The following is a 57,671-nucleotide window of genomic DNA, read 5'->3' as shown; positions in this document are numbered from 1 at the left end:
ATCCCTGCTTTAGCAGCTGGTGAATTTGGCACAACTTTTACAACTAATACACCTTTATCTTCATTCACACTCAAACCGCTATTGGGATCTGAGTTGATATTTTGTTTTAGCTGAGGCGTTAATCCCACCATTTGAATACCCAAATAAGGATGTTCTACTTTGCCTGTAGCTATTAGTTGACTGGAAATGCGTTGTGCTGTGTTGATCGGAATAGCAAAACCTAATCCTTGTGCCCCTTGGATAATCGCTGTATTCATGGCAATCACTTCGCCACGGAAATTTAGTAGGGGCCCGCCGGAGTTACCGGGATTAATCGCTGCGTCAGTTTGAATATACTCGACTCGCTTATCGGGAGCACCGATTTGATTGCTACTGCGTCCGGTAGCACTGATGATTCCGGTAGTTACTGTATTATCTAGACCAAGGGGGTTGCCGATCGCGATCGCCCATTCTCCCGGTTGCAGTTTATCTGAGTTACCCAAGGCTACTAACGGTAGATTGTCTGCCTGAATCTTGACAACAGCAACATCGGTCAACTCGTCTTTTCCTAACACTTTACCTTTAAAGCTACGCCCATCCTTGAGTGTTACTGTTACCGTATCAGCACCATCGACTACGTGGGCGTTGGTAAGAATACGACCATCAGCACTAATAATAAAACCTGAACCAGTACCCCGTTCTACCCGATTCTGTTCTTCTGGTAGTTGAGAGCCAAAGAAGCGTTGGAAAAATGGATCGTTAAATTCATCTGGTATCTGGGCTTTTACAGTTCGGGAAGAGTCAATTCGCACCACAGCTGGCCCGACTTTTTGCACAACCTTTGTAACAAAGTTAGGATCTGTGGCGGCTGGTAATGGAGGAGCAGCACTTACTCGACTCACCGCCAAATTAGATGCGCTCTCAGACACCTGCTGAGAATGTCCAGCCATATAACCGCCTGCCAATGTCATACCTGATCCCAGCAGCACCAGCGATAGAGAGGCGGCAGCCTTTTTCCAGGGTGCTTGATTATGGTATTTGGCATCAACAGTGTTATGTGAAATGCTATTTAATGGGTGTTCTCTGTCACGAGATTCGTTTTGCATTGCTGTCTGGAAAGATATTTAGATGTATTACTAATGTAGATATTATTTGTGACAGTTTTGTTGCAGAGGTATTGCGTTGTTGTGAAAGGTTTGGTATTTTACTTATCGCATCTTAACTCAACTGTATTGGAATATAGTCATTCGTAGAGGCGCACAGATGTGCGTCCCGATTGCGTGTTCTCTCCATGTCTGAAGGAATAAAATGGCACAGGGTAAAATCTTACTTAAGCCTGGCACTTTATGGACAAGTGTGAAAGAACAGACCGAACATGCTTTACAATGTGGGGCGTTGCTGTCGATACCGACGGAATTTGAATTTGTCGAACAGGATAACGTGCGCTTTTTAGTGCGGATTTTGTCTAATTTGAATCGCAAAAAAGCTGCCAAGGAGAAACAGGAAAAACAATCTGCTACGTCTGGTCAAGAATTTAATCCTTTCTTACCCTACGAACAGGATTTATTTGTGGCGGATATCTCCGATACCCATGTATGTATTTTAAATAAATTCAATGTTGTTGATTATCATTTGCTAATTATCACCCGTGCTTTCGAGGAACAGGAAAGCTTACTTAGCCTGGAAGATTTTACAGCTATGTGGGCGTGTTTGGCTGATTTCGATGGTTTAGCATTTTATAACAGTGGCAAAACCGCAGGTGCTAGTCAGCGACACAAGCACTTGCAATTAGTGCCACTACCACTTGCACCTTCAGGGACGCAGATACCTATTGAACCTCTGCTGAGGGCAGCACAATTTCAGAACTCAAACGCAACTTTACCAAAACTTCCTTTTATACACGCTTTCGCACCCCTAGATCCTCATTGGGTGCAATCGCCATTCGTAGGGGCGCAAGCAACAGAGCAACTTTATCGCACTTTGCTAGATGCTGTGGGTTTAGATGCAAGGCAATTGGGTGCTTACAATCTGCTAGCGACACGAGAATGGATGTTGATCATACCGCGATCGCAGGAGCATTTCCAATCTATTTCTGTAAATTCATTAGGATTCGCTGGTGCATTGCTAGTGCGGAATCCAGCAGAAATGGAGATTCTCAAAGCCCAAGGGCCGATGACCATCCTCAAGAATGTTGCTATACGCTAATTAAGTTAGTGCGATGTCACATTTTCTGACGAGGGACTTCCAAGAAATAAATTAATCAACAAAAATCATAATCGGAACGCGTTATTTGTTTAACTTACAGCAGATTGCAACTTCTCTACCTTGGGCTACGCCAAGGTGAGGTACAGATCAATACGCTTGGGTTAAGAATTTCTTCCTTCTCTTTGCGTCCTTTGCGTCCTTGGCGGTTCGTTAAAAAAATTGACTTGAAGAAAGAGTTTTAGCCTTAACCCAAGCGTATTGAGGTACAGATGATCGTAGGGAACATGGCTGTGCCCCTACCCGTGTACTTTCTTCTCGAAGCTCTTTTCTATGCAGCTTCAATGTAAATTGATATTACACACTTTCAATCTTTTGTATAAAAAAGATGTAACTAATGCATGACGCCAAGTTGCTCAAGCTTTGGGTGGGAAAGGTCTTCTTTTAATATGGTAGTGAAAGGATATCGCTGAAATACACTAGCATTACTTTATGACAACAGCAGCGTAGCACGGCTGATGCGTACTGGGTACAAAGGTTGTTGGTTGGTATCAAAAATGAAGGCGCTGGCGTAAATCCGCTCTGCACCTGTCGAAGAAACCGCCGATCGCACGCACTTTTCATTGGGTATTACCAAAAACCAAAAGGAAAATAATGTCCGCATTTCAGTTTCTCTTACTCGAAGCTAATCTAACCGATGCAGAAGTCGTGCAAGCCACGCTGATGGAGGGCGGTATTAACTGTGAACTGTTGCGGGTAGAGACTTGTGCTGATTTTATTAGAACACTGGAAACCGACGAAATCGACTTGATTTTGGCAGACTATGCCTTGTCTAATTTTGATGAGATTGCAGCACTAACGATCGCCCGTCGCCTACATCCTAATACGCCATTTATTTTCATCTCTGGCAGTTTGGGCGAAGAATTGGCGATTGAAGTGATCAAACAGGGCGCGACAGATTATGTACTCAAGCAACGCTTAGGGCGGTTAGTGCCATCGGTACAACGGGCATTGCAGGAAACGCAGCAACTTGACAAAGATGCTATCAAGCGCAAACAAGCTTTATCAGCCATCGAGTCAGACCTGAAAGATACGCAACTACTGCACGAACTGAGCGTGAAGCTTGTAACCGAAGGCGACATTCAGACACTTTACCAGGAGATTATGGCTGCCGCGATCGCTCTGACACGGGCGGATGCTGGAACAGTACAAATTCTCGACGAAGCAACACAGGAGTTACTGCTGCTTGCTAACCAAGGTTTTGAGCAGAATATGACCGAGCATTTCTACCGTGTGAATGCAAGTTCCAACACACCCTGCGGCATCGCACTGAGAAACGGTGATCGCACGTTCCTAGATTTTGACGTGCCAAAAAGCGAAGACCCCAACGGCTCGATGCAAATGCATGTGGAGGCGGGGTATTTTTCAGCACAGTCAACCCCCCTGATCACCCGTTTCGGCAAACCGATCGGCATGTTTTCAACCCATTGGCGCAAACACCATCGACCGAGCGATCGCGAACTGCGGTTTCTCGATTTACTCGCCCGTCAAGCGGCGGATCTGATTGAGCAGCGGCAAGCCCAGGTCGCCTTACGTGAATCCCAAGCCCGGTTGCAGTCTGTCGCCAATCTCGTACCGGACTTGCTCTGGAACAGCGAACCGGACGGCTCGACCAACTGGTATAACCAGCGCTGGATGGAATACACGGGACAAACCTTCGACGAGGCGATCGGCTGGGGCTGGATAGACGCAATTCACCCCGACGATCGCGAAGCCTCTACACGCCGTTATCGTGAAGCGGTTGAACAGAGCGTGCGGCTGCAACAGGAACACCGCATTCGCCGCCACGACGGAGAGTATCGCTGGTTTGTCGTCAATGCCTTTCCACTCAAGGATGAAAGCGGCAAGGTCGTTAAGATCTACGGCGCGGCAACCGACATTCATGAGCAACGGGTGGCGCTGGAAGCCTTACGTGAAAGCGAGGAGAAATATCGCACGCTCTTCGAGTCTATTGACGAGGGCTTTTACTTTGCGGAGGCAATCTTCGACGCAGAGGGGCGCTGCGTGGACATCTTCTACCTCGACGAGAATCCGGCTGCGGTGCGGATGATTGGACAGTCAGCCAAGGGTCGCCGCATGAGCGAACTGGCACCCTATGAACAGTATTGGCCCGATGCTTTCGGTAAGACGGCGCGCACCGGTCAGCCTCAGCGCCGCGAGGAATATGCCGCGCCGGATGGGATTTGGTATGAGTTCTATGTCTTCAAACCGCCGCAGGCGCAAGAAAATCGATTCGTTCTCATCTTCCGTGATGTGACGGAGCGCCGACGTTCTCAAGAAGCCTTGCGCGAATCGGAAGCGAAATATCGATCGCTATTCGAGTCAATCAACGATGGCTTTTGCGTCATTGAGGTGATTTTCGATTAAAACGAGAAACCGATTGACTATCGCTTTTTGGAAATTAGTCCCTCCTTTGAGCGACAAATAGGACTGGTAAACGCGCTCGGTAAACGGGTGCGCGAACTGATTCCAAACCACGAAGAGTATTGGTTTGAGATTTATGGCAATGTTGTTTTAAGCGGTCAATCCATTCGCTTTGAGAACTATGCCAGAGAGTTGCAGCGCTGGTTTGACGTTTATGCATTCCCCGTTAGAGAACCCGAAGACCGACAGGTTGCCGTTGTTTTCAACGTCATCAATGATCGCAAACAGGCAGAGGAGAATCGGATTCAGCTGATTCGAGAACAAGCCGCTCATGAAGAAGAACGTCAACGCGCTGAATCGCTAGCAGAAGTTGATCGCGCCAAGACTCTCTTTTTTAGCAACGTCAGCCACGAATTCCGCACGCCGCTGACGCTCCTGCTGGCTCCCCTGCAAGATGCACTGAGCGATTCGGCCAATCCCCTAACTCAAAAACAACGGGAACGGCTAGAACTCGCCCACCGCAACAGCTTGCGTTTGCTGAAATTAGTCAATACCCTACTCGACTTCTCCCGCATCGAAGCCAACCGCCTGAAGGCAAACTATGAACCCACCGACTTATCCACCTACACGGCTGAACTGGCAAGTGTTTTCCGCTCGGCGATCGAGAATGCCAATTTGCAGTTAGTTGTCGATTGTCCTCCCCTACCCGATCCCATTTACGTAGATCGCGAAATGTGGGAAAAGATTGTGTTGAATCTACTCTCCAATGCTTTAAAATTTACCTTCGATGGTATGATTTCTGTCTCGCTCAAACCCAAAGCAAACACAGTTGAATTGATGGTCAGCGACACGGGCGTAGGTATTTCCGCTTCAGAACTGCCTCACCTCTTTGAGAGGTTCTATCAAGTCAAAGGCGCGAAGGGGCGCAGCTATGAAGGCTCAGGCATTGGCTTGTCTCTGGTGCAGGAACTTGTCAAGCGGCACGGCGGCGCGATCGCGGTTACGAGCACAGTAGACCAAGGCACAACCTTCACCGTCACCATCCCCACCGGAATCGCCCATCTACCCGCCGACCAAATTTGGGTTGCCTCGACACTGCCATCGACGGCTGTAACTGCAAATGCTTTTGTGGAAGAAGCTTTGCGTTGGCTACCTGAACAAGAAGAAGAGGGCAGGGGGACTCAGGGCCCCCACGGAGTGGGGATTGGGGGAGAGGGGGCAGGGGGAACTGCCCTTGACGAAAGCACAGAATTTCAAGTTCAAAGTTCGGAGGTTCAAGCACAAAGCTCTGAGGTTCAGGCTCAAAGCTTGGAGGTTGACGCTCAAAGCTCAGAGGTTCAAGCTCAAAGCTCAAAGGTTCACGCTCAAAGCTCAAAGGTTCACGCTCAAAGCTTGGAGGTTCACGCTCAAAGCTCAAAGGTTCAAGCTCAAAGCTCAAAGGTTCACGCTCAAAGCTCAAAGGTTCAAGCTCAAAGCTCAAAGGTTCACGCTCAAAGCTCAAAGGTTCAAGCTCAAAGCTTCAAGAGGGCGCGTATTCTCCTAGTGGATGACAACGCCGATATGCGCGGCTATCTTAAGCGGTTGTTAAACCAGTACTATGAGGTAGAAACTGTAAATGACGGGTTAGCCGCACTGAGTGCGATCCGGCGTGGTGGAAGTGCCATCTATGACTTGGTGTTAGCAGATGTGATGATGCCCAGAATGGATGGATTTGAGTTGCTGCGTTTGCTTCGCAATCCGCCTTTGGCGGACTCGCTACGGGCTTCAGCAAATACCCAGACAATCCCGATTATTTTGCTCTCTGCCCGTGCTGGCGAAGAATCACGGCTGCAAGGTTTAGAAACTGGCGCAGATGACTACTTAATTAAACCCTTCTCGGCACGAGAACTGTTAGCGCGAGTTGATGTGAACCTAAAATTGGCACAGATGCGACGCGAAGCGGTCTACCGCGAACAGGTGATGCAAGCGGTACAAACGCTCAACGTTCGCTTGGAGCAACAAGTGAAAGCCCGCACGGCTCAACTAGAAGCCATCAACCAAGAACTGGAGGCGTTTTCTTCCTCGATATCCCACGACTTGCGAACGCCGCTACGCTACATCAGCAGCTTTGCCGAACGGTTGCAAGGCAAGCTCAATCCAACCCTGGTCGATGCATCCAGTTTGCAGACTCTCAAAATTATCACGAAATCTGCTCTTGAGGCAGAAAAAATGGTGGACGACCTGCTGGAATTTTCCCGCCTGGGGCAGACAGAAATGCATTTGACTACTGTTAATATCAGTCAATTGGTGCAGCAGGTGCGAGAACAATTGCAGCCAGAACTAATCGGGCGATCGCTTCACTGGGAAATCGAGCCATTGGCAACAATAGAAGCTGACCGGGCACTACTGCGGTTAGTACTGCAAAATTTGCTGTCGAATGCCGTCAAGTATACCCGCAATAACACTGAAGCTTTCATTACAATTGGTAGGATTGAACAGGAGCAAGAAGTGATTTTCTTTATCAAAGATAATGGTGCAGGGTTCGACATGAAATACTGCGATCAACTATTTAGCATATTTCAAAGGTTGCATCCCCAAGAGGAGTTTCCTGGCACGGGAGTCGGTCTTGCCACTGTACGGCGGATCATTCATCGACATGGCGGACGCATCTGGGCAGAAGGCGCAATTGACCAAGGCGCAACGTTCTACTTTTCGCTGCCAAAGCATGAGGTGCAGTTATGACAGCACTGCGGTTTCTTTTGCTCGAAGATAATCCCCTTGACACAGAGGTGATACATCTCACACTGACCGATGGCGGCATTCATTGTGAACTGCTTTGCGTAGAAACTCGCGCTGAATTTATCAGCGCATTAGAAACCAATGCGTTTAATTTGATTTTGGCAGACTATGCTCTGCCCGGTTTTGATGGCATTTCCGCCTTGGGAATTGTTCAGAAACTTTGTCCTGACACGCCCTTTATTTTCGTCTCTGGCAGTATGGGCGAAGAATTGGTGATTGAAGCGCTGAAACTGGGAGCCACCGACTATGTGCTGAAGCGCAACTTACAGCGGTTGGTGCCTTGTGTCGAACGAGCGTTGCAGGAAGCCCAAGAAAAGCGCAATCGCCAAAAAGCCGAAACAGCACTGCGCCGAAGCGAAGCCCGCCTACATCAAGTCGCGGCAAACCTGCCTCATGGCGCTGTGTTCATTGTGGATCGAGATTTGCGCTACCTGATGGCAGAAGGCGAAGCGCTGGAGCAAGTCGGCATGACTACTGAAAACTTTGTCGGCAAAACACTCTGGGAAGCCCTCGGCCCAACACTGGCAGCCAGCTACGAACCCAACTTCCGTCAAGCTCTCAATGGCGAATCGTTTTCCTTAGAACACAACAGCGATGATCGCTACTATATCTCTCATGGCATACCCTTATACAACGATCACGGTGAAGTGGATTCTGTGCTGGCAATGTCCTACGACATTACTGATCGCAAACAAACTGAAATTGCCCTCAAACAAAGTGAAGCTCGCTTTCGATTAATGGTGGCAAGTGCAAAAGAATATGCGATTTTAACCGTTGACCCCAACGCTGCGATCACCAGTTGGAATGCTGGTGCCGAAGACTTGTTCAAGTATTCAGAAGCAGAAATGATGGGCCGTGACAGTCGCAGCCTTTACACCCCCGAAGACAACCAACAAGACCGGGTTGGCTGGGAATTGCAGACCGCCCAAACTCAAGGACAGGCAAAAAATGAGTGCTGGCATATCCGAAAAGACGGTAGCCGTTTTTGGGGTAGTGGCTTTGTAATGCCCATACGCGATGAAGCCGACGACGTGCAAGGATTTATCAAAATCATGCGCGATGTCACCTCACAGCGGCAAGCTGATGAACACTTGCGGTTGCTCTATGACATCACCAGCAATCTCTTGGAGGTCGAGCAACCGATGACGCTAATGCACAACCTATTTAGCAAACTCGCACCCCAGCTAGGGTTGGACTTTTACTACAACTATATCGTCGAGTCAAAAGACAACCGCTCCATCCTGCATTTGAAAAACTATAACGGCGTGGCTCAAGAGGTGGCTGAGGCGCTCGAGTGGATTGAGTTTGGTGAATGCGTCTGTGGCTGGGCAGCCCAAGAACGACAGCAAATCGTTCTCAACCGCGCCCAAATTGCCACTGATCCTCGTGCCCAAACTGTCCGCGACCAGAGTGGCACCGCTTATGTCAGTCAACCGTTAATTGTCCAAGAAGGCTTATTAGGAACCATCTCGTTTGGTAGCCGCACTCGCACTCGCTTTACCTCAGAAGAAATCGATTTGCTGCAATTGATGTCTGAGCAGATAGCGATCGCCCTCGACCGAGCCAACCTAATTGTCTCGATTCAGCAACATGCAGAACAGTTGCAACGAGCCAACCAGATTAAAGACGAGTTTTTAGCGGTGCTGTCTCATGAGTTGCGATCGCCCCTCAACCCCATCTTGGGCTGGACACAACTGTTGCAAAAAGGCAAGCTCAATGCCGCCCGTCAACGCGAAGCACTGCTAACGATTGAGCGCAACGCCAAACTGCAATCACAATTAATTGAAGACTTACTCGACATTTCGCGGATTATGCAGGGCAAGCTGTCCTTAATAGTGGCTCCCCTTAATTTAATCTCTGTTATTTCTGCTGCCCTGGAAACGGTGCGTTTAGCAGCACAAGCAAAGAATATTAACTTACGGATTGATCTTGATCCGACTGCACCGATCTCTTGTGACGCTACCCGCTTGCAGCAAGTAGTGTGGAACTTGCTTACCAATGCCGTCAAATTTACACCAGATGACGGACAAATAATCATTGAATTAAGGCAAATTGCTCGACAGGCTCAGATCCGGGTGATCGATACAGGCATTGGCATTCAACCGGAATTTCTACCACATGTGTTTGATTATTTCCGGCAACAGGATAGCTCCACGACACGCAGATTTGGTGGCTTGGGTTTAGGGCTGGCGATCGTCCGCCAAATTGTAGAACTGCACGGTGGCACAGTCAAGGCAGAAAGCTTGGGTGAGAATCAGGGCGCAACCTTTACAGTTCAAATACCCATCTTGAACGAGTCAGCACAAATTGTTGTACTTGAGTCAGCCGACGCTGAAACATCAAGCGCCCAGAATCCCTTAAGCAACCTGCAAATTTTGCTCGTGGATGATGATACTGATACTCGCGAGTTTCAAGCATTTTTGCTAGAACAAAATGGCGCAAAAGTGACAGCCGTCGCGTCTGGGCTAGAAGCATTGCAAGTACTTGATAGTTTCATTCCTAATGTAATTGTGAGTGATATCGGCATGGCTGATATGGATGGATACATACTGATTGAGCAGATTCGTTTGCGCCCACCCAATCAGGGAGGAATGATTCCGGCGATCGCACTTACCGCTTATGCCGCAGATATTGACCAGCAAAAAGCACTGACTGCCGGGTTTCAAGCTCACATTAGCAAGCCATTACAACCAGAGGAGTTAGTGAGGAAGATTCTAAATCTGCTAGAACACAACTAATATCAATTCAAAATTCAAAATTCAAAATTTAAAATAAAGAATCAAGATATAGCAATGACTTCCTGCACAAGAGCCTCTATTTGATGGCTGTTAATTTTCTCTCTAGGTCAAATAAGAAGCCGTGGATATATTCCTCAGTCCATTCCACACCATAGAAGCGTTTAAACATCCCTCGTGCTGGGTCTTTTTCAGCCCGATATCGCAGGTATCGCAGTTGGGCTTGCTCAATGGCTGCTAAATTTTGGGAATCTGTTACAGCTTCTGCCTGCTCTACAAAATCCAGATAAGCTTTTAAATAGTCTTTGAAAGCGGCAAACACCTGAGTTTCTACTACAGCCGTTTCTTGGGGACGAGTCCACAGGAAAGCCGGAGAGAAAAATGGTCGTGCTTCTTCTGGAAAATCTCCTCCCCAAGATAGATGTTGTTGATGAGCGTGGAAAATGGGCAGAATTGGTTCAGTATATTTCGCCTGATATGCTGGATCATTCCGAAATAGCGGCTGCATATCCAAAGCAATTAGATGTCCTCCTGGTAATGTCACCAGATCCGCTCCAAAAAAGGGTAAATCGTAGTTGAGGCGAGGGAAAATCACAAAATTCAGCACTTGCAGCGAATTGCCACCTTGTACATGAGCTGCACGAATTTGCCGCAATTTTGCGGTTTGAAAAGCATAACTAGTGGTGACAACCTCTTCTTGGTTCTTTCCCTTGCCCACAACAGCGCTCTTAGACTCAAACCCGGTGGGGATAGGATAGGGTTGTAAATCCAAGCGCGATCGCATGTAGGCGATCGCATAATCGAGAAACGGTTGATAGAGTGTCACGTCGCTTCGCTCCGAATTCAAAATTCAAAATTCAAAATTCAAAATTAATAATCCCCAATGCTCATTTTCATTTAGTCATCTTTTGCTGCCACTAACTGCTAGGGAAACAGCATCTTCAAATAAGAATTCATGAAGAAAGCGCTCTGCCCATTCATGACCAAAGTAACTGCTAAACAAACCAGATGCTGGATCGCGGTCTGCACTATATTGGTCATAGTCTTTTTGGGCTTTGACAATCCGCTGGATATCTTCAGGATCTTGGAGCGGTTGGGCATCTGCTAGCATTTGCCAATACAAATTTAAATAATCCTGAAAAGCTTCAAAGACTCGCGTTGCCACTGTTTGGGGGTCTGTTTTGGCAAACAATAGGTACTTAGAAAAATACTGGTTGGCATCGTAAAACTTCATTTCTAAGTTTTGCGCCAAATCCGGGTATTGATCATGGAGAGATTTTAGCGGGACTATATATTTTTTTTGATAATCTTCATCTTGAAATAAAGGCTGAAAGTCTAGCACAATCAGATTTTTGACTTTACCAAAGGATAAAAAGTCAATTCCTAACAGAGGTAGATCGTAGTGATGACTGGGATAAACCACACTGTTAAAAATTTGGGCACTCTCGCCAGCATCAATGTAGGTATAGCGAATTTTCCGCAACTCTTGACATTGGTAACACCAACTGCGAATAGTTGCTGGGTTTCTGCCGCGATCGCTAACTTTGAATTCCAAACCAGGGGGAATGGCCCTACTTTGTAAATCAAACCGCTGAAATAGCTCTTTTTCTAAAAATTCCAGGAAAGGCTTATACATGGAGCATGATTTATTAACCCTTGCATGAAAATAAAGGATGTCAATCATGCACGTCTCATTTCTGAGAAACAAAGCAACATTCCTTAATGGGCATGGGGCATTGGGGAACTCGGGGCCCCCTCTGGGGATAAGGGGCAATGGGCATTGGTTATTAATTATTCTCCCCCTGCCTCCCCTACCTCCCCTGCTCCCCACTCCCTATTCCCTACCTAGCATGATTCCGACTGATCATTTGTTTTAGGACTTCTTGGGAAACACAACGACGCTCAGAACAATAAGTCATCAAGTTGATTCCGTTCATCATTCGCACGGTACTGACCCTGACACGAAAATCATCCGTAACAAACCAACAACGTTCCTGTCCTTGATTATTGTCATAGTCAGTATCAATCGTTAGCACTCCATCATCGGCAAACCGATATCGGCTTACAACCGGAATGCTTTCAACATAGCCTTGGTTACGGATCAATTTTCCAGAACGCCTGGTTTCGTCGGGAACATCAACTAAAATGGCAGCATTATCAGTATTAAGTAGCCTGGTGTCTAGGTTAGCCTGCCATGCGAAGCTAGCACCGCTTGTTGCTTTAATAGGGTCTATCCCTTGGGCTGTACAGACTTCTTGGACTTTAGGATCATCCTTTTCCATGACTTTAATAATCAAATTTGACTCCCCCGACTCATCCGCCGCCGAGTCAAAATGATGAACGGAGCGTTCCGTAAACCATGTTCCCTCACTTTTATGGAAGAAGTCGATCATTGTCAAAGGCGGTATTAGATGCATCTGTTTTGAAACCTCGTTTGATTAAATTTTGGCGTTATTGAATAGTGAGTGATGAGATGAAGTCCCGATTTAGCTAAAGTGTAGAATAATTCCAAAAGTTATATTTTAATCAACTGATGACAAATAGTGAAATTCAACTTATTACTAGCGAACGCCCCAGTCCAACTCCAGAAATCTTAACAGCCCTGAAAGCGGGAATCGCTCTAGATGGGGTCGATTTGTACCAATTCAATCTCAGGGAAGTCAATTTACAACAAGCGAACTTGAGCAAAGCCAAGCTCTTAGGAGCCGATCTGGGCGAGGTAGTCTTAAGTAATGCCGATTTGAGTGGGGCAGATTTGCGAGGCGCTAATCTGCGTGGAGCTGATTTGAGTGGGGCTAATTTGCAGGGAGCCTATTTAAACCGTGCTGACCTTCAGCAAGCAAATCTCAGTGGGGCAAATTTGCAGGGAGCCAAACTTCAAGTAGCGCGTTATGATACACAAACGAAATGGCCCGAAGAATATAACTACAAAGCTTCTGGAGCGGTGGGGCCGGGTGCTAATCTTAATGGTGCTTTTCTGAATACAGCTTCTTTACGAAACGTAGATTTACAAGGCGCTAATCTGCGTGGAGCCTACCTAAGTGGCGCTGATTTGACAGGAGCCAATTTGCAAGGTGCGGCTTTAAGTGGCGCTGACCTGACAAAAGCTTATTTAACAGGAGCTTGCTTGCGGAATGCTCGATTGAGTGGAGCCGATTTGCGGGATACAGACCTGCGAGCAACTGACCTCAGTGATGCAGAGATGGAGCATCTTCAAAGTATCGCTGGGGCAGATTTTACTCTTGCCCAAGGACTCACACAAGCAACTAGAGCCATGCTTTCTAGCCGTCCACATTCAGAACTCGACGTTTGGAACGCCTACACCCGCACAACAACTCGTGATAGTTTGAGTGCTTAATCAGGAGTCAGGCGTCTGGAGTCTGGAGTCATATCATGTCCAGTTTAAAGACTTATCATTAAGACCGCAGGGGGGCAGGGGGCAGGGAGAGAAAGAGTTTTCAATTTTGCACAGATGCGGGAATTACAACTAATTAGGCGCACATGATATAACTCAGCACTCTTCATAAAGGCTGCCAGTTCTTTTTCAGAAGCGCTAAAAATGTAGCGTATCCTTCGGAAAAACCGGGCGGATCAGGTAGAACATATTCTGGAAATTCTTTATACGATCGCCAAGGTTCCGAAGCATTATGCCGCAAATATAAGGCAGATTCCTCAGAACCTGGTAGTCGCCAAGTCATTTGACCAGTTGGTATATCAGTCACAAATGTCTCCTCATCTCGAAAAAGTTGATCTTTTCTTCCAGATTTTGGCAGACTGCCCGGATATTTTTCTCAAATTTAAGGTAAAATAAAATATTGACTAATTGCTTAGATAAGTTTTATCACAATCTTGCAAATAAATCCATACTGCTATTGTGGCAACAAGTCTTCTAAAGCAGCTCCGACAACTCGGTGATCCTCATCCTGTCTAAGTTGGTTCAAGGCTGCTTTTGCTTCTGGCTCGTCAAATCGTTTCAGGGCATAGCTAACTCGCACGCGCATCCGCCAAGATTGATCATTCACCAACATTAGTATCTGGGATAATGCCGCAGCATGTTGACTAGAATCAGCTAGTAAGCCAAGTCCATCAACAGAGGATTCCTCAACTGTAAAATCTTCATCTTTTAAACCGTGAACGCAGATATCAAATAGTTCTTCAGGGCAATCCATTTCAGCGATCGCAGCCAAAATGCTCCGCCGGACTAGCCAGTGGTCATCCTGATAAAATGCCAGAACTAGATGAGAAACTGCGACTCTGCCAAATAGCGATAAAGAATTTGCCGCCTCAGCTCGCACGTTGGGGGTATCGTCGAATTTCATAATTTGCATCAAAGCCGCAAAAGATTCCGCTGATTGTTGGTTACCCAAACCCCTTGCTACAAAAGTACGCACCAAAAATTCTGAGTCATGAAGTTTACTCGTTAGTAGAGGAACTGCAACTTCTGATTCATAATTATTAAGAGCAGTAATCGCCTTCAGCCGATAGTGAAAATCTGGGTTCTTCAGTTCAGCTTGGATTTTATCGATTTCCATAGGTGCATTTGGTAGAGCTATTCTTTACTTTATTTTACAGATGTCAGCAAATGGCGATCGCATTCTAGGAAGATTGAATCAAGGGTATAGGGCATTGGGCATGGGTTATTCTCCTTATCCTCCTTGTCTGCCTTGTCCTCTGCTCTCCATCCCAATGCCTCATGCTTCATGCCCTATCTCCTAAACCAATGACTCAATTAAGCGAAACCGTCCAAGAATTAATAGCCAAAGCTAGAATTATCAGCTTTGCAGAGTGGGAACAGTCCCATCCAAAAGCAGCAATCGCCATATTCCAAGCTGCGGATGATGCTTTTCGGTATCTGAGCGACGAAGATTTATTGCAGATTATAACCTTGTCACCTAATAATTCAGCTTTGATTCCTGTTGCTGTGTTGTTGCGCGATCGCGCCGCCGAAATTGTTGATGAAGCTAGAGAGCAGGTTTTAGCAACTTATCCGGAAATTACCCAGCCTGGAGGGGGACTTTATCCCCCTGAACGCGCCCAAGCTTGCTGGCGAGATTTTTGGCATTTTCTCCGCTGTATTACCTATGGCATAGCAGGTGGCCACACTGAGTATACAAATCCTACAGGACTGCACTATATGAATTTGCTCTATCAGGAATTACAAGTTCCAATAGAAGCAATGGTCTTAGGTTTAAAAAGTATTAAAGTTGCTAGTTTAAAGCAGTGTCAAGCCAATCAGCAAGAAACTCTTGCTCCCTATTTTGACCATTTAATCACCCAACTGGCTACTTTCCAAATTCAGTAGTCTTAAGTAAAGAGTTTTGAATCAATAAACCTCTTACAAAAATACTTGAACCGCCAGGGACTCAAGTCCCTCTCTTATAGCAAAACTCCGTTGAAACGGACTAAATAGCAATACGGTTCAGTTAGCGCCAAAAACCTTTCAGGACTTACGGAAAAACTCTCTGGAACTCTTATTCCTACCCTGCCTTAAGCCGCTGTTGCGTCTATGTGTCCTTTGCGGCGGCAGTCCCTCATGGGGGAGACCCCCATCGCCTTTGGCGTCTCCCTTTGGGAGAAGACCGCACTGCCTCCCCTTTGTGGTTCGTTTTTCTTAATTTTCGGGTAAGTCCTGCTCTTAACCCAAGCGTATTGGACTAAATAGGACTTACGCAAAAACCCTCTCAAACTCTCGTTTCTCCGTGTCGCGCCAGTTGCTAAAGAGCGGGAACGCTAAGAGCGAACAAGTCTCTTAACCCGCCCAACGCATTGGCTTCTCTGTGGTCTCTGTGGTACGCCTGTCTTGAAAAGTTCAGATCGGCGGGAACCGCCGCTCCGACTTTTCGCTGCGGCAAGCCGCTTTGCGTCTACGTTTTCCGTTAATTGTGCGTAAGTCCTAAACTTAATAAATTTTAATAAAAATGGCTTCGGCATCGTATCAAAATGTGTAAAGGCATAACGATGCAAAAACTTAAATCATTAAAGACTAATAAGGATTTAAAGTCTCTATGGCCTCTCCTTTGTCACAATGATGTAAAGTTTTTTAACATCCGCAGCATATCCTTCTCATAAAATTTAGTTGTTAATTGGGAGATAGTTTGAATGGCTTTTGGACCAGCATCACGATTAGGGGTCGCTCTGTTTGAAGATACCGATCCCATTGATCTGTGGCCAAGTCGCTCTAATGAGGAAATAGAAACCGTAATTAGTTCCGTCTACAAGCAAGTTTTAGGCAATGCTTATGTAATGGAGAGTGAACGGCTTGCCGTTCCCGAATCCCAACTCAAGCGGGGCGAAATTAGCGTTCGCGAGTTTGTGCGTCAAGTCGGGAAGTCGGAACTTTATCGTTCGCGGTTTTTTGATAGCGCCCCCCGCTATCGGGCGATTGAATTAAATTTCAGACATTTTCTTGGTCGTGCGCCATTGGATTTAGAAGAAACGCGTGCACACAGCACTATTTTAGATACAAAGGGCTTTGAAGCTGAGATTGATTCCTATGTAGACAGCGACGAATACCAAGAAACCTTTGGGGAAAACATTGTGCCTTATATTCGGGGCTACAAAACCGAAGCTATCCAGGGTTTGGTTCAGTTTACCCACTTGTTTCAACTGGTACGTGGTTCCTCTAGCAGCAGCCTGAAAGGTGACTTAGCTGGCAAACAACCAAAATTGAATAGTCTGCTAATTCAAAGCACGGCTACCCCCGTGGTTTCACCAGCCAGCAAGGGTGCTGCATTCCGCAACCCGACATCTACTCCTCGCACTCGTCAAGGTGTGGGAGCTGGTGACGAGGGTAAGGTCTACCGAGTTGAAGTCACTGGCTACAAGGCAAATGTGGTAAATAGCATTTCCAAGTTTCGCCGCAGTAACCAGGTGTTTTTCGTGCCTTATAATCAGCTTTCACAAGAGTATCAGCGGATTCACAAGCAGGGCGGTGTGATCGCCAGTATTACTCCTGTCAACTAGAGAATCTATCTACATCAGCTTGGGAAAAAGGGAAATGGGAAGCATAGTTTTAAATTCCCCGAAGGTGGAGCTATGGCAAACTAGCTCTAATGAAGAAGTGGAAGCGGTGATTCGAGCCGTCTATAAGCAGGTTTTAGGTAACGCTCACTTGTTAGAAAGTGAACGACTCGTGAGTGGTGAATCGCAATTGCGCGATCGCAAAATCAGCGTCCGCGACTTTGTGCGAATCGTTGCTAAGTCTGAGATTTACCGTGCCCGGTTTTTTGAAACCACTGCTCCCTATCGGTTCATTGAACTAAACTTTAAACATCTGCTCGGTCGTGCTCCTCTAGATCAGACGGAGGTTTCTGAGCATATCCGTCGTACCGTTGAAAGCGGCTATGATGCCGATATTGACTCTTACATTGATAGCGCTGAGTACGAAGCTAGCTTTGGCGAAAACACTGTACCCTACTATCAGGGCAACAGTAGCCAGGTAGGGCAAAAACAGGTTGGTTATAACCGGATTTTTGGTCTTGTCCGTGGTGTAGCCGAAACCTCAAGTGCCGTCAAGTCCTCTCAGTTGGTGTATGCAATAGCAACCAATAGTGCTAGCAAGATTACCTTACCCTCTACGGTTGGTAGTACTGAAAAGAGGTTTAAAATCCTTGTTCAGGGTGGAAGTGGAAAATTTGATAATCCTCGCCGTCGCGCTATAACCGAGTACATCGTTCCTGCTAGCAACATAACACCGCAAATTCAGCGGATTAATCGCACTAATGGGAAGATTGTGAGCATCACAGAGATTGTTTAAAGAATAGAAATTGGGGATTAGAGATTAGGGATTGGGAAAGAATTTCGGCCATACTCAGTCTCCAGTCTTTAATCCCCAGTGTTGATTATTCAGCGAAACTTAGCCTGGGGTTTGATCAATTCTGCCGTCAGTTGTCATATACAAAGATATTTAACACACTTTCACAAACTAAAGTTTTACAAAAGCTAGTCAGTAGCAAAAATAACTGACAACTGATGGGAAAATCCACCTCTATTAAGGGGTAGGATGCTCAAAAATTTAATTAACATTTTTTAGGAGATACTTCAATGTCACTTTGGGCTATTGATTCACCTAAGGTTGAACTGCGTCCGAACACCAGCGAAAGTGAATTACAAACACTGATTCGAGCAGTTTACAAACAGGTTTTGGGCAATGCTCACTTGTTGGAAAGTGAGCGACTAGCCACCCTTGAATCGCAACTGCGCGATCGCAAAATCAGCGTCCGTGAATTTGTCCACGGTGTTGCGAAATCAGAACTTTATCAATCCCTGTTTTTCAATTCTTCTTCTCAATATCGGTTTATTGAACTGAACTTCAAACACTTGCTAGGACGTCCTCCTGCCGATCAGGCAGAAATTTCCGAACACGTCCGCATCTACAACGAACAGGGCTATGATGCTGAGATCGAATCCTATATCGATAGCGAAGAATATCAGCAGAATTTTGGCGAGAATATTGTTCCTTATCCTCGCAGCACTAGCTCCCAAATCGGGATTAAGAATGTTACCTTTAACCGCACCTTTACCTTACTCAGAGGAGTAGCTAGCAGTGATAGCGGTCGCAAAGCCAAGCTAATTAGCGATGTCGGCTCAAATTTACCCACATCCATCAAACCTCCTGCTGCTGGTTCTAGTGTAAGCAGCACTAACAAACGCTTCTTGATTAAAGCAGTCAAAGGTTCAGCTAAACTCCCTAGCCGTCTGGGCAACCTGGAATATATAGTTAACTACAACCAACTATCTGGGCAAGTGCAAAACATTCATCGGACAGGCGGCAAAATCATCAGTATCACTGAAGTTGCTTAGATTTGTCTAAGTAACTGGGGGCTGGGGACTGGGGATTGGGGAACACGTGGCGCTCTCTGGGGATCAGGGGTAATGGGGACTGGGAGGAGAATAATAACTCCTAACTCCTGTACAGACGCGATTAATCGCGTCTGTACTCAGAACTCAGCACTCCTGAATGCAGTTGTGGTCAAGAAGGCTAGCATATAGACTGGGAGAATAACTCTTTAGCCAAGATATCTCTTGGATTGTAAGCTACTTTTAAGATCACTTTTCTAATGGAAATTACCGAATTCTTTGAACTTTCAATTGGACGATGGCGATCGCAGCGTAGCGGTCATCATTTAGCATTCGCCCACTTTGAAGAAGTGTTGTCTAATATTGACATTGAGTCTCTATCTACCGATGATCCAGCGGTGGTAGAAATCTGTCAATTGTATGACGCTGACCTCGCCAGTATCATCCACCCCTTTCGGATGACTTGGGAAGGTGAATCAGACTGGGACGATAAACCACTCTCTGGTAGTACTGTACTGGTGCCAATTCCCGATGTCGAAAATCCTTCTAGAGGTAAACTCCTGCGCGACAAGGGATATGCCGAAACAATCCCAGCAGTGGCTAAATATCATCTGAGTGACGATGGTATTTTTACCCTACTAACAGAGTATGACCTCGCTGCTGCTGAGGAGCGAATTTGGTTTGCTAACCCAAATCTGCGATTCCGGGTAGCGATGATTAAAACCAGTGATGGTAAAGGCGTAACAACAGCTTCCTTTTCTTCAGAGATTCGCTCTTTGTCAAGTTCAACCAGTTAGCAAATCTCAGGTTAAAACATAAAAGGATACAAGCTCCTAAATTTATTTATGGGGATTGTTAATTTTGAATTTTGAATTTTAAATTCGGAGCGGAGCGACGTGACGATAGCGCCCAGTGAATCTAGCACCAACGCTAGCGATTTGCTTACTTTAGCCTGTTGGATGGCAGGAGATTTTAGCAACTATAAGCAATCTTTTGCAAATCCGCAACTTTACGCCCACATTCACATTTTTTTTCGTCCTTTACCGATTGAATTTTTTTCTACCATCGGTTTTTATTCTGAACAAGCATATGACCACGATTTATGGACACCCTATCGCCAGGGAGTACATAAACTAGTGAATTGGGGCGATCGCATTTATATCGAAAATTACAGCTTAAAAGACCCTATGCTCTATGCAGGTGCTGCTCGTGAATTAGATATTCTCAAAACGATCACCCCAGAGAACATCGAACGGCGTTATCACTGTTCAATGGTTTTCCAGCGAGAAGGTGAAATGTTTCGAGGTAATGTAGAACCGGGCAATCAATGTCTGATTAAGCGCAATGGATGCCAGACATACCTTGTCAGCGAAGTCGAAGTAACTGAGCGTACTTGGATAAGTCTAGATAAAGGTATGGATATTGAAACCCACGAGCAAATATGGGGATCAACCGCTGGCCCTTTGCGATTTGAAAAACGGGAAAGTTTTGCTGATGAGTTACGTGCGGTGAGCGGCAGAAATGTTGATTCAGCTTGAATTTGTTAAAACCAAAATGTTACCTCCACCAGCTGAAAAAAAAATGCGCTGCTGGATTCGCAGTCGCCACTTGATTTGTTCGGGTAACTTTTTTATATTCGAGACATTAGAATATACGACGATTGAGAGATTCTCTGAATGTGTAGCTTCTTTAGGAGGAACAGTAATATCCGTTGACCCGATTAATAAAATTTGGATGGGCGATCATCGCCAAGTCATTTTATATCAGGCAAAAGCTAGTTTACATACGCCTCATCATACTTTGAAACAATACTGGATAAAATACGGTGGTTTCTACACTAGATTTGATGAGCGTGTTTGAGAGTTACTATCCTGTAGAGATTCTTCTGACAGGTGTTTACATTCCAATTCAAAATTCAAAACTTAATTTTGAATTTTAAACACTCCCCAAGGGGGTTGACGGCTAATTGTTAGTGTCTAATTGCTAATTTTCGATGATGATTAGCTGTTAGTTATTAACAGTTAGCCGTCTAAGTTTGTTAGAAAATGTAACTAAAAAAGTCCCCAAAACTTGATAAATTAATCCTGACTGTAAAAGGAATTAAGATTTGTTAGTGCTTATATCGATTACCTATGAGGTTGCTCCAGAACAATTTGCTCAGAGCAAGTTGTCTCACCAAGCTCGGTTTTGTGCAGTTTTACAAAGAATTGGTATTAGCTGTACCACGTAATCACTAACAAATACTTAGCTCCCATTACCTTTAAAAATATAGATTTTTAGCGAACGTCCTCAAAGCCATTAGTCACTCCTACCCACAGTAACCAACTATGCAAATCTTCTTAGACGAAGAAACCAGACGACGCCAATATCAAGCATTTCCCCAAACAGAACCCATCGAACTGTGGACTACTGCTTCAACTGAAGACATTGAAATTGTAATTCGGGCAGTTTATCGGCAAGTGTTGGGTAATGGCTACATTATGGAAAGTGAGCGGCTCATTGTTCCAGAATCCCAACTCAAGCAAGGTATAATCGATGTTCGTGAGTTTGTGCGTCAGGTTGCCAAATCAGAGTTGTATCGCTCCAGATTTTTTGATAAGGTTTACCGCTACCGGGCGATTGAACTGAACTTCAAGCACCTGCTGGGTCGCGCTCCCGATGATTACTCGGAGACGAAACATCACAGCAATATTCTAGATGAGAAGGGTTTTGAGGCAGATATTGATTCTTATCTTGATAGCGACGAGTATCTAGATGCCTTTGGAGATAACATAGTGCCATATTACCGGGGTTATAAAACTCAAAAGGGCAAAAAGATATTGGAATTTACCAATATGCTGCAACTGCTGCGGAGCAATTCTAGCAGTGACAAAAATCTAGCATCGAATAATGAACCTCAGCTGGTGCGATCGCTAATTACCAACACTCCTTATGGTAGAGTGAAACCCACAGATGTTAGTGCAATACTTGCTGAAGTATTCAAGCGAAAGCCAGAAACTCCTGCTCCAGTTAATCCGTTTATTGCAGCTCAAACAGCAGTTGAACAAGGCTTGCGGCAAAAGATTAAAGAGCAAGAAAGCCAGATTGCAACTTTGCAACAACAACTAGCAGACTTACGACCGTTTGCCAGCATCGGTACAACAAAATTCAGTAGTAGTTTGCAGTCTTCCAGTTCCGTGACCAGCACTAAGGAATATACATCTTTGCAACAGCAAGTTGACGCGCAAGAAAAACAAATTGCAGCTTTACAAGAGCAAGTTGCTGATGCCCGACGGTCTGCCACAATTGGGGAAGCCAGGTTAAATAAGTGGCGCAGTCGCGTTTTTAATGGTTAATTTTTCTAGTGTTTAGTTTTGTCGGGTGCGTTACGCCAAAGGCTAACGCACCACTTTTGCAAAAGTTAAAAACGTAGCGCAGTTTACCGCCATAGGCATCGCATAAGATGATTCTAGAAGGTGCATAGACGCTTATTCGGCTTTTTGCAAGAGTTTTCTAAGATTGACTAAGGCTTTTTGAGCAATATAATATTGCACAGCTTCCTTAATGAATCAACTGCGATCGCCTTTGCCATTACCCCTTGAGCGATTGAACCGCGTCTTCTCTGGAGAATTGCCTGTTCAATGATTTGATTAATTCACTGGCATATGCAGGTTTTTTGTATAGCCACGATTTTACATCGCCAACTCTGTTGATACTTATAAAGGGATTGCATATTTAACTAAACAATTGTTAAACCATAATCAATTGTTAAATCTTGTAAAACCTCTTTAGCCGACTGGTATCTATCATCAAAGTCGTAAGACACCATTTTATCTAAAACCGTAGCCAATTTATCACTAGTTTTTGAAATTTCTCGCCAAATCAGCGTATTTGTGTTCTCGTCTCGCTGGAGTTGGCCAGGAGGTTGCCCAGTTAAGGCTTGGATAGCAATCATTCCTAAAGCATAAATATCGCTGTTTAATCTCGGATGACCTATCAACTGCTCATGTGGTGCATAACCTATAGTACCCACTATTATCGTCTCATATTGTAGAGTCTGAATTTGTTTGACAGCACCAAAATCAATTAATACAATTTTTCCATCATCTTCTCGCCGAATTAAATTACTAGGTTTGATATCGCGATGAATTACACCATTACTATGAACAAAAACCAGCAATTGCAACACGTCTTTAAGGATATTTACCACTTGCTGTTCCGGTAAAGGTTTATCATCAGTCAGTTCTTCTTGAAGAGAATGTCCAGAAATGTACTCCTCTATAAGATAAAATTGTTGATTTTCTTCAAAATAACTTATTAGTTGTGGAATTTGATTATGTTGCCCTAAAATATTTAAAATGTCTGCTTCAGCTTTAAATAAACGACCAGCAACTTCTAAAAATCGAGCATCCTTTTGATCTGGTTGTAAGTGCTTTACTACACACAAAGGATTACCTGGACGCCTAATATCTTCAGCAATGTAAGTCCTACCAAATGCTCCATAACTAAGCATTTGAATAATTTTGTAACGTTTATTCAATAATTCATTTATGGTAACAGGTTTACCATAGAGTGATATTCCCGTACTGACATTGCTTTCACTCGTTTTCAACACCTTTTGCAACTGATTTATACGTCCTTGTTGCTCCTGAATTTGAAGTGTTAGTTTGTCTTTTTGTTGCTTATTTTTATAAGTAACATAAGCAGCTGCACTACCTCCAAATCCTAGCAAACCAAAAATTATGTTATCTTTATCAGTTGAATAAATTCCAATAAAAAACAAAAATGATGCTATAAGTAAAACGCTATTCAAAATTGTTTTTCTCCAAAAAGTATTTGAAATAAACACGTATTTTAATATACTTATGAATTGAGTTAATACTTTATTGAAAGTTTTATTTAATTTGTTATCAATAAAATCAAATATATAGAATTTAGGTTTTAATAATGGTCTGTCTTTTGATACTAATTCAACTGAACTCCTATCTGTTTGAAAAAAAGTTTTATTATTAAGAATTTCTTGTTTAATAGAAAGTTCTATCTTTTGGCGAATTAAATCAACTAAATAATCGTGAACAAGTTGATAGCGTTTGCCATAAAATTCTGTGAACAAAGATACTACTCCTGATTTTACTAAAATTTCTAAGACTAAATCTAATTTGTCTGAATCTACTCCCAAACCAGCTTGCAAGTCGGCGTATGTTTTAATAGGACGAGTACCGTTGACATTTGTTAGCAAATACAGCACCAATTCGGCAGTATTTTCATTACCAGAACCAAAATCTCTTAATACTTCCTCTAAAAAACGCTGAAGAAGTTTTTCCTTTGTACCAAATTTATAATATTTTTCTAAAGTAGTTATTTTATTTGTTTGTAGTTGTAATCCTAGTATTTGTAATTCAACAGGTCGAACTTCTCTTGTTTCACTTGCTAAATCATTTACTATTTTATCAATTAAATCAGGCTGAAAATTTAAATGTGTTCTATTAGTTGAATCTTGAATAACATTTTTAGCCTCTTGTAGTGAAAAGTTGGATAAATAATAACGATTCTTTTTTGTTAAAATATCATTATTTATTGTTTAAATGTAGCTTAAACGTTCACACTCTAATAAATAATGTAAATAATCTTCTCGTAATGAAAGTATAATTTTTACAAAAGGAATATCCAAACAAATGCGTAAAAATTCATAAAAGGCTTGTCTTGTAATTTGATTTGTGTGAACAAAGAAAAACTCTTCAAACTGGTCAAAAATTAAAACTGTTAATAAATTGCGCTCGGCATTTTTTCGCAAATGATCCAAAATCGCTACTGTTGAATCTAGTTGAATAGATAATTTGTTCTCTTTTACTTTATTAAAAGCCTCTACTAGAGACTTGCCTAACATTTCTACCCAATCTGTATAAGTTCGTAAAAGAACAGGTAAGGCATCTCGCTCTCCAATAGCTTGTTGTCGAAGTGTCGGAATTAATCCTGCTTGTAAAATTGAACTTTTACCGACTCCTGACTGACCATGAATTACAATCAATTTATGCTCAGTCCCACTAATTCTTTCGAGCAAACGCTTGACATCTTTCGCCCGACCAGAAGCAAAAATTTCTTGAGCAACTATTTCTGGGTTTTCCACGTGTAGCTGTGCAGACTTAATTACTTGTAGTTGTGGATTAAGATGAGATGCACCAATGAAAGTACGGAAACCATACTGATGTTCAATTTGTAGTTTCTCTTGTTTAATATTAAAAGCTGCAAGATATTCACCTTGCCTAAAGTAGAGCAAGCGCAACTTATCCAAAATATTAATATAAAGCTTTGGATTATACTGAGGATTACTTTCTTCTCTAGCAGTTTCTAAATTACTAATTGCTGCTTCAAATTCACCTAAATCCTGTTGTGATTTTGCTAAAATAAACCGAAATAATCCAAATTCATCTGATTGTAAATTAGGTATATGAGCTAATATTTGCAATGCTTGCCCCGCAAGTTGATGAGCTTCATCCCAGCTTGACTGCTCTAAGGCTACCTCTGCCAAAAAACCATAATCTTTAGCCAATTGCAACGGTGTGCCATAATTTTGATGTAGCAGTAGAGATTTTTCAACAAGGATTTGCAACTCTGTCCATGCTTGCAAATCTCGCATAACTTCACCCAGTTTAGTAATGTATTTTGCGACTAAATCTGAACGTCGTGCTTGCTCAAAAATATCAATAGCTTGCTGAAGGTAATTTTTCGACTCTTGCCAATAGTGTAGATTTTCTGTCTGATTTTTTTCGGCTTTGCGGTTATACGCCAACGCAATATTAACGAGTAATATACCTTGTCGTTCTAAATGGTTACTTTGTCGCCAAAACCCCAAACTTTGTAGATAATATATTAAAGCAGAATCTATCTGGTCATGGAGATAATCATTCAAGCCAAGCACAAACTCTAAACTCGCTTGAATTGCTGCTTCTAATACTTCTCCTCGATTTTGCAAATCCTGATGAGCGGTTTCTAGTTCCCGGCACATTTGGGGATTAGGCGTTACTTCACCAGCAAAGATTTCATCACTTTTTCGCTGGAGAAAGTTGACTAACTCATCAGTAGGGTTTTCAAACTCAATAATAGTTGCCCAATTCTCTAAATCAGCCGCTAATCGAATAAATTTTTGCAGAACTGAATCATTAACCCACAACAATATTGGTAATGGGAAGTTTTTTCTAAATTCTTCCCGCACTTGGTTAGCTGAAGTCAGAACTGTATCAATATCTTTAACTGACTCCAAACCAAAAATCATCAATGCAGGTGGCTGTTCATCTCCCAGTTGTTCACGTATATTTGTGTAAAGCGTTTTGACTGATGCAGGTAAGGTAATTTCGTGAATGTGTACAGGAGATAATTGGTGCAGACGTTGCACCATACGCTGACGTAAAGCAGCATAGTTACAGCGCAGCAAAATCAGCGAAAATTCTCCCTGAGAAAAGGTAATTGTTCGCACCAAAGTTGGCAATGAACTTTCATTGTCAAAGGCTAAATTTTCTGGCTGTTGCTGATTACTCATAATATAGATAATTTAATCTTATACTAGCTGTTTGTATGATTACATCATGCAAGTAAGTCACATCGCTCCCATCACGACTGATATCGCTCCCATCACGACTGTAACCGCTCCCATCACGACTGATATCGCTCCCATCACGACTGTAACCGCTCCCGTCACGACTGATATCGCTCCCGTCACGACTAAGATGGTTAACGTTATACGATTTCACAAAATACCTGATAAGTAAGTTGGCGCTAATATTTCAAGCTATGTTAAGAAATTTAAATGTAGGGTGTGTTGTCGCGCAGCGCAACGCACCGTCAAGAATTCAAGGTGCGTTAGCCTACGGCATAACACACCCTACAGACTTAAGTTGACACCCATGAACAGATGTACGCCCCTACAGCCGATTCATAACCTAAATTCTTTGGCTTCAGCCAAAATCGGATTGACATCAAACCAAGAACCATCCTCATTCCGGTATTCAAATACAAACATACTGCGGAGCAAAAGTTCGTATTTTTCATTACCTCTCAAGCTTTTCTCTTGCGCCACCTTACGCAGTACTTCCCATTCATCGGGCGTAATTGCTAAAGTTAGCTCATTGCGGCGTTGTTTAATTACTCTGTCTACACACTCCCGCGACAGGGGTGGGTCTTCTTGCTGAAGACAGCGAAATAATAACATTAGCAAATTACGCAAATGACCGCCGCTAACTCGGCAAAGTCGCTCTAAAGTATCAGGACTATCAAAAACCTCAGTAATTAAATTCCGATTTTGTTCCCAACTAACACCAGGAAAAGCCCTCGTCATAACCATCTGTTGCAACAGTATGATTCCTTGTGAGAATTGCGAACCATCTTGTAATTGCACAGGAACCATTGGTAAAACCTTGGGGTCTGCGCCAAAGCGATTTGTTAACCTTCCTAAAGCGTTGGAAAAAATCAACACTAACGGAATGGTATAAACAACATGACAATTTAGCTGGTTTAATTGTTCACCCCGTTCTACAAAGAGATATTCTGGCTGGTAATAACCAGAAGGTTTTTGAGAATTATCCACTCTGTCGAGATTATCTATAATTACCACCAGTCCTTTTTTACCTTGCTGTTTGAGTTTTTCTCTAGCAGGCTTGAGCAATTCTTTGTTAATTGATTCTAAAATACCATTGGTGCGCGGTTCTAAATATTGTCGCAACTGGCTGCGAAGTTTGGGACTATCTTTAGTTTTGGCAGTAATCTTGGCAATACCTACAGATAATTGAGCCTCAACCCCAATATTTAACGGCGTTTGCAAAAACTCAGAGACTTCTGTAAACAGATTTTTAAAGTATCCCGGTTTAAGGTTAATTTTTATTGCTTCTAGACTTTGACTCACCTCACGAGCTACTGCCAGTAAAATATCTGTAACATCAATATCAGCCATATCCAAGCTTTGGCTAGACTCGAAATAAACCACATGAAATCCCTGCTGTTCTAACTCTGCCTTTAGCCGCAGTAACTCAGTGGATTTGCCACAGCCGATGTGTCCGGTAAATAATTGACAGGTAGGTTCTTCAGGTGAAAGGCGGGTAATAGTTCGCCCAAGTTCCTCAATAATCTTGGCACCACGCACTTTAGAGAAATCAATATAATACTGTCTATCTTCCGGTTTGCTGACAACCAGAGTCTTGCTGGGGTTGCAAGCTTGAAAAAACCTGACTAAATCTAGTTTCATCACGAATCACCCGAAATTAGTTTTATACTACTGTCAATTTGAGTGATTATACAGAGGACAAAGCCGCTATTTCGGAAAAAACTTCTTCATAATGACTGATATCATGTCCAGTTGAACAATTGTCATTGCGAACGAAGTGAAGCAATCCTCGAACCCTTGTGATTGCTTCACTTCACTTCGTTGCGTTCGCAATGACATGTCATAAGTAATTTAGCGGACATGATATGATTAAAAACTTCCAATTAAAAAAATATCTAATTTTTCTTGTGGGGTGGACATCTTGTTTGCCCTTAGTTATGGGCGGGCGAGACGCCCACCCCACAAGAAATGTCTATAATTCCAACTTTTCACCCCGAATTGAATAATCCAACAACTCCATCGGGTGAATAACTGAAATCTTCTTACCTTGCAACTGCAAATGCTTCGTAATTTGCAAAGTACACCCCGGATTAGCAGAAGCAATTAACTCAGCACCAGTATTTAACAAATTCTGCACTTTTTGCTGACCCAATTCCTCAGAAACTTCCGGTTGCAGCATATTATAAACCCCGGCACTGCCACAACATAAAGCTGCGTCTATTGGTTCTCTCAACTTCACCCCTGGAATTTGTCGCAACACTTGACGCGGTTGCACGCTAATCTTTTGTCCATGCAATAAATGACAAGCATCTTGATAAACTAAATTCAAGGGTTTATCAGTTAACGGCGAAAGTTTCGCTGTTAACCCAACAGTTGCCAAAAACTCTTGAGCATCTTTAACTTTAGCTGCAAAATCCTTCGCCTTTTCTCGATATTCTGGGTCATCTTCTAAAATGTGACCGTATTCCTTCAAAGTATGACCGCAACCAGCAGCATTGATAATTACGAAATCTACATCAGTCTTGGCAAAACTATCAATCATCTGCCTTGCTAAAGCTTTCGCCTGTTCTGTTTGTCCTTGGTGTTCAGGAAGCGCTGCACAACAACCTTGAGATTTAGGAATCACAACTTCACAACCATTCGCTGTTAAAACCCTCACTGTTGCTTCATTCACTGGGGAGAAAAACAGCCGTTGCACGCAACCCAAAATCACCCCAACTCGGTAGCGCTTTTCACCTTGGGCGCGAATAATAGTAGGCAAATTATCTTGAAAAGATTTGAGAGTAATTTCTGGCAGAATAGATTCCATTGCTGCCAAACGGGGCGATATTTTATTGAGTAAACCCGTAACGCGAAAGAATTTAGCAAACCCCAACTTTTGATAAACCAATAACGGAACTAGTAAAATCCGTAAAAGGTTGGGATAAGGAAACAGAGAAAATATCAATTGACGAAACAGTTGGTCTGGTAAACTGCGAGGATAATTTCGTTCAACTTGGTGACGAGTTGCAGAAATCAATTTGTCATACTGCACACCAGAAGGACAAGTACTCACACAAGCAAGACACCCCAAACAAGAATCAAAATGTCCTACCGTGGCTGTATTGAGAGCAATTTCACCTTCATTAATCGCATCCATTAAATAGATGCGTCCTCTAGGAGAATCCATCTCCTTCCCCAGCACCCGATAACTCGGACAAGTCGAGAGACAAAATCCACAATGTACACAACTATCGATCAACTTTGGATCAGGCGGATGATTCTCATCAAACCCCTTCAAATTTTTTAAACTAGCCGTATTATTAACAGAATTTTCTGATACCTGCATATTTTTCCCTTTCCCCTCTCGATCTCAGCGTCCTCAGCGTCTCTGCGGTTAGTTTCTTAAATCCCACCGACAAACCGACCAGGACTTAAAATATTCTTACTATCAAACTGTTCTTTAATTTGGCGCATCAACGGCAAAGCATTCCCCGTATAACCCCAAACATCTATTTGTTGTTTAACCGCCACTGGTGCTTCTAGAATTGTTAAAAAACCTCTATGAGCTTGAGTGCGTAGGCGCAACCCGTCGTAGGCATCGCCTCCAGCGCAGCCTAGCTCATCGCGCACTTTCAAAACTTGATTTTTATCCTCTAATTGTAACAAACCCAAACCACTACTTATATGAATTAAACCCAACTCTACCTGAGTCAAAATCTCCACGGCAGCAGTAGGTAATACTCCTATTTTGCAGGTAATTACTGATTCTGTAACAGTAGTATGTATTCGTTCTTGCAATCTCTGCCATAGACTAACTTCATCACCATCTGCAAAAATTGCCCCGTTTAAACCTAACTTTTGTCCAACTTCTAAAACTCGGTTTGATTGTTCCTTAACACTCTCACTAATACTTTGAAAGCGGGCAATTAATGCCAGTCCTTCACCCAAACCTAAGCTAGACACCAATTTAGTTGATAGCAAATCAGCTTGGACTGGTGTTAAGGCTGAACCTCGAAGGATATCAGCCGCTTGGGATATGGCCTCTGCACTTCCCGTTAGGACCACTGTCTCCGATGCCTCTGCTAGCGGATACAGGCGAAAAGTTAGTTGACTAATAAAGCCTAATGTGCCATAAGACCCAGTAAGCAACTTCATCAAGTCATATCCGGCAACATTTTTGACTACTCTTCCCCCAGCTTTGGCGACTTGTCCATCAGCACGCACAAAGGTAATACCTAGTAACTGGTCGCGCACACTACCATAACGTTGTCGCAGAGAACCTGTATCACCTGTAGCAACAATACCGCCAATGGTTGCCAATTCTGGTGCTGTGGGGTCAAGGGCAAGAAATTGCCGCGACTTTGCTAAAAGTTCTTGGAGATCAGAGAACTTCATCCCAGCTTCTACCGTGACAGTCAAATCCCCAACAGCGTGTTCAATCAGTTGGTTGATGCGTTCTGTACTGACTACGACATCAACACCTTTAGCTAAACCGCCCCAGTTAAGTTTACTGCCACTACCACAGGGGAGGACGCGCCAGTTGTGACTGTGAGCTGTGGCGATGACTGCGGCTAACTGTTTTTGACTGCGGGGATAGACGATACAACTGGGAGGATTTTCAGAAGCTATAGCTTGTTGGATGCGTTTTTGCTGACCTAGTTCGATATTTTCCCAAAGGCAAACAGCATTTTCTTCGCCGACGATAGATGCAAAATCAGAAGCGCAGACGCCTTGCGGCTTGTCGTTAGACATCGCTTTCATTGAGTTTATTTTTTTACGCCCAACATCTAATTTACTGGCTAACCTGACCAAAAAAGCGGATTGCCATTAATACACAGTGGATAATTCAGTTGCGAGTTCCGCTTCTATAGGTATTTTTTATCAAAAAAGGCAGGAGGTCGAAGGAAAACTGCCCTTTGCTTTAGTATATAAACGCCTTGCACCAATTAATTGTGCGGCGAGAAGGTTTCTACGTGGAGCTAGCGGCTCCTGCTCTCTCTAAGCACAACTGGCTATTCTTTCGGTAACACCATACACGTTTAGTGGTGCGATCACTAGAGTGGGAAAATAACAGATGTAACGACAGCTTTTTACAAGAAGCAAAGAAATGGCTAGCTGCAAGTACTGCTCAAGAACTACCAACTGAACAGCAAAAGAGTAGAGAAAGTAGTAGATGAGTGAAATTTACTCATCTACTACAAGTAGAGTTAGGAGGCAATTTGCATGTGTAAGACATTTTATAGGGGAAAAACCATAAATTACAGCGATATTAGTTGAATAGACTAAAGAAGTTTAAAGAAAGGTCTGAGCATAGTCTATTCATTTGAATATCGCTATAAAAGTGTAATTATTGAAAATAAATTTATTTTGCTCTGATTAACTTTTAAAAAAAGTAACAGATGGGTAGAAATTACCCCTCTGCTACAAGTAAACGGAGGTATAAACTTGATTATTTAATTGGCGTGAACCAATTCTTGAGGGGCTGCGGCATCATATTCTACAGCTTTAACAAATTCCTTGAGAACATCTTTGAGTCTTTGCTCAATTTCCTCATCTAACAGGATGCTGTTATCAGCTTGTCGTTGAATTTGTTTGTCTACCGCATAAATAGTAGCTAGGATATGCCGCGCTCCTAATTCAGATAATACAGGTTTAAGAGCATATTCAATTGCCAATAAGTGAGCGATCGTCCCACCAAGGGCAATTGGTAACACGGGTTTACCTGTCAATGATTTTTGTGGCAGCAAATCTAGAAATGTTTTCAGCACTCCTGTATAAGCAGCTTTGTAAATTGGGGTGGCAATAATCACACCATCTGCCTTTGCTAATAGAGCTTTTGGCTGTTCTAAAGCAGGGCTATCGTATCGTCCAAAAACTAAATCTTCAGCAGGCAAATCCCGAACTGAAATAATGTCTACATGCAAGCCTTCTTGTTGTAAAAGCTTGGCAGTGTATTCGACAAAACCGTAAGTTCTGGATGGATGAGTTGGACTACCAGCGATCGCTAAAATATTTGTCATTCAATTCAACTCCCAATTTCTAAAACGGGTTCAGTGTGTTTTGTGGTTTTGGTCTTCATAGCTTCTGCGGTGTTAACCTTCTCACTCAGACGTTTGTAGGGACGGCGTAAACTCATATTCTCTACTTCCCAGATGTAGCCATGAATAATTACATCCTGGGGAATTAAAGGAGAATTACGCAGCAATTCCACCTGCTGTGTGCAGATTTCATCCACATCGGTAAACGTTTTGATCCATTTGGAAAAAACGCCTTTTGGTAGCTTTAACTCTGGCAAAGCAGGATCGACAGTAACTTGATCCACGTCAATACCTTGATTTTGCAATACCTCACTAAGAAAGTCTCCTGATGCTGTCATCATGCCACATTCGGTATGATTAATGACGATGATTTCTTTTGTGCCAAAAAACTGTGTAGTTAACATTGCTGACCGAATAGCATCATCTGTAACTAAACCCCCAGCATTACGGAAAATATGAGCATCTCCTTCACCAATTCCTAATGCTTTCTCCACAGGTAAACGTTCGTCCATGCACGCCAGCACCCACAAGCGTTTATTATTGGGTATGCCCAACTGCCGCCGCAATGCCCACGCTTCTGTTTCTGAGATTTTTTGGTCAATTTGTTGGTGCAACATGGCTACTAATCTTCTAGTTCTTAATTACTAGGATATGGACGTTGCTCTTTCCTGATGCTGTTGCTTAGGGAAATCTTCATTTGCCACAATTTCGCCAAATGGACTTAAAACATGTTGCTTCTCCACTGCCGGCAGATTCTCTAAGGGCAAATGGGGAAATAAAAGTTCTGCAACTCGATAAGCTTCCTCTAGATGGGGATAGCCAGAGAGAATAAAGGACTCAATACCCAAAGAAGCGTATTCCAACATTCTGGCAGCTACGGTTTGGGGATCGCCTACTAAGGCTGTTCCCGCACCACCCCGTACCAAACCGACTCCCGCCCACAGGTTCGGGCTAATCTCTAATGCCTCACGATTACCGTGGTGTAATTGAGTCATCCGTTGCTGTCCAACTGAATCCATTCGCGCATAAGCTTTTTGGGCTTTAGCGATCGCTTCGTCATCTACATACTTAATCAATTGATTCGCCGCATCCCAAGCTTCACTCTCGGTTTCCCGCACAATCACGTGTAAGCGAATCCCAAACCGCAAAGTCCGCCCTTCTGATAAAGCAAGTCTGCGAACTGCTGCTATTTTCTCAGCTACTTGCGCTGGTGGTTCGCCCCAAGTTAGATAAACATCTACATGCTTGGCAGCAATTTTTTGAGCAACGGCAGAGGAACCGCCAAACCACAAGGGCGGATATGGCTTCTGAACAGGTGGAAACAGCAGTTTGCCATCCTGAATATTCAGATAATCGCCCTGAAGATTGGCTGGTTCACCACTAGCGATCGCTCGCCATACTGTCAAAAATTCATCTGTTAATTCATAGCGCTGATCGTGATCCAAATGCAAGCCATCTCCCGCCAACTCCACAGGATCGCCCCCTGTGACGACGTTAATCAGCAAACGTCCACCAGAGAGGCGATCAAAGGTCGCCGCCATCCGCGCTGCCACTCCAGGTGATACCAAGCCGGGACGAATCGCCACCAAAAAACGCATTTGTCGTGTCAGTGATACTAACGTTGACGCTACAATCCAAGCATCTTCGCAAGAGCGGCCTGTAGGCAACAATGCCCCTGTATAACCAAGGTCATCCACCGCTTGGGCAATCTGCCGCAGATAAGCAAAGCTTACTGCCCGTCCGCCTGTAGCAGTTGCAAGGTAACGTCCGTCGCCGTGGGTTGGGATGAACCATAGTAGCTGCATGAGTCCTGTCCTTTTAAAATACGGTAATTCGATAGAAATACCGTGCTTTATTTATAGTTTTCAGAGTATCACATATTCCACTTAACCAAGCAAGAAGTTTTTTATAAAACTACGGTATTCCTATCAAACCAATGTATATTAAGCCGTGTTCGATCAGGTGGCGATCGTCAAAATTGGGTATTTAGCATGGTTATTCTCTTTGTCCCCTTGTCCCTTCCTTCTCTCTTTAGGAAGAATACACCAATGGCAGTTTTGTATATATTCGTTTACTTATTCATAACCTTTTGTTAAATTAACCTTAATGTACGCCAAACTTATTGACTTAATGTAGTTAAGTTTTCAGCTACAAACGTGGGTAGCCATCCAGCCCATTGGCAATAGGCGCAAAATTCTGTTCTCTCTCTAGGGGAAATAAGGCAATGGGGCCGATGTTTATCACTGCCGACGATTGACCACATATAGCGTTTAGATTGTCTTTGGCGCTCCTGGTTGGTTGCTTGATTGGATTTAACCGTCAGCAAGGAGGTAGATCGGCAGGGATGAGAACATTTATGCTCGTGAGTATGGGGGCAGCACTTTTGTGATGATTCCTTTGCAGGCTGAGGGCGAGAGTCCCTATGCTGCTATCAATGCATTGAGTCGCACAATTCAAGGTGTAGCTACCGGGATAGGATTTCTCAGAGCCGGATTAATTTTACAAGAGTCTCCGAGAAAATCTACAACGCCAAAAGTAAAAGGTTTAACTACAGCCGCCTGTGTCTGGATAGCGGCCGGATTGGGGGCTGCGATCGGTTGTGGTTTGTGGCAAATGGGATTATTAGGAGGCTTACTGACCCTGATTATCCTCAGTGGAGTAAAGCGGCTCAATCGCGCATTTGTATTTCTGACGGGTCATGGTAAACAAGGGACTACTCAGGAGCTAACAACCATCTCTGATGAAGATGATGATTAACCGTCGTTACACTAGATTCACCAGTTAATCAACACTTGTGATCAAAACTAGATCGTTGTGCATATCTATGTTAATCGGATTCCTTTGCCGGATTTTATTGAAGAATAATTTTTTAATTCTTAGCTAATTTTAATCAGTTTATCAGGGCTAATTCAGAGCGATTGCTGATTATAGTCATTAATGTAGGGAATCCCGTACTGGAGTTGATTGGCCAGTTAACCAGAAATAGAAAATAATAGATATATGGACAAACGGTATTTTTTACAGGCTAGTGCAGTAATAGTCGGCACGGCATTGTTATCAAGGTATATCAATTGGGGGTCACAAGAGATGACAACTTCTAACAGTGGATTTGAAATTACCAAACCTGAGTCAGAGTGGAGCACGATTTTAACGCCAGAACAGTTTAACGTATTGCGTAAACATGGGACTGAACGCCCTCACACCAGCCCATTGGATAAGGAATACGACCAAGGCACTTATTATTGTGCTGCGTGTGAACAGCCCCTGTTTACATCTGATACCAAATTTAACAGTGGTACTGGCTGGCCCAGCTTTTTTAAGCCGATTGAAGGTGCGATCGCCACTACTGTAGATAAGTCGTTGTTTATGACCAGAACTGAAGTGCATTGTAGTCGCTGTGGTGGTCATCTGGGTCATGTTTTTGATGACGGCCCTGCACCCACTGGCAAGCGCTACTGCATGAACGGTGTTTCGTTAAAGTTTACTCCTGCTTAATTAAGTTGCGAACGCACGCACTGCCAACCTAAATTATTAGATGTAGACTTCAAACCTGGTTGTGATCTGGCTTGAGACTGAAAAAATGTTGAGCCAGAGTTAGTGCATCTAAAGCGACTCATTTCCCGAAACAGTGCTGAGTAACCATTCGCCCTTGGGAAAGGTGACTCAGCACTCTTGAAACAACTTTTGAAGCTTGACCAAAGGTGAATAAATTTTTGACAATAAGTTCTCTTACTAAATCCTACTGGACGTAGTATTGTCAATTTAGGGAAATACAACTCTTGGTCTTCGCTAGAGCTATTTACCTAAATCGTCCTATTTGTTTGGGTCTTTTTTCTCCTTTTTGTCTTTGGGATCTTTTTTAGGTTTTTTAGCTTCTTTATTACTTTTTCTTTCCTTTGACATCAGCGTTCTCCAACTAGTTACTCAGTGAAAGCTTCCATATTCTGCCGTCAGCAAATCAGGAGATGACTTACCTGATATTCTTTTAAGGCAAAAAAGAAAGTATCAGACATCAATGCCACTAACTACCATGATACGGTGTTGTTTGATTCACTGTAGCTTGAATCCATATTGTTAGAGGTTACCCAAATTCCATAAGATTTAAGTTATATCATGTCCGCCTAATTAGTTATAATTCACGCATCTGTGCAAAAACCAGGAAACTCTCTTTCCCCCAGCTAAGAGCCCCCTGCAAGAACTGCGGTCTTAATGATAAGTCTTTAACCGGACATGATATTACAGGGTATAGGGTACAAAAGATAATTTTCTTTACTTTCACCTGTAACCTATCCCCTTGTTAACTCTTAACTCCCTTACTATTGCTCCAACAATTTCATCCGCTGCCACCAAAGATTTAGGGGATAATAGACTACAGGTGCCCACAGACTACTAAGAATGGCAGAGGCTAAGGCGACACGCTGGTAATATGTCCAAATATCTGTTACCTTGCGTAGGCTGTGCCCGCCGTAGGCATCGTCAATCAAAGTTAATTGCAACCCAAAGATAGTTTCTGCCAAAACTGCCATACCAAAAACAATTACAGCGATCGAAATAAAATCTTCTTCAATAAAACGCTGTTTTTGGAGGAGAGCAGTTAAAATTCCCACTATACCTAAACTGAGGGCATGAGTAGGGTTAGGTGATGTCATTGAATCTTGAAGTAGCCCCAGAACTATACCTGCCAATGCTCCGGAAAAGGCTGTGCGCTTCACACTCCAAGCTACCACCCAAATTAATAGCCAATTAGGGCCAATTCCCAATAATTCCATACCTGGCAGGCGGGTTGGCAATAATAGTAAACATAACAGTACAGATCCAACCGTCACTATCGAACCCAATAACTGACGTATACCGGGATGCCAACGAGAAAGCGGCTGGATTTGAAATTTCGATTTTCGCCCTGAGGATTTTGGCTTTTTCTGCCTGCTGCCACCAAATGCAGGAATCTTCATTTTTCTATGGATTTTCAAGAAAGAATTTACTTAGACTTTTGCGGCACTTGATTTGCCGACTCTTGGTTTTCCAAGTCTTGGTTTTCTGGCTTTGGATAAACAGCTACCCAATCAAGAGAGCGGATTGGCGGAAAAAGCTCAATTTTCGCCACTGATGCCGGAAGTTTTTTTAAATCCAGCGATTTGATTCGTCCTACTGCCAAGCCAGATGGAAATTTTTGACTATAAGTAGATGTGGAAACTAAATCTCCTACCTTGACATTTGGGACTTTTTCATAAAACTCCAGCACAGCTTCTGCAGAAGAATCTCCTCGCAAAACGCCTTTAGCTGCCGTGCGGCTAACTGATACACCCACTTGACTCTTCAGGTCACTGATTAACAACACGCGACTAGTATTGGGAGTTACATTTTCCACCAGACCCACCAACCCGCCATCTGCCTTGACTATAAAGCCTTCCTGAATCCCTGCATTCGCACCGCGATTCAGGGTAACTTGTTGCCACCACTGATCAGCACTACGTCCGATTACCCGTGCTGGAATTGGCCGTGATGCCAGCGGCTCTTTTTCCACATAGCCTAATAAATCTTGTAGCTTTGTCTTTTGACTTTCCAAATCTACTATACGGGTTTGCAATTCCAATATCCGGGCATCTCTAAGACCTTCTTCTGGAGTTGGCCCTGACTGCAACATCTCTAACGGACGGGTAATTGCCTGGTATGTCTCAAGCACCAATTCACCTTGAGTCTGTCGCAATATCCAAGCACTACCAACTACTAAAGCTAACAACCCGATTTGTAACCCTTTACGATCCCACCAACGCCGTATTGTAACCATATATACCTTATATATTTACATAAATTAAGTTCTACTTGGATTCATATTTATATAAAACCCAAATAGAACTCAAATAGAACTCAAGTCTGATATTTTTTTGCTAAATATTGCGAGAGCTTTCGATGACCACTCGTTCTAACTGTTTGAAGTTTTCTAACACACGACCTGTTCCCAGCACAACACAGCTCAAAGGATCGGCAGCAATGTGAGTCACAATCCCTGTTTCATGGCTAATCAGGGTATCTATGCCTTTGAGCAAAGCACCGCCACCAGCTAACATAATACCTCTGTCAATAATGTCTGCTGCCAGTTCTGGAGGTGTGCGTTCCAGTGTCCGCTTCACAGCTTCTATAATTACTGATAATGGTTCCAACATGCTTTCACGGATTTCTGGACCTTTGATGGTTACAGTTCGCGGTAGACCAGAAAGCAGGTGTAAGCCTCGGACTTCCATAATGGCGTCATTATCATCATTAGTAGGATAGGCAGAACCAATCCGAATTTTGATGTCCTCGGCAGTACGTTCACCAATCACTAAGTTATGAAGCTTTTTAATATACTGAATGATCGCTTCAGTTAGTTCATCTCCAGCAATGCGTACTGATTCGCTAATCACCGTACCTTGAAGACTCAACACTGCAACTTCTGTAGTGCCACCACCAATATCGATGATCATGTTGCCAGTCGGTTCGGCAACAGGTAGCCCTGCACCAATTGCCGCAGCTACAGGTTCATCGATTAAATATACTTTTCTTGCTCCTGCTTGATGAGCTGCATCCATCACAGCTCGCCTTTCTACTCCTGTGACGCCACTGGGAATACCAATGACAATCCGGGGTAAAATTAGAGATCTGCCTTCATTTACACGCTGAATAAAGCTTTTGAGCATCAGCTCGGCTATATCGAAATCAGCGATTACACCATCACGCAAGGGGCGGAGGGCAATCACATTTCCGGGTGTGCGACCGAGCATTTTTTTGGCTTCTTCTCCTACTGCTAGTGCTACCTTTTCGTTGACATCGATCGCAACTACAGAAGGCTCTTGCAGTACAATACCTTTACCAGATACATAAACGAGAGTGTTAGCGGTACCGAGGTCGATACCCATATCCCATGATGTGCGAAAGTTCCTAAAAATACCCACGCGTCTCTAAGCCCCCTATGTGCGATACTTTTTGACTACAACGGCAAGAGTTAATTGTGCCTGATTCGATTACGTTTATATCCTGAGTTGAGTAAACTAGACTATATTTTTATCTGATTCCCAGGAATATTTACTAATGTCTGAGTCCTCTATTTTTTGATATTTTCTGGTTAACTTAGTGTATACGTATACTTTTATGTGTTTCTCCAAGTAGTATGTATAATTTTTCAATTCAATTATATTGTTAACTGTTTAACACATTATTTTCAAGAGTTTCACAATTCGCTATGATGGAAGTCGATAATGAATAAGTACGCTTGTACTAAGAGGTAACACCTATGAGTATCAATGTTGTCACCCTCATTGGTCGTGTAGGCGGCGACCCAGAGATTAAGTATTTTGAATCTGGTAGTGTTAAGTGTAGATTGACACTGGCTGTCAATCGCCGTACTAAAGAAGGTGAACATACCGACTGGTTTAATTTGGAACTATGGGGAAAAACGGCGGAGGTGGCAGGTAATTATGTGCGTAAAGGTAGGCAAATTGCTGTAAAAGGCTCCTTGAAGTTTGACACATGGAGCGATCGCCAAACAGGAGCAAATCGATCCTCACCAGTTATCCAAGTAGACCAACTGGATTTACTAGGCTCTAAGCGAGATGGAGAAGGCGGTACAGGAGATATGTCTTCAGAACATTTCTAATTAGTAATTGGTCATTAGTTCTTAGTAATGCTAATGACCAATACTTTGGCTTCTCTACGAGACGCTCTTGCGTTCGCTCAGTACAAGTGACCAATGACTAATGATTAATAACTAATTTGCAACGTCACCGATGCTTCTACTTGTTGTTCACCACCAACAACAGGGGTGGAAGCATCAGCTGCCTTGGCAGCCTCAGCCCGTAAAAACATTGGTGGTGGTGGAGGCGCACTCGCATTATTAACTTGAATGCTCACTATTTCTTTGGGTTTTAAACCCAAGGCACTGAAAACAGCATCAGCTTGCTGCTGGGCGTCTTGGGTAGCTTCTTTTAATGCTTGCTTTTGAGCAGCTGCGATCGCTTGATCATTCGCAACAAAACTAATGCCGTTAATTTGTGTTGCACCAGCTTTGACTGCATCATCCAATAATGTCCCAGCTTGCTCGGTAGGAATGCGAAAACTCACGGTGTTATTGGCAGCATAGCCTGTAATCCGCTGCACATTATTGGTGTAGCTGTAAACTGGGTTGAGACTAATACCAGTAGTTTGTAATTTTTCGACATTTTGGCTCTTGAGAAAAGCAACTACAGCAGATGACCTCCGGGCGGCTTCTTGCTGTACCTCCTGGGCTGTTTTCCCTTGAATCTCCACTCCTAAACTGACCTGCGCCAAGGTTGCAGGAGTTGTTTCCACTCCGCGACCACTGACACTAAGGGTTCGCCACAATTTATCCCTTTCTTGTGCAAACGCAGGTAGTACAAAAGTTGTACATAAAAGCATTGCTAAAGGCAGTATTTTCCACAAGTTCCCATTTGGAAACTGAGAACCGGGTAAAGCGGCTCTAGTCATAAGATTTGCACTCCTCAAAGTAACCACAGATGTTTTTAATAAACGTATGTAACAATCTTTTGATGGCCGTTGAGAGTCAACAGCTACCACAAGTTTTTCATAACTTAAGTGCGATCGCTAGATACGATTTGTATGTTCTTACTTTGACACTGCCATAATCAAAAGCTGAAATGGTTACATTTTTGGAAACTAAAAAAATTACACTAGTACAGCGCGGCGGAAATAAACAACCCCTTCGGGTTCGGCAGTTCCTCATGGGGGGAACCCCCAAGACCGGACTGCCTCACCATTTCAAATCAACGAAACGTTTACGCTGTATTTCTTTTGACTTTTGACTTCCGCCTTGCGGTACTAACCTTTTTGGAGATTTGTCGTGGCGTATTGGCTGCTAAAAACTGAACCGGAAAATTATTCCTACTTCGATTTGGAACGGGACGGCAGTACAGTTTGGGATGGAGTCAACAATCCTCTAGCGCTTAAACATATACGTACCATGCTCCTTGGTGACTTGGCGTTAATTTATCACACAGGCAAAGAACGGCAAATCATCGGTTTAGCAGAGATAGTTAGTCAACCCTATATCGATCCAGCACTCAATGACAGCAAACGGGCAGTTGTAGATGTGCGGGCAGTGCGAAGAGTATACCAATTCGTCACCCTATCCCAAATCAAACAGGACAATAAATTCACAGACTTTGACTTGCTGCGACTTCCGAGACTTTCTGTAGTCCCGATTTGGGAAGTCTACTGGCAGCGCTTGATTGAGTTGACAAATGGCACAAATTAAGATTTAAAAGCTGCCAATTGCGTCTTCATTGATAGATGTTTTTCAGAAACGCGTCAGAATCAAAGAGAAGGATTTTCACAGAACCCATGCATTTGTTAGATCCAATCAGCTACACTTTTCCTCTGCTGGCCAGCGCAACACAAGCCGCAGACAGTTCAATGGTAGTAGCAGCAGTGCTACTAAGCTTAGTAGTCATTTATCTCGCCAGCAAAGTTGGTGGAGAGTTATCAAACCAAGTGGGTTTTCCGCCTGTCTTAGGCGAACTTGTCGGTGGTGTCGTCGTAGGCATTTCTGTTTTCCACCTTTTGGTGTTTCCAGAAGGCGGCACAGACAGTTCTAGCTCTTTGATCATGTCCTTCCTTCAAATCACTGCCGGTTTAACACCTGAAGCCACTCCAGCGGTGTTTGCAGCGCAGTCTGAGGTCGTTTCCGTTTTGGCAGAATTGGGTGTGATCATCCTGCTCTTTGAAATCGGCTTGGAGTCAAACCTAAAAGATTTAATGGCAGTTGGTATCCAAGCCACCGTCGTCGCAGTAGTGGGGGTAGCAGTACCCTTTGCCGCTGGTACTGTGGGACTGATGACTTTGTTTGGTATCGATGCTATACCTGCAATTTTTGCAGGGGCGGCTTTGACTGCTACTAGTATTGGCATGACTTCCAAAGTGCTGTCAGAATTGGGGCGACTCAATTCTAAAGAAGGGCAGATTATTCTCGGTGCTGCCGTAATTGACGATGTTCTGGGAATTATCGTTTTAGCGGTAGTAGCTAGCCTAGCTAAAGATGGCGTGGTGGATGTCAGCAAAGTCATTTATTTGATTATCAGCGCCACTGGTTTTATTTTGGGAGCAATCCTACTAGGCAATGTTTTCAATAAGTCCTTTGTGGCGATCGCTGATCAACTCAAAACACGCGGTGGACTAGTAATACCAGCATTCATCTTTGCCTTTGCGATGGCATATCTTGCCGCCGTCATCCAGTTAGAAGCAATTTTGGGAGCTTTTGCGGCGGGTTTAGTCCTAGAAGAGACGGATAAGCGCAAAGAACTGCAAAAGCAAGTCATACCGATCGCTGATATGCTGGTACCAATTTTCTTTGTGACTGTTGGGGCAAAAACCGATTTAGGAGTGTTAAACCCAGCAATTCCCGACAATCGAGAAGGTCTAATTATGGCAACTTTCCTGATCATAGTAGCCATTCTCGGTAAAGTAATCACATGCTTAAGCGTATTTGGTCAACCGGAAATCAACCGTTTAGCGATCGGTGTGGGTATGATACCTAGAGGCGAAGTCGGGTTGGTGTTTGCTGGTGTCGGTGCTGCCAGTGGCGTTCTCTCAAAACCATTAGGGGCAGCAATTATCATGATGGTTATCTTGACAACCTTTTTAGCTCCTCCTTTGTTACGATTTGTATTTCCAGAACCAAAAGCCGTGGATGCAAGCTCAGAGCAACTGATTTTAGACGCTTCCTCTGGGACATCGTTGGTAATTGAACCACCATCATCGAGGGTGCCAGCATCAAATGACAGTGGCAATTTGGAAGTAACCCCAGATTCTGGCGATCGTTAATCACTGGGGCATGGGGCATTGGGCATGGGGCATGGGGTATGGGGCAAAACAGTTGTGAGTTCTGATTTTCGAGTTTTGAGTAAAGAAGTGAAATTCCCCACTCAGCACTGGGCACTAGGCAATTCAGAACTCCCCCATCTCCCAAAGGCTATCTCAATCAAGTGCCTTGGGATTTTGCTATTGTCCAATGGAAACTTCTCTTTGCAAATCTCCGTCCCGTGTGATTGTAGAATAATCGTTTGTTTCTAATTTCTACCAGCATTCGGAATGTTACTTATTTGCAGTCTCCCTCGACTTATGGAACTTTATCAGAATATTTCCAAATAATTGGGGAGTAACACCCATAAATCTTGCTAGATCAGCTGACAGTAGTGGGAATTATTTAATCAGTGCATCAATACCAACAAAGAACAAACACTTATTAGTGAACGATCATCAGTTATCAGTTTTCTAGCTTCCTTGAAAGTCAAAATCCCCCACCTTTACAGGTGGAAGGTTTTACATGGAGATTTAGACCCAATATAAAACCTCATAACTGATTGAAGTGTGTCTTTATACCAGCTTAAAAATGAAAAAAAGGCATCAAAGGCCAAGTTTAGGTGGTGACAGTGTGATGAGTTACCAATAAGTTGAGATATTGATGGCTCCCATGAACGTGAATTAGGAGAAAGGACTGTGAAACTACACTGGTTACTACCCAGTACTATTGGAACTATCTTCATGCTGTCGTCGCCGGCAATGGCCGCCAGACTTGAATCTTGGCGCTTTGATGCCAATCAAAACAGGCTGGAAATTAATACTTTAGGGGATGTTCAACCCCAAGCACAACTAATTTTCAACCCGACTCGGCTGGTAATTGATTTTCCAGGCACTACATTTGGGCGTCCGCAACTAACCCAACAGGTGGGCGGTGGAATTCGCTCGATCCGTGTTGGGCAGTTTGACGAACAAACAACACGCATAGTTATCGAACTGACTCCTGGTTATACTTTAGACCCCAAACGAGTACAATTTGTTGGTACAACTGGCGAACGCTGGACGGTGCAATTACCTAAGCCAGAAATCGATAAAGTTGCCTCATCTCCTAGAAGTGCTTACAGTGTTGTTACCCCAGATTCTGAGCCGCAACCTCAGATCTCAAGGGTTGCCACTACTACACAGGGGGCGACTCAAATTGAACACTTACAAGTAACAGGCGATGGGTTATTCATTCGCACCAGTGGTGGCAATCCTCCGATTCGGGTAATTCGCAGCCGCGATCGCGCTACCATCTTCATGGACATCTCTGATGCATCTTTATCAGCACGTCTGGCACAACAGAATAATATATCCGTTAACAAATATGGTGTTAGCCGCGTCGAATTCACTTCATTGAAAACCCGTCCCCCGGGTGTCCGCTTGACTTTGCGGGTAGATAAAAATAGTCCAGACTGGCAAGCAACGAATAGTAACAGCGGTGGCTTAGTGGTTCTGCCTAGTCGCATTGTTAGATTGCCTGGAAGTAATAATTCGGACAATCACTCAGAACCTGTTTCCTTTCCCAGTAGATTATCTGCTAACAACTCGCCAGCAACAATTCAGTCTGTGCAACTGGCTGATAATGGCACACAACTGCTAATTAGAGGCGACCAACCTTTATCTGCTACGGGAACCTGGGATAGAGCCTCAGGTCTGTTCCGTGTCACAATTACCAATGCCAAATTAGCTCCCAGAGTCATAGGCCCTACTTTTGCTGCCAATAGTCCCATTCTCCGGGTACGTCTGCAACCCCAAAAACCCAATACTGTTATTGTCTTAGTTCAACCAGCATCTGGAGTGCAAATTGGGCAACCCAGGCAAATCGGCGACCAGCTTTTAGCTCTATCAATACAAGGCTCTCGGCGAATTGTTGCACTCCCAAGAAGACCCCCCTTTGCTTTACCTGGGCTACCACCGCCAAACCGGGGGCCATTCCCAGACCTAAATAATCCCAATCCTCAGCCTCTAACACAACCACAACGCCGAGTTACCAATGGGCGAGTGGTAGTCGTCGTTGACCCTGGACATGGCGGTAAAGACTCTGGAGCGCTTGGCATTGGGGGTGCACGCGAAAAGGATGTTATCTTGCCTATTGGTAAAAGGGTGGCACAGATTTTGCAACAAAATGGTCTACAAGTTCTGATGACGCGGGATTCTGACTATTTTGTTACCCTTCCGGGACGAGTGCAATTATCAGAGCGAGCTCATGCTGATGTGTTTGTTAGCATCCACGCTAATTCAGCAGGTGCAAGTCGTCCGGATGTTAATGGTCTGGAAGTCTATTATTACGACAGCGGTCTGGGTCTAGCTCGCATTGTCCGCAGTAGTATTCTCCAAAGTATTGGGACTATCAAAGACAGAGGAGTGCGGCGAGCCAGATTTTATGTCCTCAGAAAAAGTTCTATGCCCTCCATTCTCGTGGAAACGGGTTATATGACTGGTCGAGAGGATATGGCTAGGCTCAGAACCTCAGCTTACCAAAATCAAATGGCAGAGGCGATCGCTCGTGGTATTCTTCAGTATTTAAGGAGAAGATAAATAATTTAGTCGAAATTATTGAGTAAATACATCTGATGTTTACCATTTTTATCCAATTTAGTAGTAAAACAATTTAAGTATTCTTGCGGCGTGTCAGGAGTAGCTTCTTTGTTATTTTCATCTGATGCTTTGCAAGCCAACCGATTTTGGATTTTAGATTTTGGATTGACCCCACCGATAAACGGATGGCACTTGAAGATTTGAAATTTTGGATTTTGGATTTGTGTCAACCACAAGGGATATAAACTTAAAATCGGCTTTTCTTCAATCTAAAATTGGCGCTCAAATTTATATGGGCTAATGGCATGGCAAAATTAGAGGAGCGTGCTATATTTTACGCCATTAGCTGTGTTTTAATAACAGCGCAAAACTCAAGTGTACGCGGTGATGGTGTGAGGATTTGCCAATATGTTGAGATGTTGACGGCTCCCATGAATGTGAATCAGGAGAAAGGACTGTGAAATTACACTGGTTACTATTCAGTACTATTGGAACTATCTTCATGCTATCGTCGCCGGCAATGGCCGCGAAACTTGAATCTTGGCGTTTTGATACCAATCAAAACAGGCTGGAAATTAATACTTTAGGGGATGTTCAACCCCAAGCACAATTAATTTTTAACCCGACTCGTTTGGTAATTGATTTGCCAAGAACCACATTTGGGCGTCCGCAGCTAACCCAACAGGTGGGTGGTGCAATTCGTTCTATCCGTATTGGGCAGTTTGACGAACAAACAACGCGCATAGTCGTTGAATTGACTCCTGGTTATACTTTAGACCCCAAGAGAGTAAAATTTGTTGGTAGAACTGGCGATCGCTGGATGGTGCAATTACCTACGCCAGAAGCCGAAAATGTCCCCTCAATAAATACTGGGGGGCAACAAGAACAAGCTATAGCCAGAGAAACTTCACCGACAACATCTACACCAACATTCTCCCCAAGGAATATTTACAATGTGGTGACAAGCGGCTCTGTCAATCCACCTAACAAGGGAACGCTTCTCGCCAGAGTTACTCAAATTGAGAACTTACAAGTCACAGGTGATGGTTTTTTCATCCGTACTAGTGGTGGTAATCCTCAAATTCAAGTAAATCGTAGCAATGATCAAAAGGCAATTAACATCGACATTGCTGGCGCAACTTTATCACCAAGTCTACAGCAGCGGGATTTGTCGATTAATCGTTATGGTGTCAACCGTATTCAGTTCACCCAACTGCAAACAAGCCCATCTGTTGTTCGTCTGACTTTACAGGTGGACGAAAATAGTCCAAATTGGCGAGCAACCACTAGCAGTCTAGGTGGTTTTGTGGTTCTCCCTAATCGTGGTGTTGCTCAGTTACCTGGAGGTAACAGTCCACGTCCCATACAACCTGCTAACAGTTCGCCTGCTACTATTGAGTCTGTGGAACTGGCTAATAATAGCACACAACTGCTGATTAGAGCCGACCAAACTTTATCTGCTACAGGAGGCTGGGATAGAACCTCTGGTCTGTTCCGCATCACTATCAACAATGCTCGGTTAGCTCCCAAAGTCATAGGCCCTGCTTTTAATGCTAATAGCCCTATTCTGCGAGTCCGCCTGCAACCACAAGAATCCAATACTGTCATCGTCTTGGTTCAACCAGCAGCCGGTGTGCAAATTGGGGAACTCAACCAGGTTGGCGACCAGCTTTTGGCTTTAGAATTACAACGCTCTGTTAATATTACACCTCCCATTATTTTACCTCCTCTGCCATCGCCAAGCCAAGGACAATTGCCAAACCCCACAGATAATCCCCGTCCAATCTCTCAACCACGGCCACACCCCTCGGTTCCCAAAGGTAAATTGCTAGTAGTTCTTGACCCAGGACATGGTGGAAAAGATTCAGGTGCTCCTGGTTTGGGCGGACTGTTAGAAAAGGATGTAGTCTTGCCTATTGGTAAAAGGGTAGCAGCAATTTTAGAGCAAAATGGTGTACAAGCGGTGCTAACGCGGGATGCTGACTTTTTCGTAGAACTTCAGGGACGGGTAGACATTGCCGAGCGAGTTAACGCAACTTTATTTGTCAGCATTCACGCTAATTCCGTTGATAATCGCCCTGATGTCAACGGGTTAGAAGTATATTATTACGATAGCGGTTACGCTCTGGCTGAAGTAGTTCGCAATACCATCCTCCAGAACATCAGTACGCTCAAAAACCGAGGAACCCGCAAAGCCAGATTCTATGTCCTCAGGAAAAGCTCTATGCCTTCGATTTTAGTGGAAACAGGCTACATGACTGGTTACGAGGACAATCCTAGATTAGGAACACCAGTGTATCAAAATCGAATGGCAGAAGCGATCGCTCGTGGCATCCTCAAATACTTACACCAGAGGTAATATAGTACAAATTACTAATTAAAGAGGTCGTATTCAAACTTCTTTTACGTGCAGAATTTAGTAGTCAATTTGGAGATTGTCTGCTAAATTCTGTATTTTAAATCCAAAAACCTAAATCAACATCTGCCTGTGTATTCATCTTCCATCTTTGAAGGGAATCTTGACGATTTTTCTGATCAAGAACCCCAACGTGCCCCAATAGGCATCTTTGATAGTGGTGTGGGTGGACTGACGGTACTGCGACAACTATATCGGCAACTCCCCAATGAATCAATTGTTTATTTTGGGGATACAGCTCGACTTCCTTACGGAATTCGTTCACAAGCAGAAATTTTACAATTTACGCGTGAAATTCTTACCTGGCTACAACAGCAGCGCGTAAAAATGGTAATTATGGCTTGCAACACCAGTTCTGCCCTAGCCCTAGAAACCGTGCGTCAAGAATTTAGCATACCCATTTTGGGAGTAATCTTACCGGGTGCAAAAGCTGCGGTGCAGCAAGGAAGACGTATTGGTGTGATTGCTACTCCAGCTACGGCTAAGAGTAATGCTTATAAGCACGCCATACTCGAAATTGCTCCTGATGTCCAAGTTTGGCAAGTTGGATGCCCAGAATTTGTGCCACTCATTGAGCAAAACCGCATTCACGACCCCTATACTGCGGAAGTAGCACGAGGCTACTTAGAGCCTTTACTAGAGCAGGAAATTGACACCTTAGTCCACGGCTGTACCCATTATCCCCACCTGACACCAGTACTGCGATCGCTCCTCCCCTCTCAAGTCCAGTTGGTTGATCCAGCTGTTCATGTTGTAGCAGCTTCTACCCAAGAGCTAGACTTACTAGGCTTAAGAAATACTCACCCTCCACTGCCAACTCGCTTCGCCGTCAGCGGTTGTCCACAACAGTTTTCCCAGTCAGGAGTGCAGTGGCTAGGCTATACCCCAATGGTTGAAGAGGTTTGCTTCACTGATACCGCTATTTCTCAACTTCAATAAAACTATTTTAAAAGTGAGGAGTGAGGAGTTCTTAATTCAAAACTCCTCACTCCTCACTCTTAACTATTGACTATTTACTACTTGAGTCACTTTCGTCCTTACTGATATCTCCTGCTTGTGTTTTCCTTCGGCAGATGAAGGGAAACTTGTAATAACAGTCTTTGTACCCGTTCGCTTCGCCAGTGCTAATAACAGGTAGACTGTGAACAAATATCCAGACGCTAAAATAAAAATCATCATAGGCATACTTCCGTAAATCATTGTTCTACTAGCACCCTTCTAAACGAATATAAAATTTCATAAAATTAGTAGAACCTGAGCCAACCAAGTACATTCTTGATGGCTATAGTTTCCTATGGTGAAATTACCTATAGAGAGAAAATTCTCTACGGACAAAGAATTTACTATTTAATACGACTTCTCGCAGACCATAAATCCCACAGCAGTTAGATTGCCGTTTAGCAATTTAAAACTACGATTCTCAGCGGTCTATCTGATCTGCTTTATTTTGCTCAAACTGCTGTGAAAAGAGCAATGCTTGCGCTCAACTCAACGTTTACTGAAGACGTGTAGCAGCTTACCATAGGGATACCGCATAGCTCCAAACCAGGAGTTTTGCATATCGTAGGAAAAATCAAAGGAATTATCCCCTTAATCTAAGCTACGACTAATTATTTTAGACTCACATCACCAAGCCCGTAAAATCAACTAGTAGATGACTTAACTTTTGGGGTGTGAATATCTGAAAAATTTAAAATTCCTATATTTTAGCCTAACACAACGACCCGGAATTTTAAGCCTACTCGACTACTAAATTTCAAATTTTTTGAATAGTTACACTTCAATCCTAGAGAAATTTAATTTTACCCATTAACGAAAAGTTTAAATCATATCCATTTTGCCAATAGGTAATATTGCCTAAATTATATTTTAAACTGTGGCGGGAAACTACTTAACACAATTTAAGCTGATATTTATTCCCATTACTGGGAATTCATATTTTAAGTTAGTTTAAAACCTTAATCTCCAACAATTAAGCATAATTGCTTATTGACAAAGATACTAGCAACCTTAATTATCACCCCATATACTCATAAATATGAGATTACTTTATGAAAACTTTGCGCTGGCACAGGGTTATCTTAAAATGAGTATAGGATATGTAAACTTTCGTAACCTAAGCCAGAGTCCGCCCATCCATGACCCCAGCCACCTCCCTGTTTACCCCTGTGGAAGCAGACCTGCGACTACTAGCAGATAACCTAAAACAGCTAGTTGGAAACCGCCACCCCATTCTGTTTGCAGCAGCCGAACATTTATTCGGAGCTGGGGGAAAGCGTATCAGACCAGCAATTGTCCTGCTAATATCGCGGGCAACAATGTTAGAACAAGACATTACGCCGCGTCACCGCCGCCTAGCTGAGATTACGGAAATGATTCACACAGCAAGCTTGGTACATGACGATGTGGTAGATGAATCAGACGTGCGGCGAGGTGTTCCTACCGTTCATAGTTTGTTTGGTAACCGCATTGCCATATTAGCAGGAGATTTTCTCTTTGCTCAATCATCATGGTATTTAGCAAACTTGGACAATTTGGAGGTGGTAAAACTGCTCTCAGAAGTCATTATGGATCTGGCTACTGGAGAAATCCAGCAGGGACTGAATCGTTTTGATGCTAGCATCTCTATTGAAACTTACCTCCAGAAGAGTTATTACAAAACAGCTTCATTAATCGCCAACAGTTCTAAAGCTGCTGGGTTACTCAGTGAAGTCTCACGAGAAACTGTTGAGCATATGTATAGTTACGGTCGTCATTTTGGGATAGCATTTCAAATTGTTGATGACATTCTAGATTTCACTAGTACAACAGATACCTTAGGTAAACCAGTGGGGTCGGATCTCAAAAGTGGTAATCTGACTGCACCCGTTTTATTTGCTTTAGCAGAGAAACCATCCTTGGAAGTGCTGATTGAACGAGTGTTTGCTCAAGAAGGGGATTTAGAGCAAGCACTGGAACTAATTCAAGATAGTCAAGGTATACAGCAGGCGCGAGAGTTAGCTGCTCACCATGTTAAGTTAGCAATTGAACATCTTGCATTTCTCCCACCTTCAGAATCTCACCAGGCATTGATTAACATAGCTGAGTACACACTGAGTCGCCTCTATTAAATCAGTTATCGGTTCTCAGGTAGAAAGTAGGGATTTGGGTGTAGGGTGTGTTACGGCTTCCATAACGTACCCTAAAACAGTTTTATATTTAATTCAACCTACCTACTTCCCAGGTAGAAAGTGGAGATTTTAACCCTAAGTGAAACTTTTTACCTGTTCTTAAGGGAACTCCACAAAATAGATTATCTTTCTTTATGGACTCAACGTGACTTCTTTCCCAAGTCGTCCCTCTGCGATGGGATATTTTTTATTTGGAAGTTCTTAACTGGACTTTAGTTGATTGGGAAACTAAAACTTGAAAACTGAAAAATGTTCACTAGTAACTGTTTTTTAACAAATTTTAGGTTTCATGGAGAGTTGAGCCAGTCGTTTAATGTAAGGGAAAGAAAAAATTTCGTTTTTCCCTAATTTAGAAAATTTTCTTAAAGGAATTAGAGATTTAATATTTTGGATGTGGGATTGTATCTAAAAAACCCCATATCCAAATTTTTTCTATGCAATATCAGGGGGTATATGTTTAGGCGAGCGCTGTTGTCGCAACTGTTGTTGCATGAGTTTTTCTAGGTCAGCTCGCCGAATTTCAACGGTATGAGTGGTCTTACCCGGCGTTTCCAAAAAAACGATACTATCTACGGGTGACAATGCCACCAATTGGAACAAAATATGGGTGACAGGAATAATTTTAGCTAGCATTTGAGGGTCAAGCCCAGCAGGGGAAATTAGAGAGACATCCTGTATGGTAGGAAAAGCGTAAATCACACGTTTTTCCAATTCTGGATTAGCATGATTGCTCAATGTAGTTAAAACCCAGCTTGCCTCTGAATTTTGGAGAATATAGTACTGGGAGTAACGTAATTTTTGAGCGATCGCTCTAAGGGCAGGAGCAATTGCTGCAACAAGATGTGGTGTCATCCCATCGCGGGGCGCATTCTCAATCAGCAATTGAATTTGTGCTTCTAAATCCATAATGACTTGTATACGGCTCCTGGGTAATGGCAATAACATCTATCAAAGTGTGAACAATCCCATCAAAGTTGGGAATAATAAAATCAGCCACATCCTAAATGTAGGATTGGTCTGCGTTTAGCTTATACATAAAACGGAAAAAACCAATACCCACAGTCATACAGGTTGTATTTAAGTAAGTTAGGGTCTTTTGAAAACCGAGACTATGAATTCAGCCGCAACCGCAACTATTCCATCTGTAACTATTCTGGGAGAAAATTCTAAAGGCGTGGAGGTGATCTTTCAACTCCTGTCCAGGGAGTTTCAGCAGTCAACCAAAGCTTCGGAACAGAATTGCCACGATGTAGCAACACGTATTACCACCGAAGTATATCGAATTTGCCATGAAAGCAAACGTATCCAAGCTTCTGGCTCTGTAGAAAGCTCGGCGATGACCCTAGCTCGGCATCGGCTACAACAGTGTCTCAGGTATTATCAGTTGGGTTCAAATCGGGGCAGGGTAGAATTACACAGCACTCTGAGTGCAATCATTTATCGATACATTAATCCTCCTCAGAAGCAATTGAGTTATCAAGGGCGGCTGACTATAATTGAAGATTTCTTACAGAGTTTTTATCTGGAGGCATTAAACGCTTTCCGGCGAGAAAATCAACTTGGTCCCACTTATCGCCCTCAGACGCTTCTAGAATTGTCCGAGTACATGGCATTTACCGAGCGCTACGGCAAGCGACGCATTCCCTTACCAGGCCGTCAGCAGCAGCTAATTATCCTGCGGGCGCAAACTTTTTCCCAACAGCAGCCCCCAGAAACCAGCGTAGATATAGAACAAGCCGCAGAAGGCAGCAATAGTGAAGCCGATGGTTCTTGGGAAGAGCCAGCAGTGCAGCAATTGCGCTCCACAATGGCAACGCAAGCCGAACCTGAACCTGAAGAAGATACCTTGCGCTCTGTTGTGGTTACAGAATTAATGAATTACCTCGAACAACGGCAACAATCTGACTGCGCTGATTACTTTTCCCTCCGCCTCCAGGATTTATCAGCACAGGAAATTGAGTCGATTTTAGGTTTAACCCCTCGTCAGAGAGATTACTTGCAGCAGCGCTTTAAGTATCATTTGATTCGGTTTGCTTTGTTACACCGTTGGGAATTAGTTCACGAGTGGCTAGAAGCTTCTTTGCACACCAATTTGGGCTTAACTCCCCAGCAATGGCAAGTATACACAGCACAGCTGGACAATAAGCAACGGTCTTTATTAGAGTTGAAGCAACAAGGACAAGCCGATGAAAAAATAGCAAAAACTTTAGGGCTGTCAATGGCACAACTTCAAAAACGATGGTTTAAGATTCTTGAGCAAGCTTGGGAAATTCGTAACTCATTAGTGTCCGGATCAGGTGCATCTACTCATGAATAGTGACTCAGAATCCTTACAACACCAGTGTCTCGATTGGTTATTGACAGATGATGTCAAAAATAACGAGCAATCGGTATGTGAGGAAAATGACGGGGTAGAAAACCTCCTCAAGGAAGCCACTGCTTCAAAAAGCAGTGAGCCAAAATTGGGAGAAACGCCCCAGGCCTTTCAATTGGGAGAAATTCCTACTGTGCAAGATCGTTTCCAAGCCGTGCTTAAGCGTCGGTTACAAATCCAAGTCCAAGACCACCCACCTTTGTTTCCCTGGGAAACACAATTAATCGACTATCCCGATTTTGTTGATGAGCCGTCAATGACGCTCGTTCCTACCTGGGGGTGGATGGTACAACAGTCGAAGCTGAATCTGCCACGTCCCTTGCCAGAGAAAGTTTTCCGGCAATTGCTAGAACAATGTCAGGCGTTGGTGACATCTTCGGTGCCTCTGGGGGCAAAATTAGTTCAAGTGGTGGAGAACTTTTTTCCCAACGAATCTCAAGCATTAAACGACATAGCTGGATTGGTGCTAAGAAGCACCTATCGGTCTGTAAATACTCTGGAAACAATACCCAATATTCAGAGCGATTACTCAAATTTACAACCACGTCAACAGATGGCTTTGTCGTTGCTAGCAGCTAAACAACTGCTGGAAAATCTGACTCTACCACTTTCAGCAACCAGTCCAGTGGTAGAAAGACAATGGCTAACCAGTGTCGGTAATTTGAACATTAGAGTAGAGTATCAGTCTGTAGGTATTACGAAGTTACTTGTTCAGGCTGAGTTACCCGTTAAAGGAACTTTGACACTTCGCGGAAGTGGCACCTTAGCAATGGCAACATCTTCGACTTCGGGATACTTAAGTGTAGAGTTAGGCTGCGAACAACTTAACCCAACTTATACCCTAGAAGTTGAGTTTCCAGAAATAGACCAACAGCCATTGTTGTTCGTGATTAGTCCCACGATTTAGTTTAAATTGCCAGCGCTAGCACACTACGTCGATCAACGCCGATATATATTAAGAGGATTTTCCTGGTTTTGAAGCTTATCCTATTTTTCAACAGGTGGTCATTAGGGTGTCTACGAGAAGCAGTTATTACAAAGACACGGGGACACGGAGAAAGTATTTGATAATTTCTCCGTGTCTTTACGTCTGTGGCCGCATCTTCCGCTATCGATTATTTCTTTGACACAGTAGTAGGGTAGCTAATTACATCCCCCCGATTGTGTCCATTGCATCTACATCATTGCTTCGCTTAGACTCAAATGTTTAACTTATCCAGGATGAATCGGTTTTGGCGTCTCCCTGTAGGTAATTTCTGGCGGCAAAATATGCAGGGGTCGCCTTTGATAGAAGTGGAAGATTCAATTTCCTTACGGGTGCTGGTGCTAGCGTTGGTTATTTTGGGAATTGTCGCGACGGATATCGCCGCCGAGACTTCATTCAGTTTTTGGGCGTTACCCCTGAGTGTAGTTGGTGCGATTTGGAGTTATTATCGTCGCCGCGATACTAATGTTGCGGTTAAGTTTTGCATCGCTATCGGGATGTTAGTAGCACTGGGTGCTTTCTTTGGGCGGTTAGTGGGGGAGTTGAATGATACGCGCTTGGGTTTGGCGGAGTTATTAATTCAACTCCAGGTGTTGCACAGCTTTGATACACCCCGGCGTAAAAATTTGGGCTATTCGATTGTTATAGGATTGATTTTATTGGGTGTGGCGGCAACGTTAAGTCAGACTTTAGCATTTGCACCTGTGTTGCTGTTATTTTTAGCGATCGCTCTCCCAACTTTAGTATTAGATTATCGCTCACGCTTGGGTTTGCAGCCATTAAAAATAAAAAATAAAAAATTTAATCAGAAGAATTCCTCAACTCTTAATTTTAAATTTTTAATTGTAAATTTTTTGCTAATTGTCGGTCTGGGGCTGGCAATTTTTGCTATTTTACCCCGATTCCCTGGTTATCAGTTACGGAATTTTCCTGTAAGTTCTGCTATTCAAATAAAAGGTAGTTTTACAGGACGTAGTATCATCAATCCTGGTTATGTCCGCCAAGGTAAAGGTAATAATCAAGGCAGTGGTACGGAGCAAAATCAAACTGGTCAACCAGGTAAAGTAGATAATAACTTTTATTACGGTTTTAATAGCCAAATTAACCAAAACCTGCGGGGTGAGATGAAACCTAAGGTTGTAATGCGGGTGCGATCGCAAGCTGAGGGTTTTTGGCGAGTACTAGGATTTGACCACTATACAGGAAAGGGATGGGAGATTTCCCGGAATGAAGATGTTACAACCATTAAGCGATCGCCTTGGTCTTACCAAATTTTTCTTCCTTCACCTCTGATTACTGGTAAAACCCAAGAGATAGTACAAACTTATACAGTAGTGTCGGATTTGCCTAACCTAATTCCAGCAATGGTTTATCCCAAAGAGGTTTACTTTCCAACACCAATGATTGCTGTTGATCAAGAAAACGGATTGCGATCGCCTGTGGAATTATCAGAAGGACTCACCTACACAGTAATTTCCCAAGTACCATACCGCGATCGGACTTTGTTAGGTAAAGCTTCTACTAAATATCCACAACATATTAAAAAGCATTATCTCCAAATTCCTCCCGAAATTGCCGAAAAAGTCCGACAACGTACCGAAGAAATTTTCGCTAACTACAATCAAGAAGGAGTCACAAAGTCTTCTAAAAGCCTGGATTCAACCTATGAAAAGGCTCTCTACTTAGCTCAATACCTCAAACAACACTACTCTGTTCCCCAAAGTCCTTTAGAATTGCCTTATTTGAGTGAAAAAGAAGACTTAGTTGAAGCTTTTTTGTTTAAGCAAAAAGGAGGCTATCCAGACCACTTTTCGACAGTTCTGACGGTGATGCTGCGTTCCATTGGCATTCCCGCGCGGTTGGTAGCAGGGTTTAGTGCAGGAGAATTTAATCCATTTACAGGGCTGTATGTTGTCCGTAATACTGATGCATACGCGATGACGGAAGTGTATTTTCCTAAATATGGTTGGTTTGCGTTTGACCCCATTCCCAATCATCCCCTGATTCCCCCATCTATTGAAGACACTCAGACTTTTAGTGTCTTGCGCCAGTTGTGGCAGTGGGTTGCTGGATGGTTACCCTCTCCAGTGACAGGTTTGTTGAATAATGTATTTGGGACAATATTTAGGTGGGTGATTAGAGCGATCGCTTGGTTTTTAGCTTTATTCTCTCAAGGTTGGTTTGGCATATTGACTGGCTTAATCTTGGCAACTACAGCAGCTTTCTTCGGTTGGCTGGGTTGGGGTCAGTGGCGAGAGTGGCGCAACCGTCGATGGTTAAAGAAATTGCCAGCAATGGAAAGCCTTTATCAACAAATGCTGCAATGGACAACCCAAAAAGGTCTAGGTAAGCATCCAGCACAAACACCTTTAGAGTATGCCAGAGGATCATACCAGCATCATGCCCCAGCAACTGCTGAGGTAATAGATGAAATTTGTCAAGCCTATGTTGGCTGGCGTTATGGTGGACATACGCCTAACTTGCAGCGACTGCGAGAAAGATGGCAAGGTCTGAAAAAGACTGCTAAGACTGCTAAATAATTCAATACTTCGTATAAATTACTTACAAAGTTTTCATCGCTTAACAAGCTCAACATAAGCTTAAGATTGTTGTTGAGCCAACAAGCGAGAACGAATGAGACTCAAATTAGGTTGAACACTGAACAAACGTTGCTGTAGAAATTCAGCTAACTGTTCTCTATGATTAAGGTATGCTTCTACAGTGTTTTGAGTCTACTCACATCTTGCACCTAACCGAACAAACCCGTAAAAGGTAAATAAAAAGGAAAAAATGTGACGTTAGATGAAAGGTAAGCATTAAGTACAAG

Annotated in this window: 47 protein-coding genes and 2 pseudogenes (1 of these 49 running past the window's edge); 25 read left to right on the top strand and 24 right to left on the bottom strand. The window is 43.5% G+C overall.

The window, feature by feature from the left end:
- Positions 1-1,085, bottom strand: partial view of an HhoA/HhoB/HtrA family serine endopeptidase gene (locus V7L29_RS14490; protein ID WP_334692968.1) — the 5' portion only. 178 nt of this gene lie to the left of the window's left edge; the window shows 1,085 of its 1,263 coding nt (coding positions 1-1,085); its start codon is at positions 1,083-1,085; its stop codon lies beyond the left edge, outside the window.
- 202 nt (positions 1,086-1,287) lie between these two features.
- Between V7L29_RS14490 and V7L29_RS14485 the strand changes: the two genes are divergently transcribed.
- Positions 1,288-2,184: an ATP adenylyltransferase family protein gene (locus V7L29_RS14485; protein WP_334692967.1), complete on the top strand. Its 897-nt coding sequence runs from the start codon at positions 1,288-1,290 to the stop codon at positions 2,182-2,184.
- A 487-nt stretch (positions 2,185-2,671) separates the two neighbouring features.
- On the opposite strand, the gene V7L29_RS14480 is transcribed toward V7L29_RS14485, so the two are convergent.
- The gene (locus V7L29_RS14480) at positions 2,672-2,845 is read right to left on the bottom strand and encodes a hypothetical protein (RefSeq protein ID WP_334692966.1); all 174 of its coding nucleotides are present in this window, start codon (positions 2,843-2,845) and stop codon (positions 2,672-2,674) included.
- On the opposite strand from V7L29_RS14480, the gene V7L29_RS14475 reads away from it, so the two are divergent.
- The 3 genes from V7L29_RS14475 to V7L29_RS14465 are packed head-to-tail and all read left to right on the top strand — an operon-like array spanning position 2,836 to position 10,121.
- Complete coding sequence (locus tag V7L29_RS14475; protein ID WP_334735920.1) at positions 2,836-4,608, top strand: PAS domain S-box protein; 1,773 nt, start codon at positions 2,836-2,838, stop codon at positions 4,606-4,608. The genes V7L29_RS14480 and V7L29_RS14475 overlap by 10 nt on opposite strands.
- 27 nt (positions 4,609-4,635) lie before the next feature.
- On the top strand, positions 4,636-7,326 hold the full coding sequence (locus V7L29_RS14470) for an ATP-binding protein (RefSeq protein ID WP_334735919.1): 2,691 nt from the start codon (positions 4,636-4,638) through the stop codon (positions 7,324-7,326).
- Positions 7,323-10,121, top strand: coding sequence for a response regulator (locus tag V7L29_RS14465; RefSeq protein ID WP_334735918.1), 2,799 nt, complete (start codon positions 7,323-7,325; stop codon positions 10,119-10,121). The genes V7L29_RS14470 and V7L29_RS14465 overlap by 4 nt, the downstream gene beginning before the upstream one ends.
- A gap of 76 nt (positions 10,122-10,197) precedes the next feature.
- On the opposite strand, the gene V7L29_RS14460 is transcribed toward V7L29_RS14465, so the two are convergent.
- The 3 genes from V7L29_RS14460 to V7L29_RS14450 form a co-directional block, all read right to left on the bottom strand.
- Complete coding sequence (locus V7L29_RS14460; RefSeq protein ID WP_334735917.1) at positions 10,198-10,965, bottom strand: phycoerythrobilin:ferredoxin oxidoreductase; 768 nt, start codon at positions 10,963-10,965, stop codon at positions 10,198-10,200.
- A gap of 54 nt (positions 10,966-11,019) precedes the next feature.
- Positions 11,020-11,754 carry a 15,16-dihydrobiliverdin:ferredoxin oxidoreductase gene (locus tag V7L29_RS14455; protein ID WP_334735916.1) on the bottom strand — a complete coding sequence of 245 codons (735 nt, stop codon included), beginning with the start codon at positions 11,752-11,754 and terminating at the stop codon, positions 11,020-11,022.
- A 205-nt stretch (positions 11,755-11,959) separates the two neighbouring features.
- Positions 11,960-12,535: a phycobiliprotein lyase gene (locus tag V7L29_RS14450; RefSeq protein WP_334735915.1), complete on the bottom strand. Its 576-nt coding sequence runs from the start codon at positions 12,533-12,535 to the stop codon at positions 11,960-11,962.
- Positions 12,536-12,651: 116 nt separating this feature from the next.
- Between V7L29_RS14450 and V7L29_RS14445 the strand changes: the two genes are divergently transcribed.
- Positions 12,652-13,476 (top strand): pentapeptide repeat-containing protein, encoded by an 825-nt coding sequence (locus V7L29_RS14445; protein ID WP_334692958.1) that lies wholly within the window; start codon positions 12,652-12,654, stop codon positions 13,474-13,476.
- Between the two features lie 163 nt (positions 13,477-13,639).
- Here the strand turns inward: V7L29_RS14445 and V7L29_RS14440 are convergent, their stop codons facing one another.
- The 3 genes from V7L29_RS14440 to V7L29_RS14430 form a co-directional block, all read right to left on the bottom strand.
- Positions 13,640-13,840 carry a hypothetical protein gene (locus tag V7L29_RS14440; RefSeq protein WP_334692957.1) on the bottom strand — a complete coding sequence of 67 codons (201 nt, stop codon included), beginning with the start codon at positions 13,838-13,840 and terminating at the stop codon, positions 13,640-13,642.
- A 147-nt stretch (positions 13,841-13,987) separates the two neighbouring features.
- Positions 13,988-14,650, bottom strand: coding sequence for a HEAT repeat domain-containing protein (locus V7L29_RS14435; RefSeq protein WP_334692956.1), 663 nt, complete (start codon positions 14,648-14,650; stop codon positions 13,988-13,990).
- 29 nt (positions 14,651-14,679) lie between these two features.
- Positions 14,680-14,820 carry a hypothetical protein gene (locus tag V7L29_RS14430; protein WP_334692955.1) on the bottom strand — a complete coding sequence of 47 codons (141 nt, stop codon included), beginning with the start codon at positions 14,818-14,820 and terminating at the stop codon, positions 14,680-14,682.
- Between the two features lie 18 nt (positions 14,821-14,838).
- Here V7L29_RS14430 and V7L29_RS14425 point away from each other — a divergent pair, with 18 nt between their 5' ends.
- The 8 genes from V7L29_RS14425 to V7L29_RS14390 all read left to right on the top strand — a co-directional run bounded on the left by V7L29_RS14425 (position 14,839) and on the right by V7L29_RS14390 (position 22,252).
- Positions 14,839-15,420, top strand: coding sequence for a phycobilisome protein (locus V7L29_RS14425; protein WP_334692954.1), 582 nt, complete (start codon positions 14,839-14,841; stop codon positions 15,418-15,420).
- Positions 15,421-16,217: 797 nt separating this feature from the next.
- Complete coding sequence (locus tag V7L29_RS14420) at positions 16,218-17,081, top strand: phycobilisome linker polypeptide (RefSeq protein WP_334693355.1); 864 nt, start codon at positions 16,218-16,220, stop codon at positions 17,079-17,081.
- Positions 17,082-17,115: 34 nt separating this feature from the next.
- Complete coding sequence (locus tag V7L29_RS14415) at positions 17,116-17,874, top strand: phycobilisome rod-core linker polypeptide (RefSeq protein WP_334735914.1); 759 nt, start codon at positions 17,116-17,118, stop codon at positions 17,872-17,874.
- Positions 17,875-18,161: 287 nt separating this feature from the next.
- A complete protein-coding gene (locus tag V7L29_RS14410; RefSeq protein ID WP_334735913.1) occupies positions 18,162-18,920 on the top strand; it encodes a phycobilisome rod-core linker polypeptide in 759 nt (252 codons plus the stop codon).
- A gap of 257 nt (positions 18,921-19,177) precedes the next feature.
- A complete protein-coding gene (locus V7L29_RS14405; protein ID WP_334693358.1) occupies positions 19,178-19,714 on the top strand; it encodes a phycobiliprotein lyase in 537 nt (178 codons plus the stop codon).
- Between the two features lie 99 nt (positions 19,715-19,813).
- Positions 19,814-20,455, top strand: a complete 642-nt coding sequence (locus tag V7L29_RS14400; protein ID WP_334693359.1) for a chromophore lyase CpcT/CpeT — start codon at positions 19,814-19,816, stop codon at positions 20,453-20,455.
- A 16-nt stretch (positions 20,456-20,471) separates the two neighbouring features.
- A complete protein-coding gene (locus V7L29_RS14395; protein WP_442944192.1) occupies positions 20,472-20,777 on the top strand; it encodes a CpeR family transcriptional regulator in 306 nt (101 codons plus the stop codon).
- Between the two features lie 467 nt (positions 20,778-21,244).
- Positions 21,245-22,252 (top strand): phycobilisome rod-core linker polypeptide, encoded by a 1,008-nt coding sequence (locus V7L29_RS14390; RefSeq protein WP_334735912.1) that lies wholly within the window; start codon positions 21,245-21,247, stop codon positions 22,250-22,252.
- Between the two features lie 383 nt (positions 22,253-22,635).
- Here V7L29_RS14390 and V7L29_RS14385 read toward each other — a convergent pair whose 3' ends face one another.
- The 9 genes and pseudogenes from V7L29_RS14385 to ssuD all read right to left on the bottom strand — a co-directional run bounded on the left by V7L29_RS14385 (position 22,636) and on the right by ssuD (position 34,315).
- Positions 22,636-23,409, bottom strand: a complete 774-nt coding sequence (locus V7L29_RS14385; protein WP_334735924.1) for a serine/threonine-protein kinase — start codon at positions 23,407-23,409, stop codon at positions 22,636-22,638.
- A 558-nt stretch (positions 23,410-23,967) separates the two neighbouring features.
- Positions 23,968-25,902: pseudogene (locus V7L29_RS14380) on the bottom strand (nSTAND1 domain-containing NTPase); the annotation flags it as partial.
- 523 nt (positions 25,903-26,425) lie between these two features.
- Entirely contained in the window at positions 26,426-26,644 is a 219-nt protein-coding gene (locus tag V7L29_RS14375; RefSeq protein ID WP_334735911.1) for a hypothetical protein, read from the bottom strand.
- 182 nt (positions 26,645-26,826) lie between these two features.
- Positions 26,827-28,131: a P-loop NTPase fold protein gene (locus tag V7L29_RS14370; protein ID WP_334735910.1), complete on the bottom strand. Its 1,305-nt coding sequence runs from the start codon at positions 28,129-28,131 to the stop codon at positions 26,827-26,829.
- A 331-nt stretch (positions 28,132-28,462) separates the two neighbouring features.
- Positions 28,463-29,818 (bottom strand): (Fe-S)-binding protein, encoded by a 1,356-nt coding sequence (locus V7L29_RS14365; RefSeq protein WP_334735909.1) that lies wholly within the window; start codon positions 29,816-29,818, stop codon positions 28,463-28,465.
- A 56-nt stretch (positions 29,819-29,874) separates the two neighbouring features.
- Complete coding sequence (locus V7L29_RS14360; protein WP_334735908.1) at positions 29,875-31,233, bottom strand: FAD-binding oxidoreductase; 1,359 nt, start codon at positions 31,231-31,233, stop codon at positions 29,875-29,877.
- 692 nt (positions 31,234-31,925) lie between these two features.
- A complete protein-coding gene (gene ssuE, locus V7L29_RS14355) occupies positions 31,926-32,492 on the bottom strand; it encodes an NADPH-dependent FMN reductase (RefSeq protein ID WP_334693366.1) in 567 nt (188 codons plus the stop codon).
- A 5-nt stretch (positions 32,493-32,497) separates the two neighbouring features.
- Positions 32,498-33,127: a beta-class carbonic anhydrase gene (locus V7L29_RS14350; protein ID WP_334735907.1), complete on the bottom strand. Its 630-nt coding sequence runs from the start codon at positions 33,125-33,127 to the stop codon at positions 32,498-32,500.
- 27 nt (positions 33,128-33,154) lie between these two features.
- Positions 33,155-34,315: an FMNH2-dependent alkanesulfonate monooxygenase gene (ssuD, locus tag V7L29_RS14345; protein ID WP_334693368.1), complete on the bottom strand. Its 1,161-nt coding sequence runs from the start codon at positions 34,313-34,315 to the stop codon at positions 33,155-33,157.
- Between the two features lie 458 nt (positions 34,316-34,773).
- On the opposite strand from ssuD, the pseudogene V7L29_RS14340 reads away from it, so the two are divergent.
- A pseudogene (locus tag V7L29_RS14340) lies at positions 34,774-35,267 on the top strand (MgtC/SapB family protein).
- Positions 35,268-35,510: 243 nt separating this feature from the next.
- Positions 35,511-36,005 carry a peptide-methionine (R)-S-oxide reductase MsrB gene (gene msrB / locus V7L29_RS14335; RefSeq protein ID WP_334690503.1) on the top strand — a complete coding sequence of 165 codons (495 nt, stop codon included), beginning with the start codon at positions 35,511-35,513 and terminating at the stop codon, positions 36,003-36,005.
- A gap of 821 nt (positions 36,006-36,826) precedes the next feature.
- On the opposite strand, the gene mreD is transcribed toward msrB, so the two are convergent.
- From mreD to V7L29_RS14320, 3 genes are all read right to left on the bottom strand, one after another.
- Entirely contained in the window at positions 36,827-37,462 is a 636-nt protein-coding gene (gene mreD, locus V7L29_RS14330; RefSeq protein WP_334735906.1) for a rod shape-determining protein MreD, read from the bottom strand.
- Positions 37,463-37,488: 26 nt separating this feature from the next.
- Positions 37,489-38,298: a rod shape-determining protein MreC gene (mreC, locus tag V7L29_RS14325; RefSeq protein WP_334735905.1), complete on the bottom strand. Its 810-nt coding sequence runs from the start codon at positions 38,296-38,298 to the stop codon at positions 37,489-37,491.
- Positions 38,299-38,398: 100 nt separating this feature from the next.
- Entirely contained in the window at positions 38,399-39,406 is a 1,008-nt protein-coding gene (locus V7L29_RS14320; protein WP_334735904.1) for a rod shape-determining protein, read from the bottom strand.
- Between the two features lie 374 nt (positions 39,407-39,780).
- On the opposite strand from V7L29_RS14320, the gene V7L29_RS14315 reads away from it, so the two are divergent.
- Complete coding sequence (locus V7L29_RS14315) at positions 39,781-40,143, top strand: single-stranded DNA-binding protein (RefSeq protein ID WP_334690500.1); 363 nt, start codon at positions 39,781-39,783, stop codon at positions 40,141-40,143.
- Positions 40,144-40,247: 104 nt separating this feature from the next.
- Here V7L29_RS14315 and V7L29_RS14310 read toward each other — a convergent pair whose 3' ends face one another.
- Positions 40,248-40,991 (bottom strand): SIMPL domain-containing protein, encoded by a 744-nt coding sequence (locus V7L29_RS14310; protein ID WP_334735903.1) that lies wholly within the window; start codon positions 40,989-40,991, stop codon positions 40,248-40,250.
- Positions 40,992-41,364: 373 nt separating this feature from the next.
- Here V7L29_RS14310 and V7L29_RS14305 point away from each other — a divergent pair, with 373 nt between their 5' ends.
- The 3 genes from V7L29_RS14305 to V7L29_RS14295 all read left to right on the top strand — a co-directional run bounded on the left by V7L29_RS14305 (position 41,365) and on the right by V7L29_RS14295 (position 45,899).
- Positions 41,365-41,778: an EVE domain-containing protein gene (locus tag V7L29_RS14305; protein WP_334735902.1), complete on the top strand. Its 414-nt coding sequence runs from the start codon at positions 41,365-41,367 to the stop codon at positions 41,776-41,778.
- Between the two features lie 86 nt (positions 41,779-41,864).
- Positions 41,865-43,343 (top strand): cation:proton antiporter, encoded by a 1,479-nt coding sequence (locus V7L29_RS14300; RefSeq protein ID WP_334735901.1) that lies wholly within the window; start codon positions 41,865-41,867, stop codon positions 43,341-43,343.
- A gap of 675 nt (positions 43,344-44,018) precedes the next feature.
- Positions 44,019-45,899: an N-acetylmuramoyl-L-alanine amidase gene (locus tag V7L29_RS14295; protein WP_334735900.1), complete on the top strand. Its 1,881-nt coding sequence runs from the start codon at positions 44,019-44,021 to the stop codon at positions 45,897-45,899.
- 5 nt (positions 45,900-45,904) lie between these two features.
- On the opposite strand, the gene V7L29_RS14290 is transcribed toward V7L29_RS14295, so the two are convergent.
- Complete coding sequence (locus V7L29_RS14290) at positions 45,905-46,135, bottom strand: hypothetical protein (protein WP_334735899.1); 231 nt, start codon at positions 46,133-46,135, stop codon at positions 45,905-45,907.
- A 221-nt stretch (positions 46,136-46,356) separates the two neighbouring features.
- Here V7L29_RS14290 and V7L29_RS14285 point away from each other — a divergent pair, with 221 nt between their 5' ends.
- Positions 46,357-48,258, top strand: a complete 1,902-nt coding sequence (locus V7L29_RS14285) for an N-acetylmuramoyl-L-alanine amidase (RefSeq protein ID WP_334735898.1) — start codon at positions 46,357-46,359, stop codon at positions 48,256-48,258.
- A 129-nt stretch (positions 48,259-48,387) separates the two neighbouring features.
- On the top strand, positions 48,388-49,254 hold the full coding sequence (gene murI, locus V7L29_RS14280) for a glutamate racemase (RefSeq protein WP_334735897.1): 867 nt from the start codon (positions 48,388-48,390) through the stop codon (positions 49,252-49,254).
- 63 nt (positions 49,255-49,317) lie between these two features.
- On the opposite strand, the gene V7L29_RS14275 is transcribed toward murI, so the two are convergent.
- Entirely contained in the window at positions 49,318-49,515 is a 198-nt protein-coding gene (locus V7L29_RS14275) for a hypothetical protein (RefSeq protein WP_334735896.1), read from the bottom strand.
- Between the two features lie 938 nt (positions 49,516-50,453).
- Here V7L29_RS14275 and sds point away from each other — a divergent pair.
- Positions 50,454-51,425, top strand: coding sequence for a solanesyl diphosphate synthase (gene sds / locus V7L29_RS14270; protein ID WP_334690491.1), 972 nt, complete (start codon positions 50,454-50,456; stop codon positions 51,423-51,425).
- Positions 51,426-51,917: 492 nt separating this feature from the next.
- On the opposite strand, the gene V7L29_RS14265 is transcribed toward sds, so the two are convergent.
- Positions 51,918-52,391 carry a hypothetical protein gene (locus V7L29_RS14265; RefSeq protein WP_334735895.1) on the bottom strand — a complete coding sequence of 158 codons (474 nt, stop codon included), beginning with the start codon at positions 52,389-52,391 and terminating at the stop codon, positions 51,918-51,920.
- Between the two features lie 205 nt (positions 52,392-52,596).
- Here V7L29_RS14265 and hetZ point away from each other — a divergent pair, with 205 nt between their 5' ends.
- The 3 genes from hetZ to V7L29_RS14250 all read left to right on the top strand — a co-directional run bounded on the left by hetZ (position 52,597) and on the right by V7L29_RS14250 (position 57,384).
- Positions 52,597-53,802: a heterocyst differentiation protein HetZ gene (hetZ, locus tag V7L29_RS14260; protein ID WP_273768474.1), complete on the top strand. Its 1,206-nt coding sequence runs from the start codon at positions 52,597-52,599 to the stop codon at positions 53,800-53,802.
- Positions 53,795-54,766, top strand: coding sequence for a PatU (locus tag V7L29_RS14255; protein ID WP_334735894.1), 972 nt, complete (start codon positions 53,795-53,797; stop codon positions 54,764-54,766). Before hetZ ends, V7L29_RS14255 begins: the two co-directional genes overlap by 8 nt.
- 314 nt (positions 54,767-55,080) lie before the next feature.
- Positions 55,081-57,384: a transglutaminase TgpA family protein gene (locus V7L29_RS14250; protein ID WP_334735893.1), complete on the top strand. Its 2,304-nt coding sequence runs from the start codon at positions 55,081-55,083 to the stop codon at positions 57,382-57,384.
- The last annotated feature ends 287 nt before the right edge of the window (positions 57,385-57,671 follow it).

Source organism: Nostoc sp. (genome assembly GCF_036916575.1).
Lineage (GTDB): Bacteria > Cyanobacteriota > Cyanobacteriia > Cyanobacteriales > Nostocaceae > Nostoc.
This window is presented reverse-complemented; position numbering and strand designations above follow the sequence as displayed.

Excerpts from the sequence above, each read along its gene's own strand:
- V7L29_RS14430 (WP_334692955.1), bottom strand. The coding sequence starts at position 14,820 with ATGAAGCATGAGGCATTGGGATGGAGAGCAGAGGACAAGGCAGACAAG.
- V7L29_RS14395 (WP_442944192.1), top strand. The coding sequence starts at position 20,472 with ATGTTACCTCCACCAGCTGAAAAAAAAATGCGCTGCTGGATTCGCAGT.
- V7L29_RS14405 (WP_334693358.1), top strand. The coding sequence starts at position 19,178 with ATGGAAATTACCGAATTCTTTGAACTTTCAATTGGACGATGGCGATCG.
- V7L29_RS14385 (WP_334735924.1), bottom strand. The coding sequence starts at position 23,409 with ATGCTTAGTTATGGAGCATTTGGTAGGACTTACATTGCTGAAGATATT.
- V7L29_RS14450 (WP_334735915.1), bottom strand. The coding sequence starts at position 12,535 with ATGCATCTAATACCGCCTTTGACAATGATCGACTTCTTCCATAAAAGT.
- V7L29_RS14320 (WP_334735904.1), bottom strand. The coding sequence starts at position 39,406 with ATGGGTATCGACCTCGGTACCGCTAACACTCTCGTTTATGTATCTGGT.
- V7L29_RS14415 (WP_334735914.1), top strand. The coding sequence starts at position 17,116 with ATGGGAAGCATAGTTTTAAATTCCCCGAAGGTGGAGCTATGGCAAACT.
- V7L29_RS14420 (WP_334693355.1), top strand. The coding sequence starts at position 16,218 with ATGGCTTTTGGACCAGCATCACGATTAGGGGTCGCTCTGTTTGAAGAT.
- V7L29_RS14435 (WP_334692956.1), bottom strand. The coding sequence starts at position 14,650 with ATGGAAATCGATAAAATCCAAGCTGAACTGAAGAACCCAGATTTTCAC.
- V7L29_RS14465 (WP_334735918.1), top strand. The coding sequence starts at position 7,323 with ATGACAGCACTGCGGTTTCTTTTGCTCGAAGATAATCCCCTTGACACA.
- V7L29_RS14310 (WP_334735903.1), bottom strand. The coding sequence starts at position 40,991 with ATGACTAGAGCCGCTTTACCCGGTTCTCAGTTTCCAAATGGGAACTTG.
- mreC (WP_334735905.1), bottom strand. The coding sequence starts at position 38,298 with ATGGTTACAATACGGCGTTGGTGGGATCGTAAAGGGTTACAAATCGGG.
- V7L29_RS14480 (WP_334692966.1), bottom strand. The coding sequence starts at position 2,845 with ATGCGGACATTATTTTCCTTTTGGTTTTTGGTAATACCCAATGAAAAG.
- V7L29_RS14275 (WP_334735896.1), bottom strand. The coding sequence starts at position 49,515 with ATGATTTACGGAAGTATGCCTATGATGATTTTTATTTTAGCGTCTGGA.
- V7L29_RS14315 (WP_334690500.1), top strand. The coding sequence starts at position 39,781 with ATGAGTATCAATGTTGTCACCCTCATTGGTCGTGTAGGCGGCGACCCA.
- V7L29_RS14370 (WP_334735910.1), bottom strand. The coding sequence starts at position 28,131 with ATGAAACTAGATTTAGTCAGGTTTTTTCAAGCTTGCAACCCCAGCAAG.
- V7L29_RS14455 (WP_334735916.1), bottom strand. The coding sequence starts at position 11,754 with ATGTATAAGCCTTTCCTGGAATTTTTAGAAAAAGAGCTATTTCAGCGG.
- V7L29_RS14250 (WP_334735893.1), top strand. The coding sequence starts at position 55,081 with ATGAATCGGTTTTGGCGTCTCCCTGTAGGTAATTTCTGGCGGCAAAAT.
- V7L29_RS14300 (WP_334735901.1), top strand. The coding sequence starts at position 41,865 with ATGCATTTGTTAGATCCAATCAGCTACACTTTTCCTCTGCTGGCCAGC.
- V7L29_RS14255 (WP_334735894.1), top strand. The coding sequence starts at position 53,795 with ATGAATAGTGACTCAGAATCCTTACAACACCAGTGTCTCGATTGGTTA.
- V7L29_RS14365 (WP_334735909.1), bottom strand. The coding sequence starts at position 29,818 with ATGCAGGTATCAGAAAATTCTGTTAATAATACGGCTAGTTTAAAAAAT.
- V7L29_RS14445 (WP_334692958.1), top strand. The coding sequence starts at position 12,652 with ATGACAAATAGTGAAATTCAACTTATTACTAGCGAACGCCCCAGTCCA.
- mreD (WP_334735906.1), bottom strand. The coding sequence starts at position 37,462 with ATGAAGATTCCTGCATTTGGTGGCAGCAGGCAGAAAAAGCCAAAATCC.
- sds (WP_334690491.1), top strand. The coding sequence starts at position 50,454 with ATGACCCCAGCCACCTCCCTGTTTACCCCTGTGGAAGCAGACCTGCGA.
- V7L29_RS14425 (WP_334692954.1), top strand. The coding sequence starts at position 14,839 with ATGACTCAATTAAGCGAAACCGTCCAAGAATTAATAGCCAAAGCTAGA.
- V7L29_RS14485 (WP_334692967.1), top strand. The coding sequence starts at position 1,288 with ATGGCACAGGGTAAAATCTTACTTAAGCCTGGCACTTTATGGACAAGT.
- V7L29_RS14350 (WP_334735907.1), bottom strand. The coding sequence starts at position 33,127 with ATGTTGCACCAACAAATTGACCAAAAAATCTCAGAAACAGAAGCGTGG.
- hetZ (WP_273768474.1), top strand. The coding sequence starts at position 52,597 with ATGAATTCAGCCGCAACCGCAACTATTCCATCTGTAACTATTCTGGGA.
- V7L29_RS14410 (WP_334735913.1), top strand. The coding sequence starts at position 18,162 with ATGTCACTTTGGGCTATTGATTCACCTAAGGTTGAACTGCGTCCGAAC.
- ssuD (WP_334693368.1), bottom strand. The coding sequence starts at position 34,315 with ATGCAGCTACTATGGTTCATCCCAACCCACGGCGACGGACGTTACCTT.
- ssuE (WP_334693366.1), bottom strand. The coding sequence starts at position 32,492 with ATGACAAATATTTTAGCGATCGCTGGTAGTCCAACTCATCCATCCAGA.
- V7L29_RS14265 (WP_334735895.1), bottom strand. The coding sequence starts at position 52,391 with ATGGATTTAGAAGCACAAATTCAATTGCTGATTGAGAATGCGCCCCGC.
- V7L29_RS14360 (WP_334735908.1), bottom strand. The coding sequence starts at position 31,233 with ATGAAAGCGATGTCTAACGACAAGCCGCAAGGCGTCTGCGCTTCTGAT.
- msrB (WP_334690503.1), top strand. The coding sequence starts at position 35,511 with ATGGACAAACGGTATTTTTTACAGGCTAGTGCAGTAATAGTCGGCACG.
- V7L29_RS14390 (WP_334735912.1), top strand. The coding sequence starts at position 21,245 with ATGCAAATCTTCTTAGACGAAGAAACCAGACGACGCCAATATCAAGCA.
- V7L29_RS14475 (WP_334735920.1), top strand. The coding sequence starts at position 2,836 with ATGTCCGCATTTCAGTTTCTCTTACTCGAAGCTAATCTAACCGATGCA.